Annotated in this window: 63 protein-coding genes and 2 pseudogenes (1 of these 65 running past the window's edge); 51 read left to right on the top strand and 14 right to left on the bottom strand. The window is 33.8% G+C overall.

The annotated features are described in order from the left end of the window. On the bottom strand, window positions 1-520 hold the beginning of the coding sequence (locus BM121_RS19755) for a spore germination protein (RefSeq protein ID WP_091485956.1). It extends 986 nt beyond the left edge of the window; only the first 520 of its 1,506 coding nucleotides appear in the window; its start codon is at window positions 518-520; its stop codon lies beyond the left edge, outside the window. 150 nt (window positions 521-670) lie between these two features. Here BM121_RS19755 and BM121_RS19750 point away from each other — a divergent pair, with 150 nt between their 5' ends. Next, entirely contained in the window at window positions 671-1,828 is a 1,158-nt protein-coding gene (locus tag BM121_RS19750; RefSeq protein WP_091485953.1) for an acyl-CoA dehydrogenase family protein, read from the top strand. 117 nt (window positions 1,829-1,945) lie between these two features. Here the strand turns inward: BM121_RS19750 and BM121_RS19745 are convergent, their stop codons facing one another. Then, entirely contained in the window at window positions 1,946-3,091 is a 1,146-nt protein-coding gene (locus BM121_RS19745) for a glycosyltransferase family 4 protein (protein WP_091485951.1), read from the bottom strand. Window positions 3,092-3,264: 173 nt separating this feature from the next. On the opposite strand from BM121_RS19745, the gene BM121_RS19740 reads away from it, so the two are divergent. Beyond that, a complete protein-coding gene (locus BM121_RS19740; RefSeq protein WP_091485948.1) occupies window positions 3,265-3,666 on the top strand; it encodes a universal stress protein in 402 nt (133 codons plus the stop codon). Here the strand turns inward: BM121_RS19740 and crcB are convergent. Genes crcB through BM121_RS19715 form a run of 5 tightly spaced genes read right to left on the bottom strand, consistent with a single transcriptional unit; the run spans window position 3,656 to window position 6,442 of the window. Next, window positions 3,656-4,018 carry a fluoride efflux transporter CrcB gene (gene crcB / locus BM121_RS19735; protein WP_091485945.1) on the bottom strand — a complete coding sequence of 121 codons (363 nt, stop codon included), beginning with the start codon at window positions 4,016-4,018 and terminating at the stop codon, window positions 3,656-3,658. The genes BM121_RS19740 and crcB overlap by 11 nt on opposite strands. Continuing rightward, on the bottom strand, window positions 4,015-4,410 hold the full coding sequence (locus BM121_RS19730; protein WP_091485943.1) for a fluoride efflux transporter FluC: 396 nt from the start codon (window positions 4,408-4,410) through the stop codon (window positions 4,015-4,017). Before BM121_RS19730 ends, crcB begins: the two co-directional genes overlap by 4 nt. Continuing rightward, complete coding sequence (locus tag BM121_RS19725; protein WP_091485940.1) at window positions 4,401-4,808, bottom strand: Fur family transcriptional regulator; 408 nt, start codon at window positions 4,806-4,808, stop codon at window positions 4,401-4,403. Before BM121_RS19725 ends, BM121_RS19730 begins: the two co-directional genes overlap by 10 nt. Before the next feature lie 4 nt (window positions 4,809-4,812). Beyond that, window positions 4,813-5,676, bottom strand: coding sequence for a metal ABC transporter permease (locus tag BM121_RS19720; protein WP_091485939.1), 864 nt, complete (start codon window positions 5,674-5,676; stop codon window positions 4,813-4,815). A gap of 13 nt (window positions 5,677-5,689) precedes the next feature. Next, a complete protein-coding gene (locus tag BM121_RS19715; RefSeq protein ID WP_091485936.1) occupies window positions 5,690-6,442 on the bottom strand; it encodes a metal ABC transporter ATP-binding protein in 753 nt (250 codons plus the stop codon). A gap of 313 nt (window positions 6,443-6,755) precedes the next feature. Between BM121_RS19715 and BM121_RS19710 the strand changes: the two genes are divergently transcribed. From BM121_RS19710 to BM121_RS21865, 21 genes are all read left to right on the top strand, one after another. Further along, window positions 6,756-7,112: an arsenate reductase family protein gene (locus BM121_RS19710; protein ID WP_091485934.1), complete on the top strand. Its 357-nt coding sequence runs from the start codon at window positions 6,756-6,758 to the stop codon at window positions 7,110-7,112. Between the two features lie 39 nt (window positions 7,113-7,151). Next, the gene (gcvH, locus tag BM121_RS19705; RefSeq protein ID WP_091485931.1) at window positions 7,152-7,535 is read left to right on the top strand and encodes a glycine cleavage system protein GcvH; all 384 of its coding nucleotides are present in this window, start codon (window positions 7,152-7,154) and stop codon (window positions 7,533-7,535) included. 133 nt (window positions 7,536-7,668) lie between these two features. After that, the gene (locus BM121_RS19700) at window positions 7,669-8,028 is read left to right on the top strand and encodes a toprim domain-containing protein (RefSeq protein WP_342714524.1); all 360 of its coding nucleotides are present in this window, start codon (window positions 7,669-7,671) and stop codon (window positions 8,026-8,028) included. A gap of 17 nt (window positions 8,029-8,045) precedes the next feature. Beyond that, window positions 8,046-8,375, top strand: coding sequence for a thioredoxin family protein (locus tag BM121_RS19695; protein WP_091485926.1), 330 nt, complete (start codon window positions 8,046-8,048; stop codon window positions 8,373-8,375). A gap of 197 nt (window positions 8,376-8,572) precedes the next feature. After that, entirely contained in the window at window positions 8,573-8,725 is a 153-nt protein-coding gene (locus BM121_RS22770) for a YuzK family famiily protein (RefSeq protein ID WP_483866637.1), read from the top strand. A 359-nt stretch (window positions 8,726-9,084) separates the two neighbouring features. Next, window positions 9,085-9,870, top strand: a complete 786-nt coding sequence (gene sufC, locus BM121_RS19690) for a Fe-S cluster assembly ATPase SufC (protein WP_091485924.1) — start codon at window positions 9,085-9,087, stop codon at window positions 9,868-9,870. A gap of 15 nt (window positions 9,871-9,885) precedes the next feature. Further along, window positions 9,886-11,193, top strand: a complete 1,308-nt coding sequence (gene sufD, locus BM121_RS19685; protein WP_091485921.1) for a Fe-S cluster assembly protein SufD — start codon at window positions 9,886-9,888, stop codon at window positions 11,191-11,193. Beyond that, on the top strand, window positions 11,193-12,413 hold the full coding sequence (locus BM121_RS19680; protein WP_091485918.1) for a cysteine desulfurase: 1,221 nt from the start codon (window positions 11,193-11,195) through the stop codon (window positions 12,411-12,413). Before sufD ends, BM121_RS19680 begins: the two co-directional genes overlap by 1 nt. Further along, the gene (gene sufU / locus BM121_RS19675; protein ID WP_091485916.1) at window positions 12,403-12,846 is read left to right on the top strand and encodes a Fe-S cluster assembly sulfur transfer protein SufU; all 444 of its coding nucleotides are present in this window, start codon (window positions 12,403-12,405) and stop codon (window positions 12,844-12,846) included. Before BM121_RS19680 ends, sufU begins: the two co-directional genes overlap by 11 nt. A gap of 34 nt (window positions 12,847-12,880) precedes the next feature. Beyond that, window positions 12,881-14,278 carry a Fe-S cluster assembly protein SufB gene (sufB, locus tag BM121_RS19670; RefSeq protein ID WP_091485913.1) on the top strand — a complete coding sequence of 466 codons (1,398 nt, stop codon included), beginning with the start codon at window positions 12,881-12,883 and terminating at the stop codon, window positions 14,276-14,278. Window positions 14,279-15,365: 1,087 nt separating this feature from the next. Beyond that, window positions 15,366-15,653, top strand: coding sequence for a DUF378 domain-containing protein (locus tag BM121_RS19660; RefSeq protein WP_091485910.1), 288 nt, complete (start codon window positions 15,366-15,368; stop codon window positions 15,651-15,653). A gap of 230 nt (window positions 15,654-15,883) precedes the next feature. Beyond that, the gene (locus BM121_RS19655; protein ID WP_091485908.1) at window positions 15,884-17,212 is read left to right on the top strand and encodes a spore germination protein; all 1,329 of its coding nucleotides are present in this window, start codon (window positions 15,884-15,886) and stop codon (window positions 17,210-17,212) included. Window positions 17,213-17,220: 8 nt separating this feature from the next. After that, window positions 17,221-18,276: a GerAB/ArcD/ProY family transporter gene (locus BM121_RS19650; RefSeq protein WP_091485905.1), complete on the top strand. Its 1,056-nt coding sequence runs from the start codon at window positions 17,221-17,223 to the stop codon at window positions 18,274-18,276. A gap of 3 nt (window positions 18,277-18,279) precedes the next feature. After that, on the top strand, window positions 18,280-19,365 hold the full coding sequence (locus BM121_RS19645) for a Ger(x)C family spore germination protein (RefSeq protein WP_091485902.1): 1,086 nt from the start codon (window positions 18,280-18,282) through the stop codon (window positions 19,363-19,365). Window positions 19,366-19,519: 154 nt separating this feature from the next. After that, entirely contained in the window at window positions 19,520-20,350 is an 831-nt protein-coding gene (locus tag BM121_RS19640; protein ID WP_091485900.1) for a sulfite exporter TauE/SafE family protein, read from the top strand. 15 nt (window positions 20,351-20,365) lie between these two features. After that, window positions 20,366-21,751: a bifunctional metallophosphatase/5'-nucleotidase gene (locus BM121_RS19635; RefSeq protein ID WP_091485897.1), complete on the top strand. Its 1,386-nt coding sequence runs from the start codon at window positions 20,366-20,368 to the stop codon at window positions 21,749-21,751. Between the two features lie 131 nt (window positions 21,752-21,882). Then, complete coding sequence (locus BM121_RS19630; protein ID WP_091485895.1) at window positions 21,883-22,191, top strand: YunC family protein; 309 nt, start codon at window positions 21,883-21,885, stop codon at window positions 22,189-22,191. A gap of 112 nt (window positions 22,192-22,303) precedes the next feature. Then, window positions 22,304-23,398, top strand: coding sequence for an HD-GYP domain-containing protein (locus BM121_RS19625; RefSeq protein WP_091485892.1), 1,095 nt, complete (start codon window positions 22,304-22,306; stop codon window positions 23,396-23,398). A 64-nt stretch (window positions 23,399-23,462) separates the two neighbouring features. Beyond that, window positions 23,463-24,254, top strand: a complete 792-nt coding sequence (gene yunB, locus BM121_RS19620) for a sporulation protein YunB (protein WP_091485889.1) — start codon at window positions 23,463-23,465, stop codon at window positions 24,252-24,254. A 111-nt stretch (window positions 24,255-24,365) separates the two neighbouring features. After that, entirely contained in the window at window positions 24,366-25,847 is a 1,482-nt protein-coding gene (locus BM121_RS19615; RefSeq protein WP_091485887.1) for a sodium-dependent transporter, read from the top strand. Window positions 25,848-25,873: 26 nt separating this feature from the next. Next, a complete protein-coding gene (locus BM121_RS21865; RefSeq protein ID WP_139220293.1) occupies window positions 25,874-25,975 on the top strand; it encodes a methionine/alanine import family NSS transporter small subunit in 102 nt (33 codons plus the stop codon). 29 nt (window positions 25,976-26,004) lie between these two features. On the opposite strand, the gene BM121_RS19610 is transcribed toward BM121_RS21865, so the two are convergent. After that, on the bottom strand, window positions 26,005-26,961 hold the full coding sequence (locus BM121_RS19610; protein WP_091485884.1) for a M23 family metallopeptidase: 957 nt from the start codon (window positions 26,959-26,961) through the stop codon (window positions 26,005-26,007). 119 nt (window positions 26,962-27,080) lie between these two features. On the opposite strand from BM121_RS19610, the gene BM121_RS19605 reads away from it, so the two are divergent. Then, complete coding sequence (locus tag BM121_RS19605; protein ID WP_091485881.1) at window positions 27,081-27,356, top strand: YutD family protein; 276 nt, start codon at window positions 27,081-27,083, stop codon at window positions 27,354-27,356. Between the two features lie 14 nt (window positions 27,357-27,370). On the opposite strand, the gene BM121_RS19600 is transcribed toward BM121_RS19605, so the two are convergent. After that, complete coding sequence (locus tag BM121_RS19600; protein ID WP_091485879.1) at window positions 27,371-27,652, bottom strand: SAV0927 family protein; 282 nt, start codon at window positions 27,650-27,652, stop codon at window positions 27,371-27,373. Between the two features lie 439 nt (window positions 27,653-28,091). Between BM121_RS19600 and BM121_RS19595 the strand changes: the two genes are divergently transcribed. The 11 genes from BM121_RS19595 to BM121_RS19545 all read left to right on the top strand — a co-directional run bounded on the left by BM121_RS19595 (window position 28,092) and on the right by BM121_RS19545 (window position 35,099). Continuing rightward, on the top strand, window positions 28,092-28,328 hold the full coding sequence (locus BM121_RS19595; protein WP_091485876.1) for a helix-turn-helix transcriptional regulator: 237 nt from the start codon (window positions 28,092-28,094) through the stop codon (window positions 28,326-28,328). Beyond that, window positions 28,321-28,668: a DUF2178 domain-containing protein gene (locus BM121_RS19590; protein ID WP_175495511.1), complete on the top strand. Its 348-nt coding sequence runs from the start codon at window positions 28,321-28,323 to the stop codon at window positions 28,666-28,668. The genes BM121_RS19595 and BM121_RS19590 overlap by 8 nt, the downstream gene beginning before the upstream one ends. 209 nt (window positions 28,669-28,877) lie before the next feature. Continuing rightward, entirely contained in the window at window positions 28,878-29,318 is a 441-nt protein-coding gene (locus BM121_RS19585; RefSeq protein WP_091485874.1) for a DUF86 domain-containing protein, read from the top strand. A 224-nt stretch (window positions 29,319-29,542) separates the two neighbouring features. Next, entirely contained in the window at window positions 29,543-30,559 is a 1,017-nt protein-coding gene (gene moaA, locus BM121_RS19580) for a GTP 3',8-cyclase MoaA (protein ID WP_091485871.1), read from the top strand. Window positions 30,560-30,576: 17 nt separating this feature from the next. Then, on the top strand, window positions 30,577-31,590 hold the full coding sequence (locus BM121_RS19575; protein WP_091485868.1) for a ThiF family adenylyltransferase: 1,014 nt from the start codon (window positions 30,577-30,579) through the stop codon (window positions 31,588-31,590). 11 nt (window positions 31,591-31,601) lie between these two features. Beyond that, window positions 31,602-32,843, top strand: a complete 1,242-nt coding sequence (locus BM121_RS19570; protein ID WP_091485866.1) for a molybdopterin molybdotransferase MoeA — start codon at window positions 31,602-31,604, stop codon at window positions 32,841-32,843. Window positions 32,844-32,845: 2 nt separating this feature from the next. Then, a complete protein-coding gene (locus BM121_RS19565; RefSeq protein WP_091485863.1) occupies window positions 32,846-33,322 on the top strand; it encodes a molybdenum cofactor biosynthesis protein MoaE in 477 nt (158 codons plus the stop codon). Next, entirely contained in the window at window positions 33,315-33,548 is a 234-nt protein-coding gene (moaD, locus tag BM121_RS19560) for a molybdopterin converting factor subunit 1 (RefSeq protein ID WP_091485860.1), read from the top strand. Before BM121_RS19565 ends, moaD begins: the two co-directional genes overlap by 8 nt. 2 nt (window positions 33,549-33,550) lie before the next feature. After that, window positions 33,551-34,027 carry a molybdopterin-guanine dinucleotide biosynthesis protein B gene (gene mobB / locus BM121_RS19555; RefSeq protein ID WP_091485858.1) on the top strand — a complete coding sequence of 159 codons (477 nt, stop codon included), beginning with the start codon at window positions 33,551-33,553 and terminating at the stop codon, window positions 34,025-34,027. A gap of 69 nt (window positions 34,028-34,096) precedes the next feature. Next, window positions 34,097-34,738 carry a molybdenum cofactor guanylyltransferase gene (locus BM121_RS19550; protein ID WP_091485855.1) on the top strand — a complete coding sequence of 214 codons (642 nt, stop codon included), beginning with the start codon at window positions 34,097-34,099 and terminating at the stop codon, window positions 34,736-34,738. Then, window positions 34,698-35,099 (top strand): YbaN family protein, encoded by a 402-nt coding sequence (locus BM121_RS19545; protein WP_091485852.1) that lies wholly within the window; start codon window positions 34,698-34,700, stop codon window positions 35,097-35,099. The genes BM121_RS19550 and BM121_RS19545 overlap by 41 nt, the downstream gene beginning before the upstream one ends. Window positions 35,100-35,755: 656 nt before the next feature. Here the strand turns inward: BM121_RS19545 and BM121_RS19540 are convergent. Further along, window positions 35,756-36,265 carry a phosphatidylglycerophosphatase A family protein gene (locus BM121_RS19540; RefSeq protein ID WP_091485850.1) on the bottom strand — a complete coding sequence of 170 codons (510 nt, stop codon included), beginning with the start codon at window positions 36,263-36,265 and terminating at the stop codon, window positions 35,756-35,758. A gap of 80 nt (window positions 36,266-36,345) precedes the next feature. On the opposite strand from BM121_RS19540, the gene BM121_RS19535 reads away from it, so the two are divergent. From BM121_RS19535 to thrB, 4 genes are all read left to right on the top strand, one after another. Continuing rightward, a complete protein-coding gene (locus tag BM121_RS19535; protein ID WP_091485847.1) occupies window positions 36,346-37,317 on the top strand; it encodes a protein kinase family protein in 972 nt (323 codons plus the stop codon). 156 nt (window positions 37,318-37,473) lie between these two features. Beyond that, complete coding sequence (locus tag BM121_RS19530) at window positions 37,474-38,766, top strand: homoserine dehydrogenase (protein ID WP_091485845.1); 1,293 nt, start codon at window positions 37,474-37,476, stop codon at window positions 38,764-38,766. Between the two features lie 5 nt (window positions 38,767-38,771). Continuing rightward, on the top strand, window positions 38,772-39,833 hold the full coding sequence (gene thrC / locus BM121_RS19525; RefSeq protein WP_091485842.1) for a threonine synthase: 1,062 nt from the start codon (window positions 38,772-38,774) through the stop codon (window positions 39,831-39,833). Further along, on the top strand, window positions 39,830-40,735 hold the full coding sequence (gene thrB / locus BM121_RS19520; protein ID WP_091485840.1) for a homoserine kinase: 906 nt from the start codon (window positions 39,830-39,832) through the stop codon (window positions 40,733-40,735). The genes thrC and thrB overlap by 4 nt, the downstream gene beginning before the upstream one ends. A 140-nt stretch (window positions 40,736-40,875) precedes the next feature. Here the strand turns inward: thrB and BM121_RS19515 are convergent. Beyond that, window positions 40,876-41,100 (bottom strand): annotated as a pseudogene (locus tag BM121_RS19515) (NifU family protein); the annotation flags it as partial. 197 nt (window positions 41,101-41,297) lie between these two features. On the opposite strand from BM121_RS19515, the gene BM121_RS19510 reads away from it, so the two are divergent. From BM121_RS19510 to BM121_RS19485, 6 genes are all read left to right on the top strand, one after another. Then, window positions 41,298-41,546, top strand: a complete 249-nt coding sequence (locus tag BM121_RS19510; RefSeq protein WP_245780860.1) for a DUF1450 domain-containing protein — start codon at window positions 41,298-41,300, stop codon at window positions 41,544-41,546. A gap of 17 nt (window positions 41,547-41,563) precedes the next feature. Continuing rightward, a complete protein-coding gene (gene dapF, locus BM121_RS19505; protein ID WP_091485835.1) occupies window positions 41,564-42,418 on the top strand; it encodes a diaminopimelate epimerase in 855 nt (284 codons plus the stop codon). A gap of 94 nt (window positions 42,419-42,512) precedes the next feature. Next, window positions 42,513-42,872: a HesB/IscA family protein gene (locus BM121_RS19500; RefSeq protein ID WP_091485832.1), complete on the top strand. Its 360-nt coding sequence runs from the start codon at window positions 42,513-42,515 to the stop codon at window positions 42,870-42,872. A gap of 229 nt (window positions 42,873-43,101) precedes the next feature. Then, window positions 43,102-44,136 carry a tyrosine-type recombinase/integrase gene (locus BM121_RS19495; RefSeq protein ID WP_091485829.1) on the top strand — a complete coding sequence of 345 codons (1,035 nt, stop codon included), beginning with the start codon at window positions 43,102-43,104 and terminating at the stop codon, window positions 44,134-44,136. Between the two features lie 190 nt (window positions 44,137-44,326). Beyond that, on the top strand, window positions 44,327-44,599 hold the full coding sequence (locus tag BM121_RS22505; RefSeq protein ID WP_245780859.1) for a hypothetical protein: 273 nt from the start codon (window positions 44,327-44,329) through the stop codon (window positions 44,597-44,599). Window positions 44,600-46,423: 1,824 nt separating this feature from the next. Beyond that, window positions 46,424-47,368, top strand: a complete 945-nt coding sequence (locus tag BM121_RS19485) for an HNH endonuclease (RefSeq protein ID WP_091485824.1) — start codon at window positions 46,424-46,426, stop codon at window positions 47,366-47,368. Window positions 47,369-47,713: 345 nt separating this feature from the next. On the opposite strand, the gene BM121_RS19480 is transcribed toward BM121_RS19485, so the two are convergent. Next, entirely contained in the window at window positions 47,714-49,591 is a 1,878-nt protein-coding gene (locus tag BM121_RS19480; protein WP_091485821.1) for a DNA-primase RepB domain-containing protein, read from the bottom strand. A 768-nt stretch (window positions 49,592-50,359) separates the two neighbouring features. On the opposite strand from BM121_RS19480, the gene BM121_RS22755 reads away from it, so the two are divergent. Continuing rightward, window positions 50,360-50,605 (top strand): MazG-like family protein, encoded by a 246-nt coding sequence (locus tag BM121_RS22755; protein WP_091485818.1) that lies wholly within the window; start codon window positions 50,360-50,362, stop codon window positions 50,603-50,605. A 617-nt stretch (window positions 50,606-51,222) separates the two neighbouring features. On the opposite strand, the gene BM121_RS19470 is transcribed toward BM121_RS22755, so the two are convergent. Continuing rightward, entirely contained in the window at window positions 51,223-52,674 is a 1,452-nt protein-coding gene (locus BM121_RS19470) for an AP2/ERF family transcription factor (RefSeq protein ID WP_091485815.1), read from the bottom strand. A 596-nt stretch (window positions 52,675-53,270) separates the two neighbouring features. On the opposite strand from BM121_RS19470, the gene BM121_RS19465 reads away from it, so the two are divergent. After that, window positions 53,271-54,227, top strand: a complete 957-nt coding sequence (locus BM121_RS19465) for a DUF4062 domain-containing protein (RefSeq protein WP_091485812.1) — start codon at window positions 53,271-53,273, stop codon at window positions 54,225-54,227. Between the two features lie 38 nt (window positions 54,228-54,265). Here the strand turns inward: BM121_RS19465 and BM121_RS19460 are convergent, their stop codons facing one another. Beyond that, a complete protein-coding gene (locus BM121_RS19460) occupies window positions 54,266-54,925 on the bottom strand; it encodes a hypothetical protein (RefSeq protein ID WP_091485809.1) in 660 nt (219 codons plus the stop codon). A 105-nt stretch (window positions 54,926-55,030) separates the two neighbouring features. Between BM121_RS19460 and BM121_RS19455 the strand changes: the two genes are divergently transcribed. The 4 genes and pseudogenes from BM121_RS19455 to BM121_RS19440 all read left to right on the top strand — a co-directional run. Then, window positions 55,031-55,225, top strand: coding sequence for a hypothetical protein (locus BM121_RS19455; protein WP_091485806.1), 195 nt, complete (start codon window positions 55,031-55,033; stop codon window positions 55,223-55,225). 411 nt (window positions 55,226-55,636) lie between these two features. Beyond that, the gene (locus tag BM121_RS19450; RefSeq protein WP_091485804.1) at window positions 55,637-56,203 is read left to right on the top strand and encodes an AAA family ATPase; all 567 of its coding nucleotides are present in this window, start codon (window positions 55,637-55,639) and stop codon (window positions 56,201-56,203) included. Window positions 56,204-56,361: 158 nt separating this feature from the next. Next, window positions 56,362-56,673 carry an NIPSNAP family protein gene (locus tag BM121_RS19445; RefSeq protein WP_245780858.1) on the top strand — a complete coding sequence of 104 codons (312 nt, stop codon included), beginning with the start codon at window positions 56,362-56,364 and terminating at the stop codon, window positions 56,671-56,673. Window positions 56,674-57,488: 815 nt separating this feature from the next. Next, window positions 57,489-57,671, top strand: a pseudogene (locus tag BM121_RS19440) (hypothetical protein); the annotation flags it as partial.

The raw sequence follows: 57,671 nt of genomic DNA, 5'->3' as shown, positions 1-57,671 counted from the left end.
CTTGAAGACTTTTAACATGTAATTGAGGCAATTTTATTCTTTTACGAATCAGATTAATATTAGTATTAAGATCTTCGATGAAAGCAAGTTTAGGGCCAAGAACACTAAATTCAATTTCAGGTTGGGATACATCCCGATCAGCTTCAAATTTAGCAGGAATCAGTAATACATTCTGACTATTGTTGATAAATTTTACTGCAATAAATCCAGTTAATAATTTCTCTTCAATTATTTTTATATCCTCAGTTATTTCTGCCTCAGAGAAAGGTAGCAAATTTTCTAATACGTCAAGGTTATCAACCTTTGCATCTTCTAATTTCCCAAAGAGACTAACTTCGATCTTTTCCATATTAATCAATGATTGATAATAAAAAATTTCGATATTTTTCGTACTTCCTAAGATCAAATGCTTAAAATCATCGCTTTTTTCCATCATAGGAAGTAAGTCATTAAAACTGTTTATATCTTTTTTTGGTTGTTTATTTTTTTTCTGTATATTGGAGTTTTTTTTTCTAATCATGATAGATACCTCTTAGTCGAAAGTTAAGCATAGTATGTGTGGTTTGAGCTTTAAGTATACACATCTTCATTGATTGTTATTTGAGTAGATTAGTGGTAAAAGTGAAGATAGTTCGCTATCATCAAAGTAGCAACAAAAGGAGGTTAGAGTATGGACTTGTCAAGTAATTTTCTTCAGACAGACCGTCATGAAATGCTTTACCATAAAGCAGAGCAATTAGCAAAGAAACTAAAAAACAGAAAACAACAAGCCGATAGTGAAGCAACTTTACCGAAAGCAAGTATCAAAGATTTACGAGATGAAAACTATTTATCATTAACTTTACCAAAGGAATATGGAGGAGAAGCATTATCCTTATATGAATTTTTGCTAATGCAAGAAAAATTAGCAGAAGGCGATGGTGCAACTGCTTTATCTGTAGGTTGGCATTTAGGGGTAGTCAAAGAGTTGAGCGAAGAGAAATTATGGGAACCTGAAAAATATGATTATATAGCCAAAGAAGTAGGGGGAAATCAAAAATTAATAAACCGTTGTGCGACAGAACCTGCAACTGGAAGTCCAACGCGAGGCGGCATTCCTGAAACAACTGCTACTTTAGATGGTGAAGAATATGTCATTAATGGTAAAAAGACATTTACAACGATGGCATTGGTGTTGGATTATTATATTGTAACAGCTTATGTGAAAGATAAAGATGCTGTTGGTTCCATTCTGATTCCAAAAGAAACAGAAGGTCTTCGTGTGGACAAAACATGGGATACTTTAGGTATGCGTGGAACCGGTAGTGATGACTTAATACTAGAGAACGTACGAGTACCAAAAGAAAATTTAGTAGAATTAAATGATAAACCGAAGAGACCGGGTCCAAAAGGTTGGTTATTACATATTCCGGCCTGTTATTTGGGTATTGCGCTTGCAGCACGTAATGATGTCATTCAATTTGCCAAAGAATTTCAACCAAACAGCTTAGATAAGCCGATATCTGAAGTAGAGCACGTGCGTAATAAAGTGGGAGAAATAGATTTAAAACTATTACAAGCACGTTACTTTATGTATAGTGTTGCAGAAAAATGGGATACATATCCGGATAAACGTGGACAACTAATGAAAGAACTAGGTGCTGTTAAACTAGTCGCAACTAATAGTGCAAATGAAGTGGTCGATCTCGTGATGCGAATTGCTGGAGGTCGCGGGTTATCTAAAAATATGCCGTTTGAGCAATATTACCGTGATGTGCGAGCAGGACTCCATAACCCTCCAATGGATGATATGGTCATCTCCTCATTAGCGAAAAACGCATTTTCGTAAAGAAGGCTTAATTATGCTAAGAATTTGCAGTGGCAACTTCAAGCAAAGTTCGCTTTTGTAGTGTTTTCTATGCCGTTGGGGAACGCTTCAGCCTCCTCAAAAAGCATGCTTAATTGTTTAAGCATGCTTTTGTTTGGATTTTGTTTCTTCTAATATAAACTGATAAGTGCTGATTAATTCTTCAAAACGGTCTTCCCATCGTTGCTTTTGCGCGTAGCGAACAGCATTTTGTGTCAATTGATATCGCCAATCTTCATCATTTAATATTGAATCAATAGCGTTCACAAATGAGTCTAAATGGTTGCTATTACACAACTTACCGGTAAAACCCTCTTGAACTATATTTTTTACACCACCTTCATTTGCAGCAACAACTGGTGTTCCTGTCGCTAACGCTTCTAAAACTACATTTCCGAATGTTTCTGTTTCAGAAGGAAATACAAATAAATCACTGGCAGAAACAATTTTGGCAACCTCTTTTTGTGGTAAGAATCCTGTATATGTTACATTTTGCTGCCAGTCATTTCTCAGGCTGCTTTTAGATGGACCGTCACCAATAATGAGCCAATGAACGTTTTCTTGTAGTTCGGGTGGTAGTTGTTTTGCAATCTTTGGAAGTAACTCTACGTTTTTCTCTGGGGCTAATCGACCAACATAACTTAAAATATAACGTTCTTTAATGTTATATTTCTTTCTGACTTCATCAGTAGAGTAATATGGATGGAAAATGTTCATATCAACACCACGTTGCCAAATTTGCAAATGCTGAAAGCCTTTTTTTTGTAATTGATCATAGGTAACAGCGGATGGTACGAAAATACGAAGTAATGGTTGATGGAACCATTCCATATAACGCCAGAGTGCTTTCGATAATAAGGTTAAATGATAGTATTTTAAATAATGATCAAAATCAGTATGGTAAGATCCAACAATGGGAATATTATATTTTTTTGCGAGGTGAAGCCCAGTTAAACCAATCGAAAACGGTGTTGCAACATGGATGATATCGGGTTGGAATTTTTTTATGATTTCTTTTAAATGCATGGTATTTGGTAAAGATATACGACAATCTTTATAAAGCGGAAACGGAAAACTGGATTGACGGTAAATTTGCCCAGCGCTTATTTCTTTTTTAGTTTGCTTTGGTGATATCACAATATAAGAATGGTGACTTTGGTCTAAATACTTCGTAAAACGGCCCAGTGTCTTGGCAACACCATTAACATCTGGAAGAAAGGTATCAGTAAAGATAGCAATTTTCATATTGTCTCCCCCCTAGGAACTATTCCTCACTTCAAACATATGTCGAAAAAATGTAAAGAACAACAGGATTATGTTAAATGATTGTAAAAAATTACTAACATAATTAAGATAACGCTTTCAAAGTGGAGGGTGATTTTGTTATAATAGAATGAGTTGGAAAGGAAGAGTGCGGGATGTATCAAAGAATAATTCTTGCTGCAGATGGATCTGAGCATGCATTGAGGGCTACAGACCATGCCATAAAATTTGTGGAAAGTGTATCAGAATATCGGTTAGATATTGTTATTGTCATGAACGAAGAAAAGAAAGGAAAACAATCGATCAATTTAGCAAGATTGGTAGAGGAGAAATTAAAATTAACCAAGCAAAAATTGAAGCAGGCAAATGTTCATTTTCGTACTATTATTTTAATAGGTGACCCCAAACATGAAATTGTGAAATATGCTAAGCGTGAAGAAGTTGACCTTTGTATTATAGGGAGCAGGGGATTAAATAAATTTCAAGAAATGGTTTTAGGAAGCATCAGTCATAAAACAGTTAAACATATCAACTGCCCAATCCTGATTATAAAATAATGATTTTCCATATCGTGAATACTGTAATAAAACTGATTCCAACTGATCCAAACAGATAAAAGATAGCTTTATTCCACTGTTTTTGTTCCAACATTTCAACGACTTCCACACTAAAAGTGGAGTAAGTCGTAAAAGCTCCACAAATTCCTACACCTAAAAAGCTCCATGTCCATAATGAGATCCATTCTGCTTGATAAAATAAATAGGTATAAGCGAAAAGGATACTACCTGTGAAATTGGCAAGCAATGTACCCACAGGTAACCAATATTTACTTGTATTAAATCGCAGGCTTAACATATATCTTAATATGGCACCAATGAAGCCGCCTAAACCAACAAACAAATAGCTCATACGATCTTCTCCTTACTGATTGCTAACCTGGCACCAATAAAACATAAACCTACACCACCGAAAATTTGTATCGACAGATAAAGAATTAGCCATGTCATGCTTTTATCCAAAAGCAACACACTCTCCGCTATAAAGGTGGAAAAAGTCGTGAAAGACCCCAACAATCCTGTTGTAAATGCTGTGAAAATGTATGGTGGCAGTTTATTTTTAAAAAAAGGATGAAATGCAGCATATGCTAATACAAAGCATCCGATTAAATTAGCAATTGTTGTGCCAATAGGTAAGCTGATAAATGATACGGATTCTGCTATGATATAACGGAGAAGAGCTCCGAGCACACCACCAATCCCAACAGCCAAAAAAAGCTTTACTTGCTTTGCTTTTATTGACATGTTGGACAAAATCCGTAAATTTCAAACTTATGATCGTCAATCATATAGGGCTTTAATTCCTCTGATAGCTGATCCATCGGACAATGGTGGATTTCTTTTGTAACACCACAGTTTTTGCAAATAAAATGATGATGATGGTGGTGGTCACATTTAAGTCTAAAGTGCTTTTCACCATTTAGTTCGGTGGATTCTAAGATACCTAATTGATCAAATAAATGTAGGTTTCTATAAATCGTATCAAAGCTTATTCCTTCGTAGTTTGGCTCCATATTCTCCAATAAATCTTTTGCTGTACAATAACGATTTTCGTCTACAAAGAAATCGATCATATGTTTTCGTTTATCCGTATATTTATAGCCTTTTTCTTTTAATATGCCAAGTGCTTCGTTTGTATTCATTCGATCACCCCGTCTTTAAACGATGCTTTCTACTTTTTAGATTTTCTATTACTCTTTTGGTTACTATGGTAGTTATTAATAAAAGGATGAGAAGCATAACAATGGTACCACCTGGTGGTATCTCTAAATAGTAACCAGATACTAATCCTAAAATAACAGCTGTTTCTCCATATATTATCGCATAAATAATCGTTTGTTTAAATCCTTTTGCGATACGAATACTTGCTGCAACTGGTAACGTCATTAATGCGGAAACTAATAGAACACCAACAATACGAATCGAAGCGGCAATCACAAGTGCAGTTAATACAATAAAAACAAAATGAATTCTTTTAGCATGTATACCAGTAACAACTGCTTGCTCTTCATCAAAGGATAGTAAAAATAGTTCCTTATATAATAAAAAGATAACCGTACAAACGATAATCGCTATGATGATAATACTGTATAGATCGTGCCTACTTACCGCTGAAACAGAGCCAAATAAATAATTATACAAGTCTGTATTAAATCCATTGGCCATCGAAATAAAAATAACACTTAAACCAACGCCGCCGGACAAAATAATAGGGATGGCTAACTCCTGAAATGCGGTGTAAACACGGCGCAAGCGTTCAACAATTACAGAACCTATAATGGAAAATCCTAAACCCGAATAAAAGGGGGTGATCAGCATTGCACCTGTCTTTTTTTCTAGTAGCAGTCCAAAAGCAATCCCTGCAAGTGTAACGTGAGATAATGCATCAGCAATTAGAGATAATCTACGTACTACAACAAAGGCGCCCAGTAATGGAGCGATGATACCGATAATGATTCCAGTTAAAAAGGTGTTCCTTAAAAACTCATACTCTAATAAATTCGTTAACATATTTGTTCCTCCATTAATGCTCGTGGGTCACTAGATTTAGCGGGTGGCCATAAAAATCCGATAATTGATCTTTGGATAGGGTTTGAAACTCATTTGGATTACCATGAAAATGCAATGTTTTGTTCAAACAAGCCACTCTAGAGGCATGATGTGTCATTGTTCCAATATCATGTGTTATTAATAACAAGGTAATGTTTTGTTTATTTAATTCATGTAAGAGCTCAAAAAACTTCTCTACATTTTCAGCATCAACACCAACTGTAGGCTCATCCAAGATTATTAATTGTGGATTACTGACAAGTGCCCTAGCGATAAAAATCCGCTGTTGCTGTCCTCCTGACAGTTCTCCAATATTTTCAGAAAGATAACCGGTCATTCCTACTTTTTCTACAGCTTCGTAAATGCGCTTTTTATGCTGACGTGATAATCGTCTAAAATAGCCTAGCTTTGCAGTGAGTCCCATTGTAACAACTTCTTCCACTGTGGCAGGGAAACCACGGTTAAAAGTGTTTGCTTTTTGAGAAACATAACTTAATTTATTTTTTTCTTTAAATTTGTGAATCGGTTGACCGAAAAGCTGAATCGTCCCATTAGTTTGCTTTTCCATCCCAAGTAATAGTTTGATTAGCGTTGTTTTTCCTCCACCATTCGGCCCTACGAGTCCAATGAAGTCACCTTCATTTATGATAAAATTGACATCTGACAAAGCTTGCCGATCGCCATAATGAAAGCTGACATTCTTCATCTCAACAATTGGTTTTGACATAATTATCACCTTCGTTTTTCAATCTGTTCATATTTTATCGTAATCATTACGGTTTGTAAATTATCAAGACCGGAAAATCTAGAAATCATACGTAAAGATAAAAGAAATACACCTATTTCGCCAAACATTAAATTAGTGATGAATATTTGTTGTTTATAGTGCTGAAGCCTGTCATAGGTTGTGCCATCTTCGTAAAACGTTATACATAAAAGTATTTGATTGTGGTATTGTTATGATATTCCAACTCGATCATTTGATTTTTATCAGGTTTTTTCGTTAAAATAATAACAACGATAATGAGGAGGAGTAATGCATGACAGTTCAGTTTTATTGGTATCCTAAATGTGGGACCTGTCAAAAGGCGAAGAAATGGTTAGATGAACATCAAGTTGATTATGAAGCTGTACATATCGTGGACAACCCACCTAGCAAAACAGAATTGAAAAAAATGATCGATAAAAGTTCTTTACCATATAAAAAATTCTTTAACACAAGTGGAAAGAAATATCGTGAATTAGGTTTGAAGGATAAATTGAAGGATGCTACTGAAGAAGAAATGTTGGATTATTTAGCTTCTGACGGTATGTTATTGAAACGACCCTTGACAGTAGGTAAAGACCAAGTGACAGTTGGTTTTAAAGAGGAAACATTTGAGCAAACTTGGAATTAAAAAAATACTATAAAATGCAACTATTTAGGAGGGTTTTTCATGAGTTTACCTGAAAAATATCTATATTCAAATGAACATGAATGGGCGAATCAGGAAGATGGCAAGTTAAGAATTGGTGTTACAGATCATGCACAATCAGAATTAGGAGATATTGTGTTTATTGAGCTGCCAGAAGTTGGAGATGAAATCAAAATAGGTGAACCATTTGGAAGTGCTGAATCCGTTAAGACTGTTTCAGAATTATATGCCCCTGTAACGGGTAAAGTGGTAGAAGTAAACAGTGAATTAGAGGATAATCCAGAATTAGTAAACGAATCTCCATATGAGAAAGCATGGATGATTGTGGTAGAACCTAGCAACCAGTCAGAATTAGAAGATTTATTATCAGCTGAAGATTATGATAAAATGATCAATGAAGAGTAACAATTTAGTAGCATTCGCATATAGCGAATGCTATATTTTTTAACTAAGTATCATTAGTCTGTCATAACTTGATTACCTGTATCCATACAATACAATAATAGCTTTTGGTTTAATTTGAACTTTGATGAAGTAGGTGAGCCAATTGTCAACACAAGAAATAAAAGTAATTATAGTCGAGGGTAGATCTGATAAAGAAAAAGTGGCAAAATTAGTAGATGAAGAAGTAGATATTGTCTGTACTAATGGTACGATTAATGTTGATCGCTTGGAAAATTTGATTGAAATGTTCTATATGGATTATCGTGATGTTTATATATTAGTTGACGAAGATAATGCAGGTAAGAAATTAAGAAAACAATTATCCAAAGAATTACCACATGCGATTCATGTTTATATTGACAAATCGTATCGTGAAGTTGCAGCTACACCTGAATCTGAGTTAGCAGTAGCACTGGTTTCATCACATATCATGATCAACCCAGATTATTTATAATATAGAAGGAGATTGTAATGATTAATATAAATAAGGAAAATTGGAATAACATGTTACATCATGAGGAAGCACTGGTCATCTTTGTGCACACACCTTTTTGTGCGACGTGTCAATTAGCAGAACGAATGTTAACAATATTGGAAGAAGCAGATCACGCACAATCCTTTTTCCGGATGAACGCTTCTTTTTTTCCGGAATTCATGGAGCAACAAAAAATCACGAGTGTACCGGCTCTGTTATTAGTAAAAGATGGCGTGGTAATTGATCAACTGTATGCTTTTGAATCGGTAACTAAATTACACAATGTCTTGGAAGGTTGGAAGCAAAAACAGAGCATTCAGCAATAAAATCAAGTATTTTGTAAGAATTTATATCATATATTTTTCTGTTAGTTATATATGATTACAAGTGGTTGTGTATCTGTACAGATCTACTTTCATCAAGTTTGGTCACTATGTAAGAAGATGTTACAATTGTAATTGTCAAAAAAAGAAAGGATTGATTTATTATTAGTGACCAGTTACATCTACAGTATACAACGGAAATGGAAAAAGCGATGCTTCAGTCGCACGGGGTAGGATATGCAGAGTATAGCCGTAAGCTCTCCCAACGGTTAGATATCGAAAGGGAAAGAGAAACAAGCTACCAAAAAAGCCAAGAAGTTGTGAAAGATGTAGACCGCTTAGTTCACAGATAATATTTGGATGTTAGAGGAAATTTAAATAAATGAAATGAAAATAGACACTAAGATACAACAGTTACTTTTCTATAAGTAGCTGTTGTTTTTTTAATAAAGAAAGAATTTTCATTGTTGCGCAGTTTTTATCTAGTTGCGAATAAGGCTGATGTGGGTTATGAGCGGTTTATCTTACTAATAAATCGATAAATACGTGTTAAGTGTGGTATAATAACAATCGGAATGAATAAAATCAGTCGTTCCCAATAGCGGTTAAATGGTTGATTATAGATACGAAATAGTATAAGATTGTAATGAGAATAAAGTGAGAATGGATTTAATTTCATTATCACATTTAAAAGCTTTGGAGGTATGTAGATATGGCAAGTTCTACTTTAGAAATTAAGGATCTTCATGTTGAAATAGAAGGTCAGGAAATATTAAAAGGTGTTAATCTTACCATAACGGGTGGAGAATTCCACGCAGTAATGGGACCAAATGGTACAGGTAAATCAACATTAGCATCTGCTATCATGGGTCACCCTAAGTATGAAGTTACAAAAGGTGAAGTACTTCTTGATGGGGAAAATGTATTAGAAATGGAAGTAGATGAGCGTGCGCAAGCTGGTCTGTTTTTAGCAATGCAATACCCAAGTGAAATTAGTGGTGTAACAACTTCTGATTTCTTACGTTCTTCTATTAATGCACACCGTGAGGAAGGCGACGAAATTTCTTTAATGAAATTTATTAAAGAAATGGACGAAGCATTAGATTATTTGGAAATAGATAAAAACATGGCACAACGTTACCTAAATGAAGGATTCTCTGGCGGTGAGAAAAAACGTAACGAAATTCTTCAATTAATGATGTTGAAACCAGCTATCAGTATTCTTGATGAGATTGACTCTGGTCTTGATATCGATGCATTAAAAGTAGTATCAAAAGGGATCAATAAATTACGTGATGAGTCATTCGGTTGCTTGATCATTACGCACTATCAACGTTTATTAGATTACATCACACCAGACAAAGTACATGTAATGATGAACGGTCGTGTTGTGAAATCTGGTGGACCAGAATTAGCTAAACGCCTAGAAGCAGAAGGTTATGACTGGATCAAGCAAGAACTTGGTATTGAAGATGAAACTGTAGAACAAAAAGCGTAAGGTAGGAGGTATCGTATGACTGTGGAAACTAAACTTCCATATGATCAGGACTATGTCCGATCATTTTCAGAAAATAAAAAAGAACCGGAATGGATGAAAGAATTGCGTTTGCAAGCTCTTGATTTAGCAGAAGGACTTGAAATGCCAAAACCGGATAAAACGAGTATCAAACGTTGGAATTTTGATGACTTTAAACATGACGTTGACGGTGAAATGATCAACTCACTTAATGAAGTACCTGAAGATATCCAAGTGTTCTTAGATATGGAAAATCACAATGACAATCTTGTCATCCAGCGTAACCAATCTATAGCGTATAAATCACTTGCTTCTGGGTTATCTGAAAAAGGAGTAATATTAACAGATATTCAAACGGCATTACAAGAACATAGTGATCTTGTTCAACGTTATTATATGAAAGATGCTGTGCAAATTGATGAAAACAAATTAACTGCACTACACACAGCTTTAATGAACGGTGGCGTATTTGTATATGTACCAAAGAATGTACAAATTGAAGAGCCATTGCAAGCTATTTTCTGGCAAGAAGACCCGGAAGCAGCTACCTTTAACCACGTGATTGTAGTTGCAGAATCAAACAGTTCTTTAACGTATGTTGAGAACTATTTTTCGCAAAATAAAGAAGAACATGCAGTAGCTAATATCGTGACGGAAGTTATTGCGCATGACAATGCTAAAATTAACTTTGGATCTGTAGATAACTTTGCAGCAGGTACAACGGTTTATGTTAACCGTCGTGGAGTTGCCTACCGTGATGCAAACATCGAGTGGAACCTTGGACAAATGAATGATGGCAACACGGTATCTGAGAATGTGACACACCTAATTGGTGATAATTCAAATTCTTATGCAAAAACAGTATCTGTTGGCCGTGGTAAGCAATCTCAAAACTATACAGCTAAAATTGTCCACTTTGGTAAACAAAGTGAAGGCTTCATTCTTCAACACGGTGTTATGAAAGAAAGTGCATCCACTATCTTTAATGGAATTGGAAAAATTGAACATGGTGCAACTAAATCAAACGCAGAACAAGAATCTCGTGTATTAATGTTAAGTAAAGATGCACGAGGTGACGCGAACCCGATTCTGTTAATCGATGAAGACGATGTAACAGCAGGTCACGCAGCTTCTGTGGGTCGTGTTGATCCGGTCCAACTATACTATTTAATGAGTCGTGGTATTTCTCAACAAGAGGCTGAACGCCTAATTATCCACGGTTTCTTAGCACCAGTGGTTAAGGAGATTCCGATTAAGGCAGTACGTGAACAATTGACTGAGGTTATCGAAAGGAAAGTCTACTAATGACTATTAAAGCTATTCGTGAGCAATTTCCTATCCTGAATCAAGAAGTAAACGGCCATCCGCTAGTTTATCTTGATTCATCGGCAACTTCTCAAAAACCGTTATCTGTTATTGAGTCAATGGAAACTTATTACAAGCAACATAACTCTAATGTACACCGTGGTGTTCATACCTTGGGTACAAGAGCAACCGATCAATACGAAGGTGCTCGTGAAAAAGTAAAAAACTTTATCAATGCAAGTTCAACGGAAGAAGTTATCTTTACCCGTGGAACTACCACTTCACTTAATACGGTTGCTTATGGATATGCTCGTCACGTTTTAAAAGAAGGTGATGAAATTGTCCTTACTGAAATGGAGCACCATAGTAATATTATTCCGTGGCAGCAGGCAGCGAAATATACTGGTGCAACATTAAAGTATATTCCAATGGAAGCAGATGGAACGATCACCCTCGATGCGGTCCGTTCCACGGTCTCGAATAATACAAAAATGATTGCTATAACACATGTTTCTAATGTGTTAGGTACCATTAATCCTATTAAGGAAATTGCTCAAATTGCGCATGAAAATGGAGCAGTTATCGTTGTAGATGGTGCACAAAGTGTGCCTCACATGCAAGTAGATATGCAAGATTTGGATTGTGATTTCTACGCTTTTTCTGGTCATAAAATGTGCGGTCCAACAGGTATTGGTGTACTTTATGGTAAAAAAGCATTGCTAGAAGAAATGGAACCTGTTGAATTTGGTGGAGAAATGATTGATTTTGTTGGTCTCTACGATTCCACATGGAAAGAACTTCCGTGGAAATTTGAAGGTGGGACGCCAATCATCGCTGGAGCTATTGGTTTAGGAGCAGCGATTGATTTTCTATCAGAATTCGGTATGGATAACATTTTGGAACACGAAAAACGAATTGCTAAATATGCACAAGAAAAGCTTTCTGAAATCGATGGTTTGACAATTTTCGGACCAAAAGAACGCGGTGGTTTAGTAACCTTCAACATTGATGGTGTTCACCCGCATGATACAGCTACAGTTCTTGATGCGGAAGGTATTGCAGTAAGAGCTGGACATCATTGTGCACAGCCTTTAATGAAATGGTTAGATGTAACAGCTACAGCTAGGGCAAGCTTTTATCTATATAATGATGAAAGTGATGTTGACCGATTAGTTGAAGGAATACAGCGAGCGAAGGAGTATTTCGGAGATGTCATATAATAATTTAGATACATTGTACAGACAGGTTATTATGGATCATTATAAAAATCCTCGTAACCGTGGATCTTTGGCGGAAGAATCTGTTACAATAGATATGAACAACCCAACATGCGGTGATCGTATTGAGTTACACCTTCAAATTGAAAATGGCAAAGTTAAGGATGCTAAATTTGAAGGGGATGGTTGTTCGATCAGTTTGTCATCTGCTTCTATGATGACACAGGCAGTAAAAGGGAAAAATGTAGATGATGCGTTGAAAATGTCATCTGTTTTTTCTCAAATGATGTTAGGTGAAGACATAGAAGGTGTGGATTTCGATCTAGGGGATATTGAAGCATTGCAAGGTGTTTCCCAATTCCCTGCAAGAATCAAGTGTGCAACATTGGCGTGGAAGGCGATGGAAAAAGCAGTCGCAGCTGACGAAAAGCAGTAGGCACAAAAGAAATCCTAATATAGGAGGTAATATTATGGCTAAAAAGGCACCTGAAATAGAAGAATATAAATATGGCTTTCATGATAGAGATGTTTCGATTTTTCGTACTGAAAAAGGTCTTACACGTGCAGTAGTGGAAGAAATTTCTCGCATGAAAGAAGAACCAGAGTGGATGTTAGAATACCGCTTAAAAGCATTAGAACAATTCTATAAAAAACCAATGCCACAATGGGGTGGCGACCTTTCAGAATTAGACTTTGATGAGATTACTTACTACGTAAAACCATCTGAGCGTTCTGAACGTTCCTGGGATGAAGTACCTGACGAAATCAAACAAACATTTGATAAATTAGGTATTCCTGAAGCAGAACAAAAATATCTTTCTGGTGTATCTGCACAATACGAATCTGAAGTTGTATATCACAACTTAAAACAAGACTTACAAGATTTAGGTATTGTCTTTAAAGATACAGATACCGCATTAAAAGAAAACGAAGATCTGTTTAAAGAATATTTTGGAAAAGTAATACCATCGTCTGACAATAAATTCTCAGCATTAAACTCGGCAGTTTGGTCTGGTGGATCATTTATTTACGTACCAAAAGGCGTAAAAACGGAGACACCTTTACAAGCATACTTCCGAATTAACTCTGAAAACATGGGTCAATTCGAACGTACGTTAATCATTGTTGATGAAGGAGCTTCTGTACACTATGTAGAAGGTTGTACGGCACCAACATATACAACCAATTCATTACACAGTGCAGTTGTTGAAATCTTTGTTAAGAAAGATGCATATTGCCGTTATACAACCATTCAAAACTGGGCAAACAATGTTTATAACTTGGTTACAAAACGTGCCATTTGTGATGCGAATGCAACAATGGAGTGGATCGATGGTAACATTGGTTCCAAGTTAACGATGAAATATCCATCTGTTATCTTAAAAGGTGAAGGCGCACGTGGTAACACACTTTCTATCGCTTTAGCTGGTAAGGGGCAACACCAAGATGCTGGTGCGAAAATGCACCACTTAGCACCTAACACATCTTCTACAATCGTTTCTAAGTCGATTTCGAAACAAGGTGGAAAAGTATCGTATCGTGGTATTGTACACTTTGGGCGAAAAGCTGATAATGCTCGTTCCAATATCGAATGTGATACACTAATCATGGATAATAAATCTACATCAGATACCATTCCTTATAATGAGATTCTAAACGAAAACATCTCATTAGAGCACGAAGCGAAAGTTTCTAAAGTATCTGAAGAACAATTATTCTATCTTATGAGTCGTGGTCTTTCTGAAGAAGAAGCTACTGAAATGATTGTAATGGGCTTTATCGAGCCATTTACAAAAGAGCTTCCAATGGAATACGCAGTAGAAATGAACCGCCTTATCAAGTTCGAAATGGAAGGTAGTATTGGTTAATTGACTATAAATAGTTGATATACTAAGCTTTCAATGTGTGAGATTAAATGAGGGATAACGAGTTCGAGCCGATTTTGTGCCGATCTCGTTATCTTTTTTTATATTCAGAAAAACATCTAACTGATCATTTCTCATTTCCTACTTCGCAGTGTCGGATAGATATTTATCAGCGGTTGTTTTAATATTTGATGACCTAAATGGTGTGCAACATATTTTAAGTTAGCGCCACTTTCTAATTGTAAAATATCATGAGTATGTCTAAATCCGTGAGCTTCTTTGCAATAACACGAAAAGTATCACTAACTATGACGGTGTAAATAGTTGTCCAATTAATTTTAGCCTTTTTCTATGTAACTAAAGCTATGAACAATACCTTGATTAATAATCATTTTATTTTTTGTAAATTGTTTAGATCTTAGTTACCATAATTTCTACAGAATTGAGCTAACTTTGCAAAAAGGTCCTCAAATATAAATCGAGAGTCAATCGACTCATATACTTTGATAGGACGATATTTACCGGAATGAATATATTTCATATTTTCATCAAATAAAGGAGCGGGTTTCCATGTCCATTTACCACAATCTGAATATAGTATTACACCAACAGCTGGGGAATCACCAAGCAAGCGGTATTCTGAAGGTCTCGATACGCTTTGATTGTTAAAATTAATGAGCTGCTCTACTAAACCGCATGTACAATTGCATATTGATCATCTACTTCATTCTTAGCATCCGTATTGATAATTACCCTTGTTTTCTTTTCTTCTGATATAATAAATTCCATTTTAATAAAACCTCCATCACTATCTTTTTTAGCCAAAAATAAAAATTCTAATTAATCGATCTCTCTATTTGGTAATAGAGAGGTAATTTCTAATATCATTACATACACTTCTTCATCACCCAACAAATTTCCTGCAAATACATCATATTTATTTAAATTTTAATCCATACTAATAAAGTAGCAGGCCTCATATCTAAACACAGCCGTTGCTCCACACCCATCACTAATAAGTGGTGGGTTCTTATTGCTAAATATAAATGTTCAATCGTATAATAATACTCTTATGAAGGAGATGATATGAATACGAATTGCTTTAGTATTAGTAATAATTGGTGCTATAAATTGGGGTCTAATTGGATTATTCCAATTTGATTTGGTTGCATCTATATTTGGAGGACAAGATGCTCCACTATCTAGAGTCATCTATACATTAGTAGGAATCGGTGCTTTATGTTGCTTACCTTTATTATTTACTCCCTTAGCTGATGAAGATAAGAGAGGTGCTGAAAAGGGAAGGAACTTAGCTTATTCTACTGAGTTTGCAGAGGAAAATGATCCGTGTGAATTTGACAATGATAAAGAGAAATGATCAATTGTATATTCGTCATTTGATAGGACCGATTTTTCAATCGGTCCTTGTTCAATTTATATTATCGTAAAGAGGAAAAACGTAATTACTTTAATCCGGCTATTCATAAGAAGGGTTTGACTATAATGGTGAGCTGAAGCCGATCATTATGATGTGTATATGTCTGTATAAAACTGTTAATAATAGGAAAGTTAAATTTATAATCTTATGATATGAAGGGATTTTTAGTTATGGGTGAAGTTTCCAAAAAAGTAAAAAAAAGATTTAAAAACTACGATGATTTTTTTCAACAGGAAACTTATCTATACAAAGAAATAGTAGAGATAATGGGATTCAATACGTTAATCAATATTCCTAAAACAAAAGATATTCTTCAGGAGTATACAAAAAGTGTGCATACGCCTGATATGACTTTGGATGATTTCCTTAAAACAATAGGCGAAGTGAAAGAAGGAAATATAGATGATGCTATTCAATCTATTTTTGAGGGAAAATTGATCATTTGCTCTAATAAAGGCCAATATGTAGTTGTTGATCCTATTCCAAAGGAACTGAATCGTTCGATAGAGCCACCTTCTAACGAAAATGTACTACAAGGTTCGCAAAGCTCCTTTATTGAGGATCTCGAGACCAATATAGGTTTGATTAGAAAAGAAAAAACTTCAGAGAAATTATGTGTCAACTCTTATTCGATGGGAAAGAGGCAGAATAAAAAATTAGCATTATTGTATATTGAAGGTAATGTCAACAAAGATATATTAAGCGAAATGCAAAACCAAATTGAAAAAAATATAAAAAAAGAATTACAAAATCAACAAGATTTATCTAATATACTGGGTTTTTCTCCTTGGTTAACAATGTCTAAATTTCACACATCTGAACTTCCTTCAGAAGCAGTGAAAATGCTACTCCAGGGTAGAGTTGTATTATTTATAGATAGGTTGCCAATTGCATTTATACTTCCAAGTTTAATATGGGATATGTTTACGATAGAAAATGAACACAATTACCCTTATCCCTTAATGATCTTAATACGTGTTCTGCGAGTATTAGGACTCTTGACAACGTTAATAGTGCCAGGTTTATACGTAGCACTTGTAGCTGTTAATCCAGGAGTTTTACGAATAGAGATGGCATTATCCATTGCCCAAAGCCGCCAAGGAGTACCCTATCCCGCGTTAGTTGAAGTTCTTATTATGTTATTAATTTTGGAATTAATTCTTGAAGCTAGCGTAAGGTTGCCAAAAAGTATTGGTCCTACTATTACGATGGTGGGTGGTATTATTTTAGGTCAGGCTATTGTCGATGCAAAACTAGTGAGTAATTTATTGATTATCATTTTAGCTGCGACTACTATTGCTAATTTTACAATTGTAGGTGTTCAAAATTCACTATCCATAAGATTATATAAATACTTAATCGTTATTTTTGCATCTATATATGGTGTTTTTGGTCTTTTAGCTGGAATGTTATTAATTATAGCTTATTTATCTAGTCTAAAAACATTTGGAGTATCTTATCTAAACGTCAATCTCGAAAGGGATGTTATTAAAAGGTGAATAAAAACTTGCAGGTAATTTTAATGTATTTTATCACACATGTCGGGTTAATTTTTTTTATGTATCCAACAGATATAATAGAAAGTGCAAGTCGAACTCACTGGGTACCGATTTTTATTGGAATGGTATTTCATCTTGTTTTTATATGGATTTATATGAAAGGCTTAAGTTATTTCCCAGGAAAAAACATTATTGATATTTACATGGAAAAGGGAAAGGGACTTTCCTTAATTTTTTTAATACCAATTATAGGTTATTTTTTCTTAGCTAATATTACTACGGTTAGAGCATATTCAGAAATAATAAACATTGTTTTTCTTTCTGAAACACCATTATGGGCTACAATGATACCTTTCCTTTTTATTGCGACTTATATAGCTGCGAAAGGATTAAACGTAATTTTCCATACTGCATTTATAGTAGCATGTGTGTTTTTGCCTCTTTTTTTATTTATTTTTATTCTTTCTTTTCAAAATGTAGACTGGAGATACTTTTTTCCTTTATTTGATATTGATTATTCATTTATCTCAAATCGTTCTTATTATAAAAGCTTTTTCTCTTTTGCTGGCGTGTTTTTATTTCTTGGTTTTATACAGCCATATCATACTTACGATAGAAAAAAAGTGTTACTATCAGCAATCCTACTTCTTCCATTTTTTCTCTTTTCAGTGTATGTTCCAATCCTGACTTTTGGACAAGCAACTTCTGCTACTTTTCAATTCCCTTTTGTTACAGCCCTTGATTCCGTTTATATAAGCTGGCTTGTATTTGATAGAATCACGATGTTTTTTTTGATAAGTTTACTTATCTTTATTATGATTTTTCTTTCCTTGTTACTATGGATGGTCTCTAGCATTCTTGTTCATTTTGTCCCAATTGTGAAACATAGCTATGTATTATATTTCCTTTCTATATTGATATTCATTATTTGTGTAATGTTACCTGATTGGAAAGTGGTGGAAAAACTTTTTTGGTGGAATACTTATTTTAGATTTTACGTTATTTTAGTCATTCCTTTTTCGGTTTTAATTTTTGGAGTAAGATCCAAAAGGAAGGTAAGATAAGCTATGGTTAAATTACGTTTAAAATTAATATTTCTTGTCTTTGTTATAGTCACATTAACGGGGTGCTGGGATACTAAAGATATTGATCATCGCCTTTTACCTGTGGCAATGGGAATATCCAAGGAAGGGGAAGAATACCAAGTTATTCTTCAGGTTCCAGAGCCAGTTGAAGGTCAGATGAAAAATAGAATCATAAAGGAATCAGGACAAACCATAACGAAAACAATAGATACACTAAGTGGAAATATGGAAAGTCAAATAGACTTACTTCATGTAAAAGTGATTTTAATTGATAAGCAATTAGCGAAAGAGGGAGTAAAAGATGTCATTTCTGGTTTTATGAGGTCAAGAGATGTATCCTCAAATGCTTTAGTTACTATTTGTGATGAGGACATTGAAAAGTTTTTCAATACAGTCTCGAATGATTTAGACGTAAATGCTATAAACCTGTTTGAATTCTTTGAAAAAAATGCCGGCTGGACTCCACAAATAGCCTTAACAAGGGTTTGGCAAGTATACCGTAGCGTTCATTCTTATACTCATGATGTTGCTGTTCCAATTGTGGTTTCAGGAGGAAGTACGAATATTAGGCATATGGGGTCAGCAGTTATGAAAAATGGTAAAATGGTGGAAACAATCACGCCTGATGAGACCCTTCTTATTAATGCTTTCAAAGAAGAAAGTGCCCAAGGTAGAGTTGAGGTTAGCGATCATGCAAGTGTATTAATTATTAGCAATAAAACTAACAGCAAGAGTAATTTTATCGATGATGAACCCAGTTTAGAAAATGTAATTAATTTAAAAGTAGTCCTATTAGAAACAAAAGATGATCATACAATTGAGTTAATTAAAGAAGAGCTAAGTACTATTTTGCAAGAAAGATTTGATGGAATGTTCACAAAACTACAAGAAAGTGAAGCCGATATTTTAGGGTTAGGGCAGCATTTTAGAAATAAAATACCACGGAGAGAATTGAAGGATTGGCGTTCTAAATACTATCAGGAGTTGAAAATGGATTTAAGTATAGAAATTGATATTCAAAACACCGGATTCTTGAAATCTAATTCATCGGATCTGTCAGCTAATTGAGAATAAAATTAGAGATTCACTTCTGAGTTGATCCCAGTTGATTAACTTGTTTGGAATTTCGTTTATACAAAATCCTTGATTGGATAAATTCCTCTGTTACCTTTATAATAAATAAGAGTTACTTATCACAGCAAAGAGATTGTAGGGATAACTTTTGGTTATTATTATTTGTTTATTAATTGGATTATTATCAGCTATGTTAGGAAGTATTGTAGGATTTGGTGGAGGGGTCATCCTGGTGCCAATTTTACTAATCCTTCATTCAATCACCCCATTGTTTGATTGGGCTGATGCAAGTACGGTAGTAGGTATATCCTTGATTATTATGATATTTACTGCAATGTCATCCACTTATGCTTATGCGAAAAGCAAACGAATAGATTATAAAAGCGGATTATATTTTATTGCAGGTAGCCTGCCTGGTGGTGTTTTAGGGGCATGGTTAAACGAGTTTGTTGAAACAGATTTATTTTCGCTGTTTTTGGGTATATTTATGTTATTGATCTTTACCATGTTCTTATTTAAGAAAACACCCAATCAGGATAAAGAAAACATAAATATGGACACTTCACATAAAGTGGTTCGTGAGGTGAAGATAGGGGATACCACATACCGTTATACTTTTTCACCGTTTATTGCAATTGCTATTGCTTTTATGGTCGGAATGTTGTCCGGCTTTTTCGGAATTGGTGGAGGTTCTTTGATGGTTCCTGCTATGATCATACTGTTCGGTTTTCCGCCTCATATAGCAACTGCTACTTCCATGTTTATGATCTTAGCACTTAGTCTTGTAAGTTCTACTACACATATTGCATTAGGTCATATAGAATGGATGTATGTATGGGCATTTATTCCAGGTGCGTGGTTTGGTGGAATTTTAGGTGCGAAAATTAATCAACAACTTTCCAGTAAAGCAGTAGAGTATTTATTAAGAACCGTCGTATTTTTGATTGGTTTGCGCTTAATTTGGCAAGGTTTGTTTTAGGGAGGGCTTGTCTTTATGATCGAACATATTCATTTTTATTACTGTAATGACTTACATAGTCATTTTGATCAATGGCCGAACATCGTACATTATTTTAACAAAAAGAAAAAACAGCATGCTCAAGCAGATGAACAAAGTTGGAGAATTGATATCGGGGACCATGTAGACCGGTTCCATCCAATTGCTGAAGCTTACAACGGAAAAGCTAATGTTGAATTATTAAATGAAGCCGGCATTGATTTTGCAACCATTGGAAATAATGAAGGTATTACGCTGGAGCATGAACATTTATATCATTTATATGATCAGGCCAATTTTCAGGTTACTTGCGGTAATTTAAAACCGTTAAATAAAAACAAACCATCTTGGTTGCAACATAGCATTACGATACAAACGAAAGAGAACTTAAACATCAAATTATTTGGACTGACTGCACCGTTTAATGCTTTTTATCATCCTTTAGGTTGGCATGTTGAATCACCATACGATTATATAGAACGTGAAATTAATGAATTGAAAAGAGATGCCGACATACTGATATTACTTTCTCACTTAGGATTATCTGAAGACCAATTAATCGCGGAAAGATATCCTGAGATTGATATAATTATTGGCGGTCATACCCATCATTTATTGAAAAATGGGAAAGAGATTCAAAATACATTATTAACTGCTGCCGGTAAACATGGAAAATTTGTGGGAGAAGTACATATTGAGTGGGACCATCAATTAGATAAAATAGTGAATAAACAAGCATATACAGTGGAGACCGAACATTTGAGTCAAGATCAAGATACCGTCAACAAACTGGAAAAAATGAACAATCAGGCTCAAGAATTATTAAATAAGCAAGTGACTTACTTAGAAAACAGTTTAACCGTTAATTGGTTTGAACAGACTCCTATTATTGACTCGTTAACAGATAAATTAAAAGACTGGACTAATGCTGATATCAGTATGTTAAATGCAGGCATATTGTTAGAAAATATCGGAGCAGGCGAAGTTACTTATGGAGACATACACCGGATTTGCCCTCATCCGATTAATCCTTGTACAGTAAAACTAAGAGGCATTGAAGTACTGGAGATTGTACGTGGTGCTCATGATGAGGCTCTTATGCGGTTTGAGTTAAAGGGTTTTGGTTTCCGCGGAAAAGTCATGGGTAAATTTATATTTAGTGGTATTGACATTGATACTGATATAGATGAAGCAGGAATTGAGCATGTTCACCATGTTACCTTTAATGGACATGAAATTGAGCATGATAAGGTGTATACTTTTGCGACTGCAGATATGTTTACATTTGGACAAATGTTCCCGGAAATTGCCAGGTCGACGACAAAGGAGTTTTATTTGCCAGAGTTCATGAGAGATTTATTGGCGGATGCCTTAAGATCGTAGTTATGATAATAGACACAATTATACACTCCCTTCATATTTTAAACTATAAGAATGTATGAAATTTTTATGGATTAAAGTATAAGAAAAACGCGATAATTCACGTTTTCTAATATGGAGAGGAGTGTTTTTTTGTGATGGAAATGAAACCAATTTTTATAAAGAATCATCCTTTTACAGCGATTTCGGTAAAGCTTCCACATACGAATCTTTTAGTGATTACGAATGAAGTAGGGTATGTAATGTGTGGAGCATTAGATGTAGATTTATTAAATGATCTATTGACTGATCGTCCCATTGTTGCAGGGCGAGCTATCGGTGTGAAGACAATCGAAGACTTGCAACAAGCTAAGCTGGATAAAGTGACCAACCATTCAAAAAATTATGGTTGGAAAGAAGGAATGATTATTGAAGAAGCATTGTTGAAAATAGCAAACAAATAAGGGTCAATTTTACTAGTTTTAGTCATTTAATAATAAAAAGGTTATGAAAATAGTAGATTATACCGACATTATCTGATAAAATTTTACCAAAATAGCAGATGGGTGTTAGAAAATGAGATTAATTCCAACAAAATTGATTCGAGCAGGAATTGAATTAGCAAAACCTATATATGATGCACATGGTCGAGTCTTATTACAAAAAAATGTGCAATTAACCAAGTCCATGGTTGATCGTTTGAAAAATTTAGGGATAACCTATGTATTTATTCGTGATGAGGATACAGATGATATCATTGTTCATCCTCCGATTCCCGAACAGCAAAGGATAGAAACGCTTCAAAAAATAAAAGAGGCATTCCAATCTTTAGAATTAGAAGATCTTACGAAAAATAATTATTTGTTAGAAAAAGCTACATTTAAATTAGAACAATTAGTAAAAGAAATTGCAAAAGAATTAAGTAAAAATGATGAAGTTATTCATTATTTATCTGACTTATTTATTATTGATGACTACGTCTATTCCCATTCTCTAAATGTGAGTATGTATACACTTGCACTAGCACAGGCATTGAATTTAAAAAATAAAGATATGGAACAATTGGGGTTAGGTGCAGTTTTACATGATATCGGTAAAATAGTTATACCAGAAGAAGTTTTAAATAAGCCAGGAAGACTTACGAACATGGAATTTAAGATTATGCAAGCACATACAGAATATGGTTTTGATTTGTTGCGAAAATCTCATAATATTCCGCTACATGTTGCACACTGCGCCTATCAGCATCATGAACGGTTAGATGGAACAGGTTATCCGCGAGGTATCCATAAGGATGATATTCACCCATTTGCCAGAATTATAGGTGTAGCAGATGTTTTTGATGCGGTGACAAGTAATCGAACATATCGGGACGCGATGTTGCCACATGAAGGATTAGAAATCTTATATGGTGGAGCAGGAACTCAATTCGACCTACATCATGTAGAAATGTTTAAGAAGACGATTGCAGTTTATCCTAATGGCTTAAACGTTTATTTAAGTGATGGTAGAGAAGGGGTAGTTGCACGTCAAAATTCGCAAATGTATGAACGTCCAGTAGTTCGAGTGCTGAAAGACAATGATTTAAAAGTAAAGCCGTATGATTTAGATTTATCAAAGGTATTGGATGTCATGATCGTAAATATGGAGCAATTAATTACAGGTAGATAAAAATTTATATAATTATATCTAAATATATCCCTTCAATCATATGAATGAATTGGGGGGATTTATAATGCGGAGAAAAAAATGGAATAGACGAAAAATAGGTTCACCTCCAGCTAATCAATTAGTTATTATTTCTTTTTTCTTTTTTGTTCTCGTGATGATTACAAGTATTTTAATTGTAAACGAGGGAATCAAACCAGTACTGATGGATTATGCGAAATTTCGTGTAGAGCAGATTGCCAACCAAGCAATGGGAATAGCTGTTAGCAAAAAGATTAATGAAGATCTAGAAGCTGGGGATTTAATACAAGTACAACAGGACGATGAAGGAAGAGTAGAAAATTATATTTTTAATGCAGTAGTTGAAAATCGTGTGCAAAGAAATGTTCAATATCGTGTAGAAAATTTTCTTAAGTTATTGGAGAAAGGGGAACGGCCTGAAACCGGTGTACCTCTTGAGGTAGAAATGGACCTCGAGCCATCTGAACAAGAATTACTTAATGATGTAAGAGAACAAGGATTATTAGTGGAAGTTCCTTTAGGCCAAGCATTAGGGGTTCCTATATTAGCTAATCTCGGGCCAAAAGTACCAGTGAATATGGAAGTGATTGGTAGTGTTGAAACAGAATTAACGAGTAAAATCGTTGAAACTGGTATAAATGGCGCGTATATTCATGTTAATGTGCATATAGCAGTAGAAATGATGGTAGTGATACCCTTTGCTTCCGAGCCGTATAAAGTGGTTCAAGATATTCCTGTAACAAAAGTATTTCATCCTGGTGATGTTCCGAATTATTATAATGAAGGTGGAGAGGGATCATCTGATCTTTCTATTCCAATAGATCCAGATTTAGAATAATAAAATATTCCTATATTTTCCTTTGACAGAATATTCAAAAGTTCGATATAATTTCAAAGATTAAAACTATTGTTAATATAGAGAATATTTAAAAAGGAAGGAGTTAGGTTAATGGAAAACAGATCACAGTGGGGCACACGTCTAGGTTTCCTTCTAGCAGCAATTGGGTCTGCAGTAGGTTTAGGAAATATCTGGCGTTTCCCTGCAACAGCTTTTGAAAATGGTGGAGGTGCATTCTTTGTTCCATACTTATTTGCATTATTAACGGCAGGTATTCCACTACTGATTATGGAATATACAATTGGACATAAGTATCGTAGCTCATCACCAAGAAGTTTTTCGAAGATTAGTAAAGGTGTGGAATGGATAGGCTGGTGGCAAGTCCTTATTTCATTCGTTATTTCTACTTACTATCCAATTATTATTGCTTGGTCTATTATGTATGCCTATTTCTCTTTTGGAACTAAGTGGGGTAATGACCCGACAGGATTCTTTGTTGGGGACTTTTTAAACCTTGCAGATGCTGGTACATTCGGTTCAGTGGTACCTGCTGTAATGATTCCTTTACTTGTTGTCTGGGTAATTGTGTTATTCTTCCTAGGACGAGGTGTTAAGAAAGGTATTGAGTTTGCTAATAGAATCTTTATTCCGACATTATTTATTGTGTTTTTCATTATTGTTATTCGCGCAGTTACATTACCTGGGGCAATGGAAGGTTTAGATGCATTTTTTAAACCTGATTGGGGTAGTATTTTTGATGGTTCTGTTTGGGTTGCAGCATATGGTCAAATTTTCTTTAGTTTGTCGATCGCATTTGCTATCATGATTACTTATTCTTCTTATTTACCCAAAAAGTCTGATATTACTAATAATGCGTTTATCACCGGTTTTGCGAATTCATCTTTTGAACTATTAGCTGGTATTGGTGTTTTTGCGGCACTAGGATTTATGTCAGTTCAAGCGGATACAGATATATCTGAAGTAGTTGAAAGTGGTGTCGGGTTAGCGTTTATGGTGTTCCCTGAAATCATTAGTCAAATGCCTGCATCCGGATTCTTTGGATTCCTGTTCTTTGCAGCCTTGTTTTTAGCAGGTTTATCATCCATGATCTCGATTTCAGAAACCTATATTGCAGGTTTACAGGAGAAGTTCTCGATTTCACGTGGGACAGCGGTACTGTGCGGTGGTGGTCTTGCATTGCTCGTTTCATTATTCTATGCGACCCAAGGTGGACTTAACCTCTTGGATACTGTTGACCACTTTATTAATAACTATGGTGTTGCCTTAGCTGGTCTATTTGAAGTAGTGGCGATAGCATGGTTTGCTCGTTCATTAAAAGATTTACAAAATCATGCAAATTCTGTATCAGACATTAAACTTGGTATATGGTGGAGAATTTGCTTAGGTTTTATTACACCGCTTGTATTAGGCTGTATGATGATACTAAACTTGAAAACGGAAGTATCACGTCCATATGAGGACTACCCATTTGATTTCTTATTCAACTTTGGCTGGTTAGTAGCAATTGGAGCGATGTTGTTAGGTGCAGTGATAACTATTAAAAAATGGCCAAGTAAAGATAAAGAATCATAAATTTCGTCTAAAAGGAGGTTTGCTTCATGTCTGGTAGTGCAATAGTTATGGCAGTGATTGGTATTGTTATTATATGGGGCGGCTTAGTAGCAAGTATAATAAAAGCAAGAATTGCATCCAAAGAATAAATATAAAGATCCGTAAAGTGATTATCACTTTACGGATCTTTACTTTCCCATCGTTTTAAATGTGGATAGGGATCAAATGACCATTCTGTTTTACCATTATCTTTATACATACCATAATGTAAATGGGGCGGGAATTTTCCAGAGGTTCCTGGAGGGCCATAACCAGTGGAGCCGACAGATCCGATCGCTTGCCCTGCTTCCACGATATCACCTATTTCCAGACCATCAGTAAATCCATTTAAATGAGCATAGTAATGATATCTGTTGTAGATATCACGAATACCAATGCGCCAACCACCAAATTTATTCCAGCCTTTAAGCTCTACAACACCAAAAGTGGTAGCTCTTACTGGTGTTCCATAACCAGCAAATATGTCAGTTCCTTCGTGAATTCTCCTTCCACCAAATCCTCTAGCATCACCCCATGTGTTATGGTAGGTGTAATTATAACCTTTTGGTATTGGAAAAGCTGTTTCATCAAGACTGATTTTTTGATACGTTTTAAACAGACGGGCATAGTTCATAATAGATAAAACAGTTAATTCTCGGTGATAATAATTCCAAAGTGCTGTGCGAATATCTTGATCTGAATGTCCGTATTGTTGAAGATAATGGGCCATCGTATATAAAATATCATATTCATTAGTGTGATCGGCTGTTTCGTCACCATCACCATCTCTTCCAATACCATTAAAAAATTCAAGTACACTTTCAGCAGTTGGTTCGTTGGCAGGAGTAAGTCCATACCATTTTTGTTCAGGGATCTTGATCCTAATTAATGAATTTTCATCTGACTGATCGGAATTAATATTGGATTCATAACGGTTAATTGCTGCTAAATAATACCAAGGAATTAATGTGATAGCTTCCATTTGTTTATATAGGCTGATTTTTTCTTGATCGATATCCACATTTTCTTCTGCATGTGCTATAGTAGAAAGAAGCAAAAAAATTGTGAATGTTAATAATAAGCAACGCTGAATCAAAGGATATAGCCTCCCTAGTTAATTTTTCAAAGGATAACGTTAGTTTAGGTTATAAACTTTGATTTCATGCTAGTAACTTTTGTTAAATTTGAATATTGCAAAAAAAGGTGTGAGATATAGTGGTAGAAGTTCAAGGTCATTGTTATGAAATCATTAAGGACTATCGTAACGGTTTTGAGGAAGAAGCGTTTAAGGAAAGATTTACAGATATTTTAAGTAAATATGATTTTATTGTAGGAGACTGGGGTTATGAGCAGCTTCGTCTCAAAGGGTTTTATGATGATCAAAGCCCTAAAGCATCTTTTGATACAAAAATTAGTACCTGTGAAGATTATTTATACGAATATTGTAATTTTGGTTGCCGTTTTTTTATTGTTAAACAAATTGAAAACTAACACATAAGGATGTGTTAGTTTTCGTTCAATAATGGCTTGATGAATAACCTGAAATCCTCTGCTTCTATTTCATTGAATTGAAAAGCATGTTCTACATAATAATTTTCTTTAAGTTTGTCAATATTAATACGTGAGTATTTATTCGTATTAAGGTCTACTACAAGACAGTCGTCGCCGAATGCCGGAGAAGATATAACCGCTAGATCAAACCTCTCCATATCTCCTTTAAAACTAACAAGCCGTGTAGTACTTTGTTCTGTTTCATTTTTGATAAATTTTAATTTTTCATCACTCATCAACATCACTCCCTAATCCAAATTATAGTCATTTCTCCCTTTTCTGTAAATTATTTAAAGAACAGCTATCGATGAAATTTTCAACTGCGAAGGTATCTTTTTTAGACTTGCCTTCTTTCATTCTTTTATTGATGATTGCTTGATCGTTGCTGCGGAAAAATACTCCCTTTCTGAGGATCAGGCATTGAGCAAACTTGGTAAAGTAAAGCACACCATTGCACTAATAAATATTATAAGATGCACCATCAAAAACCTTAAATTAAACCAGATCGATATGTGAACCTGACGAAATTCATACTTACGTCAGGTTCTTTCTGCATTCTCGCTCTTGTTAAATCAAAGTAATACAATCTTTAGTTAAAGTATTTATATCTTTTGTATAAGTTTACTTTACTTTTATAAAATTAAAGTTTATAATATTTTTTAAGAGGTGATAGTCATGAAAAAAAAGTCTGGTGATTCGATATCCAATAAGGTTTATGAATATCGTGTGCTTGCCAGAATGTCTCAGAAAGAATTAGCAGAGAAGGTCGGTGTTTCCAAACAAACCATTTTCGTAATGGAAAAAGGAAATTATGTTCCGACTCTGCTGTTGGCCTATCGAATTGCCGAATTTTTTAATGTTGATGTTAACGATATTTTTACTTATGAGAAAGGAAATGATTCAAATGAATAACCCTGATGAAATATCACATACAATCTTTTATCCTTTAAAAACATGGGCGGAAGCATCACCTGGTAATTGGAATATGCTTCTAGGCAGTGGTTTTGTATTGCTTTTAGTTGGCTTGATTCTGATATATGCATATTCCCAAAAAATAGGTAAACCTGACGAAAGAACAAATCAAATACATTTAAGAAGTGCCTATATTTTATTATGGGTAGTAATTTTGTCCGACATAATTTTCCCAAAAGATTATATGTGGCAAATTTTCTTCTTATTCAAGTATTCTCTTGCATTTATCGCTTCAGGAATATATCTAGCTGTTCGATATAAAAAGGATTTTTCTAACTAAAGGACACCAAACAGGAGGATTGGAAAATGTTTATCAAGCCAGTTCTAAGAAATCTAATGGATTTGATCTTCAAAACTCGGGCACAATTACTATTTTGCATCCTGTCCAATCTTATACAACCAAATTAATCGGAATTTATCACTAACGACATCTTTTGTAATATGGTATCATATAGTTAGACTTGTTTTGGAAATGTAGGGGGATTAGTGGTGTATTTTGTTGATATGAGAAAAATGAATGAAACATTAGAATATTTTGATCAAACATTAGCGTTAGTGAAAGAGAATAAATTTCAATCATCTATTGAATACTTAGCGTTAGAACGAATAACACATCTATTAATTGAAAATATCTTAGATGTCGGAAATATGATGATCGATGGGTTTATCATGCGTGATCCAGGAAGTTACTTGGACATTGTTCATATTCTAATTGATGAAAATGTTATTCCAGAGAATGAAAATCGTGCGTATGAAGCAATTATTGGATTGCGAAAGACACTTGTTCAGCACTATAGACAAATTGATCACAAACAACTACAATCTATTTTAAATGAAAATATAAATACACTTACGAACTTCAGTACTCATATCCGTACCTACTTGGCAACTGAAATGGGTGTAGCCAATACCTTTACAAACAATGAGTAATGCAGTGCAGGAGTGCTAGCAACAGCAATTCGATATCCATTTTATTCTATAGCATTAACTATAAAGCAGCATGTATTACAGTGAGAGAAGTTTTAAATAGAGGGGAAATAATATAATCTTCTTTTTTCTTTTTATCAGTAGTTGTGATGTTTCTCACAATGATTTTATATACAATTTATTTTACTAAATATAGATAAACTACTTATGAAACGGAGCGATTCAACATGCAACAGTCAGTCATAACAGATAAATTTGGTCGAACGCTACAAGATTTGCGGATCTCTGTGACAGATCGTTGCAATTTTCGTTGCCGCTACTGTATGCCACGGGAGATTTTCGGAAAGGATTTCGCCTTTTTACCAAAAGAACACTTATTAAGTTTTGAAGAAATCGAGCGGCTAACAAAAGTATTTTTAAACTTAGGTGTTCGCAAGATTCGTTTAACTGGTGGTGAACCATTATTAAGACGTGATATTACCACTTTAATCAAGCGATTATCCAACTTGGAGGGCTTGCAAGATATTGGACTGACAACGAATGCTGTCTTGCTTGGAAAGATGGCAGAGGATCTCAAAAATGCTGGTTTAAAACGTGTTAATGTTAGTTTAGATGCGATTGATGATGACACATTTATGAAGATAAATGACAGTAGGGTACGTACTCAGCCTGTGATTGACAGTATTATCAAGGCAAAAGAAACCGGATTAGGTGTGAAAGTGAATATGGTAGTGAAAAAAGGGATGAATGACCATCAAGTGGTACCAATGGCTAAGTATTTTAAAGAGCTTGGTGTAACGTTACGTTTCATTGAATTTATGGATGTTGGTCAAACGAACGGCTGGGACTTTAAGCATGTTGTAACAAAAAAAGAGATGTACGATGAGATTTCAGAACAGTTTGAATTAGAACCAGTTGATCCTGCCTATTTTGGTGAGGTAGCAAAACGTTACCGCTATAAGGGAACAAATACGGAAGTGGGATTTATCACATCTGTGTCGGAATCATTTTGTTCTTCTTGTACAAGAGCAAGAATTGCAGCAGATGGTCACTTTTTCACTTGTTTATTTGCTGGAGAAGGTTTGAACCTTAAAGATATTTTACGTAATGGAGCAACAGATGAAGAAGTAACGGATACAATTGTTTCTCGTTGGAAATATCGTGATGACCGTTATTCAGATGAACGTACAGAAGAAACTGCCAAAAACCGTAAGAAGATTGAAATGTCTTATATAGGTGGTTAAAGAGAGGACTGTATCGGATGTCAGATATGAACAGATATCATCGGCAAATGCTTTTTCAAGGAATAGGCCAAGAAGGACAAGCACAATTGCTTTCGAAACATGTTCTAATCATTGGTTGTGGCGCACTTGGTTCTTCATCAGCCGAAATACTGATACGTGCAGGTGTAGGCAAAATTACCATCATCGATCGTGATTACGTTGAATGGACCAACCTTCAACGTCAACATTTATTTACCGAAGAGGATGTTCATGAACAAACACCAAAGGCAATCGCCGCAGCAAGAAAACTAAAAAAAATAAATAGTGGCATAAATATTCACGCTGTTGTGATGGATGCTACGGTTGAAAATCTCACTAGCTATGTGCAAAATGCAGACATAGTAATCGATGCAACTGATAATTTTGATACACGCTTTTTAATCAATGACCTTGCCCATAAATATAGGAAACCATGGATTTTTGGAGCATGTGTAGGCAGTTCAGGTATGACATTCACGATAATTCCAGGGCAAACGCCATGCCTTGATTGTTTATTAAAAGTAACGCCTATGTTTGGGGCAACCTGTGATGCAGTTGGAGTGATTGGACCTGCAGTACAAATGGTGGTTACGCACCAAACAACGGAAGCTTTAAAACTGTTAGTTGAAGCGAAGTCAAAAATAAATAGTAAATTGATTATCTTTGATTTATGGAATAATCATTACCAAACGATTGATGTCAGTCGTGCGAAACGAGCCAATTGCTCCAGTTGTGGTGTAGAACCGACTTATCCTAGTTTGACTTATCATGGCAGAACAAAGACAGAGGTTCTGTGTGGCAGAGATACGGTGCAAATTCGTGGGAAACAATATTCACTTAAAATGTTGGAGTCAAAGCTTACCCAGTATGGTGAGGTACAAGCAAATCCTTTTTTAGTTTCTGTTGATATCGATGAAAAAAGACTGGTTTTTTTTCAGGATGGTCGTACCTTTGTTCACGGTACCCATTCGATAGAGGATGCTAAAAAGCTATATTATCAGATTGTTGGTTAGGAGCATGATCAATGTTAAATGAACGTAACCCAATTCCGGTTGTAGAAGCAATTAAACAAGTTACTAAGTATTGTAAAAAAGGTGAAACGGAGTATATTGAATTAACGGAGGCTCGTAGTCGTGTATTAGCGGAAGATTTAATAGCGGATCATGATGTGCCGTCGTTTGACCGTTCACCATATGATGGATATGCGCTTCGCTCAGAAGATACGACAGAAGTAATGAAGAATACCCCGAAAATTTTGTCGGTTGTCGGTCATATTGGTGCAGGCAGTGTCTATCATAAAAAGTTAGAAAAAAATCAAGCGGTTCGTATTATGACAGGTGCTCCGATTCCAGATGGAGCCGATGCAATTATTATGTTAGAAGATACTACCACCTTTGAAGAAAGCGGAAAATCCTTTGTATCGATTAGAAAGCAACTTCAACATCAGCAGAATATATCATTCAAAGGAGAAGATGTTAAAAATGGGACAGCATTAGTGAATAAAGGAACAGTAATAAACCCTGGCATCATTGCATTATTAGCAACATTTGGTTATGCGCAAGTACCTGTAGCTAAGAAACCGGTAATTGGTGTAATTGCAACAGGAAGTGAATTGTTGGAAATAGATCAGCCGCTGGAGCCAGGAAAAATCCGTAATAGTAATGCTTATATGATGATTGGTCAATTACAAAGAGCAGGAGCAATTCCGCAATATTATGGTGCATTAACAGATAATCTAGAAGAAAGTCTTGAAAAGATTTCGGAAGTGATGAAGGAAGTTGATTTTCTAATTACAACTGGTGGTGTATCCGTAGGTGATTTTGATTTATTGCCAGAGATATATCAAGAATTAGGTGCTGATGTTCTGTTTAATAAAGTAGCGATGCGGCCAGGGAGTGTCACCACAGTTGCAGCTGTTAATGATACCTTGTTATTTGGATTATCCGGTAATCCTTCGGCATGTTATGTCGGGTTTGAACTGTTTACAAGACCAATTATTGATTCCTTTTTAGCTAAAGAAACAATTGGGATACAGCAAGAACAAGCAACATTAGCAGTTGATTTTTCAAAAGTAAATCCCTTTGATCGTTTTATTCGAGGCCGTTACGAATTTAAAAATGGTCAGCTAGTTACAGAACCGGCAGGTAAGGACAAATCAAATATGGTGCACAGCTTGGCAATGGCCAACTGTTTGATCCAATTACCTGGTGGTACGGAAGGATATAAACAAGGGGACAAAGTAACGATTCATTTGTTAGGAGAATGAGAATGAGAGACAAATTGTTTGAAGTTGTAGAAGATCCCATTTCCGTTGATTCACTAATAAAAAAGGTAGAAGATCGTAATGCTGGTGCGATTACAACCTTTATCGGTACTGTTCGTGAAATCACAGGTAAAAAAAAGACGATATATCTAGAATATCAGGCATATAAACCGATGGCAGAAAAGATGCTTGCTCAGATTGGCAAGGAAATTAATGAAAGATGGCCAGATACAAAAGTGGCTATTACACACCGGATTGGCTCACTTGATATCTCAGCAATTGCCGTAGTGATTGCTGTTTCCTCACCTCACCGTAAACCAGCATATCAAGCGAATGAATATGCCATTGAACGAATTAAACAAATAGTTCCGATTTGGAAGAAGGAACAGTGGGAAGATGGGGAAGCATGGATCGGTGATCAAAAGGAAAATGTTCCGTATCCAACGGGGAAACCAGAGATAAAGGATGAAGACAATGATTGAAGTTTTATTATTTGCCCAATTACAAGAGGAAGCTGGTAAAGATAAAATCCTTTTAGATATAAAAGAAATCACAGTCAAGGAGATAAAGGAAAAATTACAATCTCAATTTCATTTGAGTCAGGTAAAAGAATCGATGGTTGCAGTTAATGAAGAATATGCCTTAGATGGTGACATCATTCAAACCGGGGACACAGTAGCTATTATTCCCCCTGTTAGTGGTGGTTAAATATGTATGTTGTTCAAGTGGTTGGCTATAAAAATAGTGGAAAGACAACATTTATTTCTCAATGGATTGAATACTTAACAAAAAAGAATTATCAGGTTGCTACCATTAAGCACCACGGTCATGGTGGTGAGCCAGATCAAGTACAAGAAACAGACGGTTATCAGCATTTTAACCAAGGTGCAAAGGTAACTACGGTTGTAGGAGAGAATCAGCTCTTAATTACTGCAGATAAAAAGAAACTTCCTCTACAATCACTTTTGTTATTCTATCAATCGATGAATATCGATGTTGTGATTATTGAAGGATATAAGCAGGTCCCTCTACCAAAAATCGCTTTATTATATAGTAAAGAGGACCCACTATTAGAAAAAGTAGAAAACGTGAAATATATATATCAGGAAAATGCAGAGCAATTATTTAATATAGTGGAAGCCAACTGGCATGAGTTCGAATTTGAAAAGATAAAACCCTTCTTGTAAACAATGGAAGCAGTCTAAGTGATGAGCAAAAAAACGTGAAGAAACTCTGACTTTTGAGGTGTAGAAGCAGTGGAAATAATAACAGGTATCGTGTTAACTGGGGGTAAATCATCTAGGTTTAAGAGGGATAAAGCATTTGCTTCCTATAAGGGAAATTTATTTTACGAGAATGCATTAGAAGTAATGTTAGCTTGTGTAGATAACACTTTTTTAGTGATACGTGACAATCAACCTTTACAACTAGAGTCCGAAAATATTAAGGTTATAACAGATCATGCACCTTTTAAAGGAAAAGGACCTTTAGCAGGGATTTATTCTGCGATGATGGAAGAAGGTGCAGCTAAGTGGTATCTCGTCTTACCAGTCGATACACCACTAATGGAGCAATCCATTTTAAAGAAATTAATCACCTATATTGATGCTAATGTCGATGCGATTGTTCCTCGAGTAAATGCAAGAGTACAGCCGTTAGTTGCCCTGTATAAGCTGGATGCAATGCAAGTGATGGAACGACAATTATTGGCTGAAAAGCGATCAATGCATCAATTATTAAAAAAATTAACCGTGACATACGTCGATTTTCACTCTGAAGATGAGAAGTATTTTATTAATATTAATACGCAGGAAGATTATCAAAGGTATGTGGGAGATAAGATGGAGAGTGAGCAAAATGTGGAACATCAAAAGGGCACTTTGGATAATAGCAGGTAGTCTTAGTCTTGTTACTGGCTTAATAGGTATCATCGTACCCATTTTGCCAACAACACCATTAGTGCTACTAGCAGGTTTTTGTTATGGTAAATCATCTCCGCGATTGTATAATTGGCTTGTGACGAACAAGTACTTTGGCCATTACATAGCAGATTATAACAGTGGAAAAGGTGTGCCGATCCGAATAAAAATTTTTGCGGTCCTGACTGTTTGGACTAGTGTTTTATTCACTCTTACAGTTATACCGCTATTCCTTGTGAAGGTCTTTATGTTTGGGATTGCTATATTTGTGACAATCTTTATTTTTACTTCACCTCTTTTAAAAGTGATAAATAAGAGTTCAGAAATAATGAAATATTGATTGAGAAAGAACTTGGAAAAAAGTATACCTCCTTTCGATTATACATCGAAAAAGAGGTATACTTTTTTCTTATTAGCAAGGAAAGTATAAAATCCTAGCGACATAAATAAAAAGTGTTTTGAAATGTATAGAGTGCTGGGCACAGCTCCGGAAAAATGCTTCGCTTCCCGCGGGCATGGCCTCAGCTAATTTTTTTAAATAAAATGAATTTTATTTAAAAAAATGGATCTTCAGCTCATGCTAATCCCGCTGGAGTCTTCGCATTTTTCCTACGCTTTAAGATAGGCTCTACACCTATGGTGACAGCAAATATTTTGGCTTTTTATAGCGATAGAAAAAAATAGAGGTCTACATGATGCAGTAAACGCAAAAATGATTCTATATAATAAGTTGTAGAACATAACAATAGCGTAGGCCGACCGTTTCGACTCCTGGGGAATTAGCGTGATCTGAAGATCCACTTTGAAAAGCGTTTTTCTTTTCAAAGTTAGCTGAAGAGCATGCCCCCGGAAAGCGAAACGGTCAGCCGAAGCGGTTGCCGTAGCAGATGAAAACATTTCATCGTTTCTAACTTGGTTAGCGTACATTATTCTGGTTTATAAACGAAAGGGGCGGGTGGGCTTCCCGGTTTTTCTTTGAAATTTTATCAGTCCTTTTTATTCATCTTCTATCGATTCATTAGCTGCGCTGTGTGCTAATCGTGATGATGCTGCGGCAGCGATCGCTCCGACGATATCATCTAAGAAAGTATGGCAACCTTGAGATTTATCATTTAATTTCTCCAAGATACCGGGCTTTACCTTGTCGATGTATCCATAATTGGTAAATCCGATCGAGCCATACACATTGACAATTGACAGTGCAATTACTTCATCAATACCGTACAAGCTCTCATCTGTTTCCAATATTTCCTGAAGAGGGGACTCCAATTTATTTTCTTCAGCTAAAACATCAAGTTGAATACCAGTAATAACCGCATTTTGCACTTCACGCTTCCTTAATACCCGGTCTACATTTTCATAACAACGCTCTAAAGTTAGTTCATCCTGATATTTATTTTGTAAAAAATAGACTAATTCAGCGATATCGTCTAATTGCACACCTCGATCTGTTAACCATTGTCTTGCTTTTAGTTCTAATTCGGTTTGTTCTCGTTCGTTTGACATTTGATCACATCCTATATTCATCATTTTCATTTCACGGTATACATATAGTTTAATATATAAACATTAAGGGGGAAAATACATTGCATCCAATATTCTTACATTACCCAATTCAGGTGCCAACTAAACAAGTCTCTGACCAGCCATACTTAACATTTGCTGACCAAGCCTATTATTATTTTATCATCCCTACTTCAATAACTGAAAGGTTTGCCTTAGAATTATATACTATTGCTACCCATTATCATCAACAAGGATGGACGAATGTTACATGTCCGATACCAAATGTACACAATCAATTCCTTACGTCAATTGGTAAAGAAAAATATTTGTTGTGTTATGCGATATACACGGATAACCACCGTGAAGAAGCCGCTAAACTATCTGGCTTTCACCAAATTGGTTTTGACTATCCATATCAGCCGAGTACGATGAACAGTTATGGAAAATGGAATGAGCTATGGACTTCCAAGATAGATCAGTATGAGGCCTTATATAAGCAATTATACCAACAGCGACCGGCGTCTCCCTTTATTCGAGGATTTGTTAATATGTTTCCCTATATAATTGGTTTAGCAGAAAATGCAATCCAATACATGCATATTGTCGAACAAGAATCACAATTTAATGAAAGTGATCAGCCATCGATTACTTTTGGACGTTATCACCATGATATGAATGATGTATTTATTTGGAGTAATCAATTTGTATATGATCATCCAGTACGTGATATAGCAGAAAAGTTACGACAGTACATGCTAACACCGGATGGACTATCCTCTCAGGGATGCCAACAATTTCTACAAGGGTATGTATCGAATATGCCGATATCAATATTTGGATGGAAACTATTATATGCACGATTGATTTTTCCTATTCATTTATTAGATTTCATGGATCAAATTCGCGAAACATCCAATCATTATTCTGACATGGAAGAATTGATCGAAAATCAATCAGTATATGAAGAAAATTTGCGAACATTTTTTTATCAGATCGGCATTGATGAGAGAGAAATAAATAGTATCCAATTAGATTGGCTACTAGATGTGTAGAAAATAATAATCGATGCATTTCCATTTGCAAAGATGGGGGTGCATTTTTTTTAATTTTTAGACGATTGTGTCTTGATAAAGGTAGCATTCACATGTATAATGTCCACTATATATAAACAGATGTACACGCAACGCAAACAAAGGGAGGACGTCTATATGAATCAAGTTAATGTTGGTTTATGTGGTCTAGGTACAGTCGGAACAGGAGTTGTCAAACTGTTACAAAACCACGCTGATGAAATTAAATATAAAGTTGGTAGTGAAATTCAAATAAAAAAAATTCTGGTTAATGATATTAAAAAGAAACGTGATGTTGTAATCCAACCAGAGTGGCTAACAGATAATCCGGAAGAATTAGTAAGCAACCCGGATCTCGATATTATAATCGAAGTGATGGGTGGCATTGAAGATACGAACCTTTTATTAGAAAAAGCAATCCGTAACCAAAAACATATTGTTACAGCTAATAAAGACTTGATGGCAGTTCATGGTCAGAAGTTATTACGATTAGCCAAAGAAAATAATTGTGATATTTTATATGATGCCAGTGTTGCTGGTGGTATTCCGATTATTCGTTCCTTAACAGAGGGATTGGCATCTGATCGTATTCAAAAAATTATGGGAATCGTTAATGGGACGACAAACTATATTTTAACCAAAATGACTGATGAACAATTAGCATTTGAGCCAGTTTTAAAAGAGGCACAAGAACTTGGTTTTGCCGAGGCAGACCCTACGTCTGATGTCGATGGACTCGATGCTGCACGAAAAATGACTTTGCTTGCAAATTTAGCTTTTAAAATGGAAATTGGTTTAGATGATGTAGAAGTTTCAGGAATTCGAACCATTTCCCAAGAAGATATTACTTTTGCGACAAGTTTAGGGTATACTATTAAATTGATAGGGATTGCATCGAGCCATAATGGAAAAGCAGAAGTAAGTGTGGAGCCGACCCTTTTACCAAAAGACCATCCATTGGCACTAGTAAAAAATGAGTTTAATGCTGTATATGTCTATGGTGAAGCAGTAGGGGAAACGATGTTCTACGGACCAGGAGCAGGAAGTATGCCAACTGCAACTGCCGTTGTATCAGATTTAATGGATGTAGTGAAAAATATTCGTCTGGGCATTACTGGGAATGAATATATCATCCCACAATATGAAAAACAATTAAAAGAAAATAATGAAAAGTATATGCAATATTTCATTCGTATGGAAGTGGATGATGAAGCTGGCACATTCCAAAACATAACGAACGTGTTTACGAATGAAAAAGTAAGCTTCCAAAAGATCTTGCAATTACCATCTGAAAAAGAAAAAATGGCAGAAATAGTAATGGTTACTCACAAAATCAGTAAACAGCAATTATTGAACAGTAGAGAAAATCTAAAAGGACTAGACGTTGTTAATGAAATAATCAGTTGTTATCGCGTCGATGGGGAGGACTAATTGTTATGGCATGGCAGGGACTGTTGAAAGAATATAAAGAATATTTACCGATTGAAGAAAATACTCCGTTAATCAGCTTACATGAAGGAAATACACCTTTAATTAAATTGGATAAATTCTCAGAAAAATTTGATGTTAATGTGTATGCTAAATTCGAAGGTTTAAATCCGACCGGTTCATTTAAAGACCGGGGCATGGTAATGGCGATGGCGAAAGCTGTGGAAGAAGGTGCAAAAGCAGTTATATGTGCTTCTACCGGTAATACATCGGCATCTGCTGCGGCTTTTGCTGCGCGTGCAGGGTTAAAATGTATCGTTGTTATTCCTGAAGGTAAAATTGCGCAAGGTAAACTTGCACAAGCAGTAATGTACGGAGCTGAAATTTATTCGATAAAAGGTAATTTTGACGATGCGTTACGCTATGTTCGTAAATTAGCAGAGAGTGGCGATGTAGCACTTGTGAACTCTGTTAACCCATATCGTATTGAGGGTCAAAAAACGGCATCTTTTGAAGTATGTGATGCATTAGGTAAGGCACCCGAATATTTATTTATTCCGGTCGGAAATGCAGGTAACATTACAGCATATTGGAAAGGTTTCAAAGAATACCACGAAATGAAGTCAACTGGCCTACCGAAAATGATGGGATTTGAAGCGAGTGGTGCGGCAGCGATTGTACAAAATCGTGTGTTTGAGAACCCTGAAACAGTAGGTACAGCTATTCGTATCGGTAATCCTGCAACCTGGCAAGGTGCAGTAAATGCACGTGATGAATCCAATGGTGAAATCGATGAAATCACAGATGAAGAAATGATTGAAGCATATCAATGGATTGCCCAAAATGAAGGAATATTTGCCGAACCAGCATCTTGTGCATCTGTGGCAGGTTTATTGAAAAAAATAGAAGAAGGAAAAATAGAAAAAGGATCAACCATTGTTACAGTCTTAACTGGTAATGGCTTAAAAGACCCGGATACAGCAATTAACTACAGTGATGTGAAGCCAGTAGTATTGCCAAATGATGAAGAAGTAATCATCAATGAAATTTTAGGTAGTGTCAAGGCATGAGTTGGTCTATCAAAGTACCATCAAGTACATCCAATCTAGGAGCGGGTTTTGACTCCGTTGGTTTGGCACTGAACTTATATTTAGAATTAGAGGTAACAGAAGCGGATCAATGGGAGTTTGTAGCTGGTTCAGAATATTTGGCAGGAATTCCAACTGGGAAAGACAATTTAGTATATGAGATTGCAGAACATGTGGCATCTAAATTTGGGCAAGCAGGTCAACTGCCTACTTGCCGAGTTGAAATGAAAAGTAAGATCCCACTCGCAAGAGGTTTAGGGAGTAGTGCAACAGCAATTATTGCGGGAATTGAATTAGCCAATATGTTATTAGGCTTAAAATTATCTGATGAAGATAAACTTCAAATTGCGACAGATATTGAAGGACATCCGGACAATGTTGCGCCATCTCTTTTAGGCGGATGTGTGGTCGGCCATTACGATGGTAAAGTTTCATACACTCAAATTCCAATAAAAGGTGTTACCTTTGTAGCGGTGATACCGAGTTTTGAATTGAAAACAAAGGATGCTCGTGCCGTATTACCAAATGAATTTACGTTTAAGGAAAGCGTTCAAGCCAGCAGTGTAGCTAATGTAAGTGTAGCAGCTATTTGCAAAGGTGATTGGGAAACATTAGGTAAAATGATGGAAAAAGATCATTTTCACCAGCCGTATAGAAAAGCACTTATTTCACATTATGATGAGCTTTATAACTATTTAAATGAAGGTGCTTATGGTGTATTTCTAAGTGGGGCGGGACCAACGATGATTGCAGTTGTTGATGATAAAAAAGTATTTTCGTTGGTCAAAAATTGGAGAGCAGACTACCCAGATTATCAATGGCTCCCACTACAAGTAGAAAACTCCGGATCAACCGTCGAAAAAATGCGAGAAGAAATAAAATAATGAGCAGGCTACTTTTTCGATGAAGTAGTTTGAAAGGATAAACCCATTTTTTTTCAAAAGAAATGGGTTTATTTTATTTCGAAAAATAAAAAAGGGAAACGATTCTGTGATGAGAATCGTTTCCCTTTTGCAAGTTGCTATTAAAATACTTGTTCAATTTCTGTAACGCCAGGTACTTCTGCCATTAATGCACGTTCAATACCTGCTTTCAGTGTAATTGTGGAGCTTGGACAGTTACCACAAGCACCCATCAAACGTAAGCGAACGATACCATCTTCCACGTCCACTAATTCTACATCGCCACCATCACGTAATAAAAAGGGACGTAATTTATTTAATACTTCCTGAACTTGATCTGATTGTTCTTCCATGAATGGAGACTCTCCTTTCCTCACCACTACTCTATTATAAAGGTTATTGGATTAAAAATCTATGCTACTTGCCATGCGAATGATAAACATTTTCAACACTATTTTATCTTTTATTCATTTATTTGTAAATAAAAGTGTGTTAAAAATATAATAGGCAGGTGAACCTTAAGATATACTGAAGGTGTGATATAATGATGATAAGAATAAGAGTTGGCTTTTGTGTAAAAAACTTAGCAAAAGGCACAGAGCAAGTCCGTCAAAAATTATTAAAAGACCCTGATATGGATGTAGCCGAATTTGGATGTACCAGTTATTGTGGCATTTGCAGTAAATATCATGTAGCAATCGTGAATGGCCAGCCAATAACAGCAGATACACCAGAACAACTATTTGATAATATTAATGATTATATCGATAATGAATTAATCGATCAGTTATAATAAAGGGGAAAAGAGAGATGAAAATACCTTTTACTAAAATGCATGGAATAGGAAACAGTTATATTTTTATCAATGTATTTGAATTTTCAATTGAAGAGAATATTTTGGCCGACTTGGCCAAAGCTGTTTCTAATAAAGATACTGGAATTGGCTCAGATGGTCTGATTCTGATCCATCCCACCGAAAACGCAGAAGTTGGCATGCGTATTTTTAACAAAGATGGCTCAGAAGGAAAAAACTGTGGCAATGGCTTACGATGCGTTGCAAAGTATGCCTATGAACATCAATTAGTAGATTCAAAACAGTTTACCATCGAAACAAAAGCAGGAAATGTTAGTGCGGAAGTACATGGAGAACGAGAATCGGTAGATGAAGTAACGGTTGATATGGGGGTGCCTATATTAAAACGATCGGAGATTCCGATGTTAGGTGAGGATCAAGAACAGGTAATAGCTGAACCGTTTGAAATTCGAGGTGAAAATCTTGAAGTTACAACAGTATCAATGGGTAATCCACATGCCGTTTTCTTTGTAAATGATATTAATGAAGCACCATTAACGACATTAGGACCAGTCATTGAAAAAGATGAACGCTTTCCGGAAAGTGTCAATGCCGAATTTATCGAACAAGTGAATGACCAGGAGATCCATTTTCGAGTATGGGAACGCGGATCAGGAGTAACCCTAGCATGTGGTACTGGAGCTTGTGCTTCTGTTGTGGCATCGGCTCTGAATGGTAAACTAGACAAAGGAAAAGAAATTACTGTTCATTTAGCCGGTGGAGATTTATATATTACATGGGCAGAAGATGGTCGTGTCTGGATGCGCGGAAAGGCAGAAACAACCATTGAAGGAACATTTTTTATGGAGTAACTTTCAAGCAAAAATATTGAATTACAATGGTTGAATTTGTATACTTGGTCATACAATAAGTATTAAAAATACTTAGAAAAAGGAGTTTTTTTCTATGGTTATTAATATTACCGAAAATGCGAAACATCAAATAGAAGAAATGATGAAAGAAGAGGACGCAGAATCTGTACGTCTTCGTTTTGGTGTCAAAGGTGGCGGATGCAGTGGTCTTTCCTATTCACTTGGATTTGATTATGATGTGAATGATGAATTAGATCATATCGAAGAATCAAATGGTATTCCGTTAACGATCAAGAAGTTTGATATTGATGTGATCGAAGGAACAACCGTCGATTTCAAACAAAACATGATGGGTGGGGGATTCACGATTGATAATCCGAATGCCGTTGTATCATGTGGCTGTGGCTCTTCCTTTAAAGCGAAGGAAAGAGAAGGAACACCTGGAAATTGCTAATTTTAAAGACTGTTGTATCAACGTTTGTTAGAGATTTAATGCTTTTATTTAAAGGTGGAATTTTCCAAAATAAAAATCTCTAAATGGTTATGAATTACAGTAAGAATATGAAGATTCACAAGTGTGAATGTGCATAATAACAACCCCAGATTGATGTAATCGAGGTTGTGAATCACTACCTTTTTGATAGTAAATGTTTAAACAATACTATTGAGGAGGTAGTTTTTTTATGGCTTTAAACAAGAGGAAGAAACGAAAACCAGTAGGAAAAATGTCTAATCAAAAGGAATATCCTAAACTTACGTTGGAACAGGCAATTGATTTAGTCATTTCGGGCAAAAGTGCAGAAGGATTAAGAGAAAGAACCTTGAAGGATTATCAAAAAGACTGGGGGTACTTTGTTAAATGGCTGAATGGTCACTATGAAGTTGAAACGATTGATGAACTAACACCTCAAGTATTTCGGGACTATATAAATTATCTTAAGTATGACGCCCCAAAATACAATGGACATAAATTTATCGATAGTGATAAGCAGGGGATAGGATTGTCAGAAACAACTATTAATATTCGGTTAAGAGTTTATAGGGCAATGTTTAATTACTTAGAAAGAGAAGATTTAATTGAGTACAACCCAATGTCTAATATCAGATTATTAAGGCAGGATATTGATTTAACCAATTGTTTTACCGACGAAGAAGTTAAAGAAATATTGAGACAACCTAACCAAAGGGATTATGTGGGTTACAGGGACTATGTAGCAATGATTTTGCTTTTAGATAGTGGGATACGAGCTAATGAACTATTGAATATCCGTTCATCTAATATTGACTTTCAAACAAGATTTATCACATTAGGTGGAGACAAAAATAAAAACCGTAAACCACGTATTATTCCAATATCTGTTCACACAGTTAAACTTGTTTTACAGCTTGTTAATGAGAACAAACAACATTTTTCAACGGATAGAATATTTTTGTCTTCATATGGTGAACCACTAGGACAAAATCACTTTAACAAAAGGTTAAAATACTATGGAAATAAGGCAGGTATTGAAGGGAAGAAAGTTACAGCCCACGTTTATCGGCACACGTGGGCAAAGAATATGGTAGTAAATGGTTGTGACCCATTTACTCTACAAAAAATTGGTGGTTGGTCAGATATGAGAACTATGAGGAGATATATCCAAATGGATACAGGTGATATTAGAAAAAGTCATGATACACATTCACCAGTTATGAACATGTTAAACAAACGGAAGTAAATTTAAAGTTGAGCACATCATAAAACTAAAACTATTAAATAATTTGATAATGAATTAGTAGAAGCGGGTACAAACCCACTTCTATGTAATTAATATTTTGCTAAAGATTATATCACCTTCTCAAAAAGGGAACATGATCTGACGTAAACTTAGAAGAAATTATTAGACAATATTAGGGGCATAATAACTATTGTTTAATAATGAGGTGGTGAATGGTGCTTATATAAATTACGTTCAAAGTGGACAGTATTTAAGAGTTTTCCAAAATAAAGGAAATCAAGCAGAAGCATTTTTAAACTACATGGTTGAGTGTGAGGTAAATGCGATAATGATGATTTTTTGTTATCTTCAAGACAAAATGAATTTCAAAGATGTACGTGTATCAGCACACACTTTCCGTCATACATTTTGTCATAGACTAGCTATGAGTGGTATGAGAGCATTCGCAATACAAAAAAACTAATGAGACATCAAAACATCTCTGTAACTATGCGGTAGGTTGCAATGTGGGGTAATTAATTGAGGGAACAGAATGATAAATATAATCCGCTAAATTTATTGGATATTTAATAGTGTTATACTGAATGAATTTAATAAATTGTACTTTGTATTGATTAAAGTATTAATTTTCTCTTTTTCAATGGTAGTATATAGGATAATCTTGAAAATTTTGATTTTTATGTTATAATTTTCAAACTTATCGAATAAATTAACGATTAATGTTAGAAAAGACCACTTACTATTGTAGTAAGTGGTCTTTTCTATGTCATAGTGAGTGGGGGAGTGTTTATAGTAATATTAGATTTTGCTTATAAGTGATTGTGCAGTACTGTATATCGTAGCATTGCGGTTCTAATTAATTCATGAACGACGAAATTAATTTTAGCTCTTTTCATAGTATTTTTTAAAAACGTAAAACAAACGTAGAAAACCAAAAATCTCAAAAAGGCTCTATGATAAACAAATTATCATTTTAACAAAAGACATACCACAATTTTTGAAAACAGTAATGACTTTTACTTCTTCTTATTCAACTATTGGATGGCAAAAGGTCAAGAAGAGGATCGTCCAATCGAGGTGATCTTTTTCTAATGGCTAAAATTCAACATGAAAATCATTGGAATATTATGTTAAAATGGTGCGAGAAATATTATGCTAACTAGCAGGTCAGTGGAAGAAGGAATAATTAATTTTTATAGTCCCATTCTAAAAAAGTATTTTTACATAAATACCTTTTTGTGTAAATTGATATTTGACCATTTTTGACTTTTTTGAATATTTGTGATATACTAATTATAGTTAAATAGTTCGTATATTGAGCACTTACGAGTGTAACTGTAGCCCCATCTATACCAGTAGCAATAAGTTTACTCCTGTTAGCAATTGTAGTAAGAATTATCGACTTAAAAATATTGACGGGAGAGATGTCTATGAAGAAATTACCTAGTCTTCTAAATGCAAAATTTCTTTTATCTGTTGTATCGGAAACATTTTGGACAGGAGTATCTGGTATCGCTATAAGTGCTCAGTATATGAGCGAATAAATTTTTAAAAGTCGTCAAATGACGACTTTTTTGTTGCCATTTTTTAAAGTTCATTGTTTAAGGAGAAAGGTGTAGTTATTAATGTATAAGATTGCAAAGCAAAGATGAAGGGTATCTTCGTGAAGAATTATACTTAAACCATGAGGTGCTTTAATCAGTAATGTAGAGGGAACTAATTTGTAAGTAATTATAATTATTATATTTTTTCTTATCCTTCTATCCATTGAAGGAACATTAAAGTAGTTACATAAAACAAATTCTGAAACTCTCGAAGAGTTACGAGAAATGAAAGGTAAGTAATAATTTTTATCCCTTTCTCCATTACATTCCTATCCAAATACTTCTTCGAAATATCTCTCCATTTTATATTTACCTTCGATCAAGTTCGAATTATTTTTTCTCTTCATTGCTTACTACTTCATCTTCCTCCACAACCAAATTCAAAAATATTTCATATGCTTCAGGCAGTTTGTCCTCTGGAAGGTCGTCAATAAACTTGTGCAAAACATTTATCTTTTATCCATTTGGAGTCAGCTCTCACTGTTTTTTAAATTATACCATATTTATGGATGAAAGCATGTAAGTACATAGATTACTATGAAAGGGTCAAAAGATTTAATACTGATATGGTATAATTTACTTAATTAGATGAAACAGTGATAACGGATTTTTTGTGAAAAGGATGTAAATATTGAAAACCGTTTAAAAATTTATAAAAAGAATATACAAAGGAAGTGAACAGTTTGACAATACCAAGAAATATAGAAAAAGAACATATACTCCAAGCATTTGACTCCATTGATGAACATGGCACTCCAAAAGAGAGAGAAGCTACAAAATTTCATGTTCAATATAATAATAAACTTTACTCACCTAAGTATGTAGTATCGATTGCTAACAATTATGTTAACGGTGAACAATTGCACCCAAGTAAGTTTAATGGGGGAGAAGAAGTAAATTCATATCTAAATAATCTTGGTTTTGATATACAAAATAAAATACCTAAGTTAGAGCCAAAAACTCGTTCACGTGAGTATAACAGCTATGGTGATGCTGTTAGAGATAAAATAATATATGAATACCTATTCAATGCTAAAACTCATAGATGGCTTGATGAGAATATAATTGGAATGGATTCTAATTATAGTCGGGGTTATCAATCAATGGGGATATTACATTATATTGGGTTAATAGATAAGCATAAAGGTCTATTTCAAGACAATGATATTAAAGAAGCAATTGAACAACTTAAACATAAAGGAATATCAGAGTTTGCTATAGTAATTGAGTCTTTGGAGAGAATCATAAATAGTAAAAATATTGACGAAGATAAATATGTTGATATAGACGAAGAGAAAGCATTTGCTGAAGGAAAAGAAGCATACAGATTACATAGATACAAAGAAAGAGATCCAAATCTAGTAAAAGAAGCTAAGAAGCTGTTCCAAAAGAAATATGGAGAATTATTTTGTGAAGCATGTGATATTAATTTTGAAAAGGTATATGGAGAGCGTGGGAATAATTTTATAGAAGCACACCATACAAAACCTGTGTCAGAAATGCTAGAGGGAGAAAAGACTAAGGTTGAAGATATTGCAATGCTTTGTAGTAACTGTCACCGTATGATTCATCGAAATCCTATGATTGCTGTTTACGAACTAAAATCAATAATTTTTAAAAGAAGCTAAGTAGAATAAGTGTTATTGAAGTATAAATGAAATTAAGATTTCATCCAGTTTCAATAACTTTGTAAAATGCTTTTCAAAAATAAAGAACTATATCTTTGTAGTTCCATATTTTTTGATCTATCATTAGCTATGTACACAATGCTTGGCTAAATTTTTTATAGCATTTTCTTCTCAAAATAAAAAGATTATTAAATATTGGATTTATCTCGATTAGTAATTGTATGGTTTTCGTTTTAATTTTATGTTTGCAACCTATGTTTTTAACAATTACTAATCCAGATATCCACATATAAGTCATAGTGGTTGCTTACTTAGACTTATTCTATAATTTGATCTATTCTATGATTATTTTAAATTTTCATTAGTAGTAATAATAAAAGGATAACCATTTATTTGAATTCCGAAATTTAGTTTAATTGACTTTTTTAGCCTTATCTTTACGAGGCTATATTTTTCTACTATTTCTGGTAAAATACGTTTTATCAATTTCTCATAATAATTCTTTCTTCCATTTTCACTATAGATAATATCCAGAATTTCTTTTTCACTAGTCCAACACTTATCTTCAATCTGCTGTAATATGATAAGTTCCACTTGCGAAGAAACCTTTAGGCTATTTTCAGAAATTGCTTTTCCATTCATTAGAGGATAAACTCTATTTGCTTCTTCTTCACCTAAAGAACGATAAATAAGCTCTCTGCTAAATCCTTTAACAGTAAAACCAAGTTCCGTGTACTGTATTGCTTTTTCTTGTGAAAAATTCAAATTAACTTTATCATATATAGGAATGGAATAGTAAGAAGTTATTTTTCCATGTTTGCTTTTCCTTGCTATTTCTTTTGCCTTTTTTAACATATGTGATGGAATCTCACTTTCGGGTAATTTTCTTATCAACCCAAGATATGCCAGAATGCTACATCTTTTAGAAATTGTTTTAGAATCCTTGTTTAAATGCTGGGCTAACTTTCTAGTACTAATGAAAAAAACAGGATTACCTTGTGCATCAGTAAAATTTTCTGTATATATATGATCCAATGTAATTTTATGAAATAATAAGAAAAAATCATAATATCTTGTAACAAATTGATTTAATTCTTTGTATCTTAAGCCAAATTCCTGAGAGGAGACCGTTTTTATGTTTTCATTAAGTGCTGCCTCTCGTTCTTGTTTCCATTTAGATTCTGGATATCTTACTTTGAATACTTTCCTTAAGAAAGTTAGGCACTCTGGGGTATCCCAACTGGTTAGACTTTGAATAACTTGTATAATGTTATAACTAACATTACAGGAACTGCTTAAACAGTTATAGATAAAATGCCCTGTTTCTTCGTTTTTAACAAAACCTGCACTTGGAGTATTGTCTTCATGGAATATACAATTAAAGTTATATCCGTCCAGTCCTAAAAACTTTGCAAGATCTTGCTTTTTTAAATAATCATAAACCTGCATATGACTAGTTAATTCAACTTCTTTTGGTTTTATAAGTTGTTGCAACTCAACAATATCTTTATTAATTATTAAATCAATGTGTGAGCCAGCAGGGGGATTAGTACCCTCAATAGAAAGAAATGAATTACATTCCTTTTTACTGTGGGTACTCTTTTCCCTTTTAACAGATCCTTTTACTTTTGGTAATAAAGATATAATATGTTGAATTTCGTATCTATGCCCTTCTGATTGTAAAGTTCTTACTAAAAATTTACTGTCCTTATCCTTACACCAATAATAGTTTGGTACTCGAAGCAATCTATTCGGATTTTTTACAACTGGATCGCCATCAAAATACTCTATCAACCTTTCTTGACATATCATAAAGTCTTGTGCAGTTGCACCATTTTCTAGTAACCAATAAACGTGGTATCCGTTTCGTGTTTCTATAATATAAGAAGGTGGTACTTCAAACTCTGATAATTCGAGTGACTTCTTATATTTGTAATCATTTACTATTTTTGTCTCCATATAATTCCCTTCTTCATCTTTTCCACAATCTAAATCAAGGAATACAGAATTATAGCTTGTGATTTCTTTTGATTTAAAGCCACCTGAATTAACAAGGAAATAAATTTCATAGTCTTGTTCATTGAATTGTGATAATATGTCCTTTGTCTTCTCATTATATAGACCATTGTAATCAAACACATTTTTTTTGTTAATGCATCGAAAATTAATAGATTTCCCTCGATGTACATCTCTAAAAAATTTCTCTGTCTTGTATACTTCCATATAATCTCTCCTTTTTTCCTATAATCTTCTCTCCTTTTTAATGTTTTTTTGTTTTAGCTAATAAAAAAAGCTAGTAGCATCAAAACTAAACAAGATAAACACCATCTTTTGTAGAGATGAGGACACATTTATTCTATAACCTCTACTGAAGAATGATTTAATTGTTTTAATGTTTTGAGCCATAGCTTGATCAAGCTTATGTTGTTGTTGGCTTTTCTGTTTAATGTTATGTGATAATAATACTAGAAAACAAGTTCTTTGTCTAGTGTGAGTAGCTCTGTAGAGCCGTTTTGAGAGATAAATGAAGAGAGGTTTATGCAATGAAATACTGTAAAAACTCTCCTTTAAATTTTTTTAAATTATAATTAAAAATTCAAAATTTAATAGAATTGGCAAATAATATACTTCCAATTTTTATGACAATTAATCGTGATTACTAATCTTTTTTGTATACTTCAATTTATTATATTGAAAGTAAGTATTAAGTGACGATCAACCGTTTGTGTGAGTCAATTTCTAGCTGAATATCTTGATGAAAAAGTAATTCACAACCTATATGGCGTAGAAGGGATGTGTTACTTTTATAAATCACGCAATAGCAATTAAAACAAATAATAACCATGTCCTTTATTTAGGTGTTGACAACTTGATTTATTATAAAGAAATATTGGTTTAAATTAAATAGTTTTCTTAATCAGATCTTTGAGTTTTATGATTCCTGTATTGGTATAGTACCTTTCCTATCAATGTAAAAATAGTGAAGAAGCCATTAGCTATAACTCTGTCAATATTAAGGAAGAATTAGCTGACACATTGATATATAGCATTTTATTAGCAGATGAACTAAATCTAAATATCGAAGAGATAATTTTAGAGAAATTGGATAAAAAAAGAAATACCCTATTTAAAGGGCATATGGTTCGGTTGAAAAATATACAGATTTATAAGCTTAATAGTGTATTTTTGTATTGTATGCTTTTAAATTATCACAATTTGAGTTTTTATCTGTATTAAAGTTATTTTTTAGGGTATAATATATATTAAGTGACGGTCACCATTAGTAGGGTAAGTTACTTTTTATTTTATCAATTAAAGTAACTATTAATGTCAGAAAAGACCTCTTACTATTATAGTGAGAGGTCTTTTCTATGTGATAGAGAAGGTGGGGGAGCGTTTATAGCATTGTTAAATTTTATTTATAAGTGATTGCGCAGTACTGTGTATTGTAACAATAAGGTTCTAATTTATTCATGAACGACGAAATTAATTTTAATTTATTTCTTCTTTCCATAGTATTTTTTTTAAAAAAGTAAAACAAAGGTAAATGGCAAAAATGCTATAACTATTGAAAAAACTAAGGTTACAGTATCAATATGGAAGAAGGTTGTGAAGAAAGATTTAACTAAGATTATTTTAAAGGATATGGGATTACCCCAAAAACTAAAAGACCAAAAAACTTAAAGAGACTCGAACAATTGTCTTGAAATAAACAAGTTATCATCCCCACAATTGTCAATCGAGGCAATCTTTTTCTAATGGCTTAAATTCGCTTGCCTTATAGCATAACAGGGTATTTCGTAGTTTAATAATTCATGAAAGTAAATGCAATTGAGATTCTATTTAGTTAACAATCAAATAATATTTAATGGTTTATTAAATTTATTTTTGGTAATAAAGTTATTATAGGCTAACGCTGCTTCTTTATCATTCTTAAAATAGCCTACATAATATAATTTATTTTTATAATGAAAGGAACATTCCCAATGTTTTCCTCGTTTTTTAACATTTTTGTATTTTGTTTTTTTATTACTTATATAAAAACCATTTTTGATTCTTTCTTCTACAAAACTTTTTTCTTTTTCGGTTAAATAGTTTAAAGTGGTATGCTCTCCTCTTAGTTCAATTGCTTTTTGATTAAAGAAATAAGCAGCTTCAATTTCAGTTTCATATGAACCTATATAAATAGTACTCCCATTTTGTTTGATATTAGCTAAATATTTCCTTTTTTGTTTATTTACATAAGTTACCCCATGAAAGGAGGAACTTCTATTATATTTTGGTGGGAAATATCGCCTATGTTTCTCTGAATATTTAATTGATAGGTTGTGTTGTCCTTCATAATTTTTAGCTAAATACTCAATAAATTGTTCTGGAGTACTATAACTGCTCCTATAAATAGAATGAAAATGATTATGTATAGTTTTTTTTAAAACAACACCAAGCGGATACTTTTTATGTAATTCAATAACTCTTTGTTCAATCAGATTAAGTTCTTTTTTTGAGTATAAACCAATATTTTCTTTGATATAAAGTTTTAATTGGAGAAGTGCTTCTTTAACTATTTTATGGAAGCTATATAAATGATGTATCGTAAGTTTATGTGGATTTCTTTCACCTGTGACTATACATTTATAATTGCAACTTTTAAAGCTTTGTTTTTTCCATTCAACAAGTATATCTCTCAAATGTGTATTTAGTTTTCTAGTTCCACCTTTCCACATGGGATTCTTTTCTTTTGCTGTATTTAATGATTTCTTATCAGATAAACATCCCTTGCAAATTAACCGATTTTCTAAAACACTTTTATAATTTCCGAATTGTGTACCAAGCGATGTATGCTTTGTACATAAAAACTTAAGAGGAGTTCTGTCATTTATATAACGGTTACTCAATAAATTAAAACCTTGCTTAAGAAAGTCTTCTTTAACTTTATAAAGAGAGGTTCTACGTTTGTTAGCTATTTTTTCTGTAACTTTTGATAAATGTGATGGATTCATTACGTTATATTTATTAAGAAATATATCTTCTCTTTTCAACTGTTGACAATCATTACAAGCATCTTTTTCAACAATCAATCTTTGACTATTATATCCTGAATAATTCTTAAGAATCTCTCTTTTAATTCCAATTTCATTACAGTAGTCACACAAAACTTTAACTTTTTTATTAGACTTAACAGGTAGATCTAATACACTTACTTTAAATGTGTCATGATAGCTTGTGAAATGGTATCCTCTTTCCTCATAATAACTTCTATTAGAGCCGACCCATGTTATAATTATTGTTTGTGGTAGTATTAGCATTACTATCGCTCCCGTGTCGTTAGTATTTTAAATACCAGTATCACCACAAATTCAATTCTTATACGACCAAATTATTTATTATTACCAAGTGCAAAATAAAGTATTCATTAATATAAAATAAATTAGGGGAGCTTTTAGCTAATAATTATATATAGAGGGATAGGATTTATAAATAGTTTTAGAAAGCAGATTATGTAAAATTAGTGATTACATGAAGATACTAAACTATCCTATTGTTTGACATGATAAAATCAATCGTGTCGTGAAATTTTTTTGTATGGGTTTATAGAAGGTTTCCAAACAGCAATGTAACTGGTAAGGGTAAACATATTGAAATTAACGAACAAGTTGTCATTTATACTTTAGATATTTTTCTAAAGCTAGCAAGGTATATAGCAGATAACAAATATGTATAAAAAATAAGTAGAGGATACCTAAATAAATATTAATCCATCTATAATAATATTGGAGATGTAAGAGATATTACAAATGTATTTGATGCTGAAATGGTTAAAAAGATAGTTTATCAAATAAAGGATCAGTAAAAAATATGTTAGAATATAGGAAATATGTTCTAATGGTGGTGGCAATTTAAAATGGAGAAAAAATTACAGGTATTTGTTTCATCTACATTTACTGATTTACAAGAAGAAAGACAGGCAGCAGTATCATCTATATTAAATGCTGGTCATATTCCTGCTGGTATGGAACTGTTCAAAGCTGGCGATGAATCGCAAAAAGAAACTATTAAAAGATGGATAGAAGAATCAGATGTATATATGTTAATTCTAGGCGGCAGATATGGAACTATTGATGAAGAGAGTGGGAAGAGTTACACTCATTGGGAATATGAATATGCTGGAGAAAAAGGTTTACCAAGGTTTGCAATTGTTATTGATGATAAAGCGTTAGATGAAAAAGTAAAAATGCATGGACAAAACGTGATGGAACGAGAAAATTATCCATTATATATTGATTTTAAAACAGAAGTATTAAATAAAACTTCTAAATTTTTCTCAGACATCAAAGATATTAAGTTAGCTGTCTTAGAATCATTAAAAGAAAATGAAAGAGATACAAGTTTAAAAGGTTGGGTTTCAGGTAAGGATGTTGGCAATTATGAAGCTATGTTAAAAGAAAATCATGAACTATTAAAGGAATTAAGTAAACTAAGAACAATTAATGACAAGTTAGAAGAAAAACTAAATAAAGAAAATGAAATAGAAGGATACTCTTATCAGGATGTTAAAAAATATCTTATGGATACTAGTATTGACTTTCCTAGTGATTTTACAGAAGAATTAGCAGGAAAATCGATGTCTTTGTTAGATCTTTTCGTAACTTTTAAGGACGTCCTAGCGATTGGAATTCAAAATCAATACGGTATGGATCAAGAAGATAAATTTGTGTTCTTTCGTGTTGCACCAAAATTAATGGCATTTAATTTAGTTGAAAAAATAAAAGTAGCTGGTAAGACATATCAAAGAGTGCAAACTTCTAAAACAGGTCTTAAATTCCTATCTATGTATGAAATGGAAGATTTCAAAAAGTAATTAGTTTATTTTTAAAACACTACTTGATTTTAGTGTATTTATTTTTCGTTGGGTAAAATTTCTGCAATTTGATAAAAAAAGTTATAAAGAATTGAAAGAAATATATAGCAAAAACTTTCATCAAAAGTGACTTCATAATATAACCTTCTATCGACCATATTAACACCAACAACGTTTTGAATAGCTGTTACAAGCTTTTTGTTATCCTTATCAACAGTAAATTCATAGCCTTCATGTGTTAATTTATTTCTAATTGTTTGATAGTTTTTGATTAATCTCCACTCATTTGTATTTGAGGGAAAATCGATATTACATACCTTTGTAAGATATACCTTAGATCTTTCGATTCCTCTATGATTTAAGTCATTAACCTTAATGCTTTTATCATTTTCAAATCTTTTACATAAATTATGTAATTCAACCTCAAGATGTGAATATATAGTATTGAAAAGTGAGGTTCTTAATATTGTTGGAAATTCTTTGTTAAATGAATGATACTCATCTTCATAATGCATCTCGAAAAGTTTATTTTTTTGTTCAGCATTTTGTAATTTTAAGGCTTGAATCCGATCATTAAAGCTTTCTTCGATATTATTTTTTTTAGAATCTAAAAAACTTTCTAACCTGTCGTTATACTCACTAAAATAATCTAATTGGATATTAGCAAAAATACTGAACCAATTCGTATTTATTATCATATTACACACCTCATAAATAATTATTTCAATATAAGATTATTATAAATACAACAATTTGTAAATTAAAATGTAAACTTTATGGTAGTAAAAATATAGAAATTTTAAATGGTAGAAAAACATTGGCTATTTCAATTGTTAGCTGAGGGAGAGTTAACAAAAACAGAAATAGCAAAGCGTTGTGGAATTGCCAGTCAAACTTTATATGTTTGGTATAATGATGATGCTGTATTTAAGGCTGAGTTGGACAGACGATTACAGCAACGTAAGGTCTTAGTAGAAAAGATTATTGATAGTAATTAGAAGATACGGTTAACGCATTGTGGGAATTGGCTGATACGACTAGAGAATGCAAGAATTAAAGCACAAATTCTACAGTACATAATTCGGTTAGGTAAGCATTACATCTAAGCATGAAATAAAAGCTGGAATAAAACATGATTCTGTTAACGAGGATGTATTGTAACAAGAGTTTGCTAAGTTGAAGGATTAGGGGAATAAGCATTATATCTTTTACTTTATCGGTATCATAACTTATAAGTTGTGGTTCATTTTAAAATGAAAATCGGAGAAAAGTTCAAAAGATATTAGAAATTTTATGGTAAGATAAATAGAAATTGTGAAAAATTACACTTAAACTAACGTGGCAGAATAGTTTAACAATTAGCTGAATTAACATGGTGAAATATTCTTATGTGAGAATGAGGGGAAATCATGAAAAGGATAGTAATTATTACAGTGGGTAAAACCCATAGCGGGAAAAGTACATTTGCAAAAGCTTTAGAAAAAGAGCTAAATAACTCTTTTGTTATGGACCAAGATAACCATGCTGAATTTATAAATACTTATTACAAAAAGTTGCAACCAAAACAAGGACCTAATACTTTTAAGCATTCTATCTCAAAGTTAATTGTTGATTACGCTAAAGAACATACTGATTTTCATATTATTACTAGTAGTGCCAATCGAACTAGAAAAGGGAGAAAGTATTTACTGGAAGAAATATATGATAAAAATGAGTTTGTACGTATCTTAGTTCATTTTGATATTCCAGATGAAATTCTTCATGAGCGAGTTATTCATAGTCAACGAAGTTCCAATATATTTAGAGGGGCTTATTCTAATTTTAAGGATGTACTTATTCGCCAACAGGCTGAGTCTCTAAATGAAGACGTAATAGACCCAGAAAAAGGGGAAGCAGACCATTTATTTGTAATTAAAGATAACGAAGAAGCTGACTTTGTAATTAAAGAAATAGTTCATATTTCTGAAAGTTTATGACTAATTTTCAACATCGTGATAAAGGATGTTGTTGAACTAACGGGGGCTTATCTTCAAGAAGAATATACTCCTTTTTATTGAATAAGTTATATAATGTTAACTTGGCGAGTTATTTCAACCAATATTGAAATATATTGATAACGACTTAAAAGGAGAGAGTGAAAAAAACGATGATTTATCGTAGAAAGATGTACAATGTTGATCCAAGTATTTTAGATGATTTTAACGAACATTTTAATAAAACTCTTCTACCAACCCAACTTAAATATGGCTCAAGATTAGTTGGTAGGTGGATGACAAAAAAAGATAACGGTATCATGGAAATTTTTGCTATTTGGGAATATGACAACTATGAAAATTATGAAATTATTGAAAACAAAGTTAAAAGTGATGAAGAACATGTTAAGCGTGTTCAGAATTGGCATAAAAAAAATGGGTGGAAGAGAAAAACTCAAAGAAATATTCTTTAAAATTGACCAAGATTTTTTAGAAACAACTGTCCCATTAGATAAAACTATCTTGTCAAAAAAGTAAACTCTCTTATTAAACTAAAGGGTGGCAAATATTGAATAAGGAGTTGTCGATGTGGCAGCTCCTATTGTGTTAAAAGGCAGTTTAATGTAATAAGAATTAAAATATATTTTGAGTGAAATGAGGTGTTCTTGTGGAATTATGGATTACTATAATGTTATTAATTACATTTCTTGTTTCCCTTCTGAAATATGTATTAGGGCATAACATAAGCAGTTTTAAGCAATTTTTTATCTACTCAGTAGGAACTACATAACTACATTTGCATTAGGGGTATTGTTTGCTTCAATTAACTTATTAGCACTTAATTTATTCAGTTAAAGGGTGCAAATATTGAATAGGAAGTTGTCGATGCGGTAGATCCTATTGCGCTAAAGAAAAAGTAAAGTAGAACAATGTTACGATACGTTTTTATAATTTGAGGAGGTGTTCATAATTTCATTTAAAGTACAGTTAGTAATTGTGGGTTTAACACTTTTAATTCATCGCTTAACAGCCCCATTTAATCCATTTTATTACGGAAGCGAACCATTAGGATTTATCGTTGACTTTGGCGTTTTTATTGGAATATGGATTATATTAGAACTTGTCATTAAAAAAATATTCAATATAGAAACTAAAAAATAAAGTTGAAAGATTATTAAACTAAAGGGAGCTAGAGTTGAACAAGAACTACATAAATAATGTCCTATTTTAAAAGATTTTTCAGTCACTTTATAGAATTTATAAACAATTAGAAAGGGGGATGATGGTCTTGAGATTCACTGAACGTACTTTAAGAGTTCTTAAAAATGGAGAAAAGGAAGCCGAAAAGACAACCAAGATTGTTTATCCAGTTCATTTACTATTAGGTATGTTGCTCGAAAGAACTGCTGTGGGTGCTGAACTATATATTACTTATCCAAAACTTAGGGATATATTAAATGAACGAGTTAAG

The organism is Gracilibacillus orientalis (genome assembly GCF_900114645.1).
GTDB lineage: Bacteria > Bacillota > Bacilli > Bacillales > Amphibacillaceae > Gracilibacillus > Gracilibacillus orientalis.
Note: the sequence above shows the minus strand (reverse complement) of the source record. Positions and strands in the feature narration are given on the sequence as shown.

What these genes read in the sequence shown, in the direction of transcription:
- BM121_RS21865 (WP_139220293.1), top strand. Translation starts at nt 25,874, where the DNA reads ATGTCTGGTAGTGCAATAGTTATGGCAGTGATTGGTATTGTTATTATA.
- BM121_RS19565 (WP_091485863.1), top strand. Translation starts at nt 32,846, where the DNA reads ATGAGAGACAAATTGTTTGAAGTTGTAGAAGATCCCATTTCCGTTGAT.
- gcvH (WP_091485931.1), top strand. Translation starts at nt 7,152, where the DNA reads ATGAGTTTACCTGAAAAATATCTATATTCAAATGAACATGAATGGGCG.
- yunB (WP_091485889.1), top strand. Translation starts at nt 23,463, where the DNA reads ATGCGGAGAAAAAAATGGAATAGACGAAAAATAGGTTCACCTCCAGCT.
- BM121_RS19695 (WP_091485926.1), top strand. Translation starts at nt 8,046, where the DNA reads ATGATTAATATAAATAAGGAAAATTGGAATAACATGTTACATCATGAG.
- sufC (WP_091485924.1), top strand. Translation starts at nt 9,085, where the DNA reads ATGGCAAGTTCTACTTTAGAAATTAAGGATCTTCATGTTGAAATAGAA.
- BM121_RS19510 (WP_245780860.1), top strand. Translation starts at nt 41,298, where the DNA reads ATGATGATAAGAATAAGAGTTGGCTTTTGTGTAAAAAACTTAGCAAAA.
- BM121_RS19655 (WP_091485908.1), top strand. Translation starts at nt 15,884, where the DNA reads ATGGGTGAAGTTTCCAAAAAAGTAAAAAAAAGATTTAAAAACTACGAT.
- BM121_RS19455 (WP_091485806.1), top strand. Translation starts at nt 55,031, where the DNA reads ATGGTAGAAAAACATTGGCTATTTCAATTGTTAGCTGAGGGAGAGTTA.
- thrC (WP_091485842.1), top strand. Translation starts at nt 38,772, where the DNA reads ATGGCATGGCAGGGACTGTTGAAAGAATATAAAGAATATTTACCGATT.
- BM121_RS19530 (WP_091485845.1), top strand. Translation starts at nt 37,474, where the DNA reads ATGAATCAAGTTAATGTTGGTTTATGTGGTCTAGGTACAGTCGGAACA.
- BM121_RS19600 (WP_091485879.1), bottom strand. Translation starts at nt 27,652, where the DNA reads ATGAGTGATGAAAAATTAAAATTTATCAAAAATGAAACAGAACAAAGT.
- BM121_RS19750 (WP_091485953.1), top strand. Translation starts at nt 671, where the DNA reads ATGGACTTGTCAAGTAATTTTCTTCAGACAGACCGTCATGAAATGCTT.
- BM121_RS19595 (WP_091485876.1), top strand. Translation starts at nt 28,092, where the DNA reads ATGAAAAAAAAGTCTGGTGATTCGATATCCAATAAGGTTTATGAATAT.
- BM121_RS19625 (WP_091485892.1), top strand. Translation starts at nt 22,304, where the DNA reads ATGAGATTAATTCCAACAAAATTGATTCGAGCAGGAATTGAATTAGCA.
- BM121_RS19500 (WP_091485832.1), top strand. Translation starts at nt 42,513, where the DNA reads ATGGTTATTAATATTACCGAAAATGCGAAACATCAAATAGAAGAAATG.
- sufD (WP_091485921.1), top strand. Translation starts at nt 9,886, where the DNA reads ATGACTGTGGAAACTAAACTTCCATATGATCAGGACTATGTCCGATCA.
- BM121_RS19470 (WP_091485815.1), bottom strand. Translation starts at nt 52,674, where the DNA reads ATGCTAATACTACCACAAACAATAATTATAACATGGGTCGGCTCTAAT.
- BM121_RS19645 (WP_091485902.1), top strand. Translation starts at nt 18,280, where the DNA reads ATGGTTAAATTACGTTTAAAATTAATATTTCTTGTCTTTGTTATAGTC.
- sufB (WP_091485913.1), top strand. Translation starts at nt 12,881, where the DNA reads ATGGCTAAAAAGGCACCTGAAATAGAAGAATATAAATATGGCTTTCAT.
- moaA (WP_091485871.1), top strand. Translation starts at nt 29,543, where the DNA reads ATGCAACAGTCAGTCATAACAGATAAATTTGGTCGAACGCTACAAGAT.
- thrB (WP_091485840.1), top strand. Translation starts at nt 39,830, where the DNA reads ATGAGTTGGTCTATCAAAGTACCATCAAGTACATCCAATCTAGGAGCG.
- dapF (WP_091485835.1), top strand. Translation starts at nt 41,564, where the DNA reads ATGAAAATACCTTTTACTAAAATGCATGGAATAGGAAACAGTTATATT.
- BM121_RS22770 (WP_483866637.1), top strand. Translation starts at nt 8,573, where the DNA reads ATGGAAAAAGCGATGCTTCAGTCGCACGGGGTAGGATATGCAGAGTAT.
- BM121_RS19495 (WP_091485829.1), top strand. Translation starts at nt 43,102, where the DNA reads ATGGCTTTAAACAAGAGGAAGAAACGAAAACCAGTAGGAAAAATGTCT.
- sufU (WP_091485916.1), top strand. Translation starts at nt 12,403, where the DNA reads ATGTCATATAATAATTTAGATACATTGTACAGACAGGTTATTATGGAT.
- BM121_RS19450 (WP_091485804.1), top strand. Translation starts at nt 55,637, where the DNA reads ATGAAAAGGATAGTAATTATTACAGTGGGTAAAACCCATAGCGGGAAA.
- BM121_RS19635 (WP_091485897.1), top strand. Translation starts at nt 20,366, where the DNA reads ATGATCGAACATATTCATTTTTATTACTGTAATGACTTACATAGTCAT.
- BM121_RS19540 (WP_091485850.1), bottom strand. Translation starts at nt 36,265, where the DNA reads ATGTCAAACGAACGAGAACAAACCGAATTAGAACTAAAAGCAAGACAA.
- BM121_RS19680 (WP_091485918.1), top strand. Translation starts at nt 11,193, where the DNA reads ATGACTATTAAAGCTATTCGTGAGCAATTTCCTATCCTGAATCAAGAA.
- BM121_RS19615 (WP_091485887.1), top strand. Translation starts at nt 24,366, where the DNA reads ATGGAAAACAGATCACAGTGGGGCACACGTCTAGGTTTCCTTCTAGCA.
- BM121_RS19715 (WP_091485936.1), bottom strand. Translation starts at nt 6,442, where the DNA reads ATGTCAAAACCAATTGTTGAGATGAAGAATGTCAGCTTTCATTATGGC.
- BM121_RS19730 (WP_091485943.1), bottom strand. Translation starts at nt 4,410, where the DNA reads ATGTCAATAAAAGCAAAGCAAGTAAAGCTTTTTTTGGCTGTTGGGATT.
- crcB (WP_091485945.1), bottom strand. Translation starts at nt 4,018, where the DNA reads ATGAGCTATTTGTTTGTTGGTTTAGGCGGCTTCATTGGTGCCATATTA.
- BM121_RS19570 (WP_091485866.1), top strand. Translation starts at nt 31,602, where the DNA reads ATGTTAAATGAACGTAACCCAATTCCGGTTGTAGAAGCAATTAAACAA.
- BM121_RS19745 (WP_091485951.1), bottom strand. Translation starts at nt 3,091, where the DNA reads ATGAAAATTGCTATCTTTACTGATACCTTTCTTCCAGATGTTAATGGT.
- BM121_RS19545 (WP_091485852.1), top strand. Translation starts at nt 34,698, where the DNA reads ATGTGGAACATCAAAAGGGCACTTTGGATAATAGCAGGTAGTCTTAGT.
- BM121_RS19725 (WP_091485940.1), bottom strand. Translation starts at nt 4,808, where the DNA reads ATGAATACAAACGAAGCACTTGGCATATTAAAAGAAAAAGGCTATAAA.
- BM121_RS19710 (WP_091485934.1), top strand. Translation starts at nt 6,756, where the DNA reads ATGACAGTTCAGTTTTATTGGTATCCTAAATGTGGGACCTGTCAAAAG.
- BM121_RS19480 (WP_091485821.1), bottom strand. Translation starts at nt 49,591, where the DNA reads ATGGAAGTATACAAGACAGAGAAATTTTTTAGAGATGTACATCGAGGG.
- BM121_RS19590 (WP_175495511.1), top strand. Translation starts at nt 28,321, where the DNA reads ATGAATAACCCTGATGAAATATCACATACAATCTTTTATCCTTTAAAA.
- mobB (WP_091485858.1), top strand. Translation starts at nt 33,551, where the DNA reads ATGTATGTTGTTCAAGTGGTTGGCTATAAAAATAGTGGAAAGACAACA.
- BM121_RS19720 (WP_091485939.1), bottom strand. Translation starts at nt 5,676, where the DNA reads ATGTTAACGAATTTATTAGAGTATGAGTTTTTAAGGAACACCTTTTTA.
- BM121_RS19575 (WP_091485868.1), top strand. Translation starts at nt 30,577, where the DNA reads ATGTCAGATATGAACAGATATCATCGGCAAATGCTTTTTCAAGGAATA.
- BM121_RS19460 (WP_091485809.1), bottom strand. Translation starts at nt 54,925, where the DNA reads ATGATAATAAATACGAATTGGTTCAGTATTTTTGCTAATATCCAATTA.
- moaD (WP_091485860.1), top strand. Translation starts at nt 33,315, where the DNA reads ATGATTGAAGTTTTATTATTTGCCCAATTACAAGAGGAAGCTGGTAAA.
- BM121_RS19740 (WP_091485948.1), top strand. Translation starts at nt 3,265, where the DNA reads ATGTATCAAAGAATAATTCTTGCTGCAGATGGATCTGAGCATGCATTG.
- BM121_RS19465 (WP_091485812.1), top strand. Translation starts at nt 53,271, where the DNA reads ATGGAGAAAAAATTACAGGTATTTGTTTCATCTACATTTACTGATTTA.